This is a genomic window from Streptococcus sp. E24BD (assembly GCF_041807825.1).
GTDB classification, from domain to species: Bacteria; Bacillota; Bacilli; order Lactobacillales; family Streptococcaceae; genus Streptococcus; species Streptococcus entericus.
The window spans coordinates 1-53,947 of sequence record NZ_JBGTZB010000013.1 but is presented as its reverse complement, the minus strand read 5'-3'; the positions used below and the strand labels follow the sequence as shown (position 1 = coordinate 53,947).

Annotated in this window: 53 protein-coding genes and 1 pseudogene; 44 read left to right on the top strand and 10 right to left on the bottom strand. The window is 44.0% G+C overall.

All coding sequences use genetic code 11. From position 1 onward, the window contains the following. Positions 1 to 723: 723 nt before the first annotated feature. Positions 724 to 1,347 carry a cysteine hydrolase gene (locus ACERC5_RS04745; RefSeq protein WP_373660294.1) on the bottom strand — a complete coding sequence of 208 codons (624 nt, stop codon included), beginning with the start codon at positions 1,345 to 1,347 and terminating at the stop codon, positions 724 to 726. Between the two features lie 129 nt (positions 1,348 to 1,476). Between ACERC5_RS04745 and ACERC5_RS04740 the strand changes: the two genes are divergently transcribed. The 14 genes from ACERC5_RS04740 (at position 1,477) to ACERC5_RS04675 (ending at position 19,162) form a co-directional block, all read left to right on the top strand. Continuing rightward, on the top strand, positions 1,477 to 2,058 hold the full coding sequence (locus ACERC5_RS04740; protein ID WP_373660293.1) for a TetR/AcrR family transcriptional regulator: 582 nt from the start codon (positions 1,477 to 1,479) through the stop codon (positions 2,056 to 2,058). A gap of 258 nt (positions 2,059 to 2,316) precedes the next feature. Then, positions 2,317 to 3,291: a nucleoid-associated protein gene (locus ACERC5_RS04735; RefSeq protein WP_373660295.1), complete on the top strand. Its 975-nt coding sequence runs from the start codon at positions 2,317 to 2,319 to the stop codon at positions 3,289 to 3,291. Then, on the top strand, positions 3,291 to 3,905 hold the full coding sequence (locus tag ACERC5_RS04730) for a lysozyme family protein (protein WP_373660292.1): 615 nt from the start codon (positions 3,291 to 3,293) through the stop codon (positions 3,903 to 3,905). Before ACERC5_RS04735 ends, ACERC5_RS04730 begins: the two co-directional genes overlap by 1 nt. A gap of 1 nt (position 3,906) precedes the next feature. Next, complete coding sequence (locus tag ACERC5_RS04725) at positions 3,907 to 5,640, top strand: ABC transporter ATP-binding protein (RefSeq protein ID WP_373660291.1); 1,734 nt, start codon at positions 3,907 to 3,909, stop codon at positions 5,638 to 5,640. Beyond that, the gene (locus ACERC5_RS04720; protein ID WP_373658989.1) at positions 5,633 to 7,336 is read left to right on the top strand and encodes an ABC transporter ATP-binding protein; all 1,704 of its coding nucleotides are present in this window, start codon (positions 5,633 to 5,635) and stop codon (positions 7,334 to 7,336) included. The genes ACERC5_RS04725 and ACERC5_RS04720 overlap by 8 nt, the downstream gene beginning before the upstream one ends. A 363-nt stretch (positions 7,337 to 7,699) precedes the next feature. Further along, complete coding sequence (pheS, locus tag ACERC5_RS04715; RefSeq protein ID WP_373658990.1) at positions 7,700 to 8,743, top strand: phenylalanine--tRNA ligase subunit alpha; 1,044 nt, start codon at positions 7,700 to 7,702, stop codon at positions 8,741 to 8,743. Positions 8,744 to 8,752: 9 nt separating this feature from the next. Continuing rightward, positions 8,753 to 9,268 (top strand): GNAT family N-acetyltransferase, encoded by a 516-nt coding sequence (locus tag ACERC5_RS04710; protein ID WP_373658991.1) that lies wholly within the window; start codon positions 8,753 to 8,755, stop codon positions 9,266 to 9,268. Beyond that, positions 9,265 to 9,717, top strand: a complete 453-nt coding sequence (locus ACERC5_RS04705) for an ASCH domain-containing protein (RefSeq protein WP_373660289.1) — start codon at positions 9,265 to 9,267, stop codon at positions 9,715 to 9,717. The genes ACERC5_RS04710 and ACERC5_RS04705 overlap by 4 nt, the downstream gene beginning before the upstream one ends. Positions 9,718 to 10,076: 359 nt before the next feature. Next, a complete protein-coding gene (gene pheT, locus ACERC5_RS04700) occupies positions 10,077 to 12,485 on the top strand; it encodes a phenylalanine--tRNA ligase subunit beta (protein WP_373660288.1) in 2,409 nt (802 codons plus the stop codon). Positions 12,486 to 12,630: 145 nt separating this feature from the next. Next, the gene (locus ACERC5_RS04695; RefSeq protein WP_373658994.1) at positions 12,631 to 14,301 is read left to right on the top strand and encodes a formate--tetrahydrofolate ligase; all 1,671 of its coding nucleotides are present in this window, start codon (positions 12,631 to 12,633) and stop codon (positions 14,299 to 14,301) included. A 173-nt stretch (positions 14,302 to 14,474) separates the two neighbouring features. Next, complete coding sequence (locus ACERC5_RS04690; RefSeq protein ID WP_373660287.1) at positions 14,475 to 15,683, top strand: LysM peptidoglycan-binding domain-containing protein; 1,209 nt, start codon at positions 14,475 to 14,477, stop codon at positions 15,681 to 15,683. A gap of 202 nt (positions 15,684 to 15,885) precedes the next feature. Next, positions 15,886 to 16,560, top strand: a complete 675-nt coding sequence (locus ACERC5_RS04685) for a response regulator transcription factor (protein ID WP_018368581.1) — start codon at positions 15,886 to 15,888, stop codon at positions 16,558 to 16,560. Continuing rightward, on the top strand, positions 16,550 to 17,893 hold the full coding sequence (locus ACERC5_RS04680) for a sensor histidine kinase (RefSeq protein ID WP_373660286.1): 1,344 nt from the start codon (positions 16,550 to 16,552) through the stop codon (positions 17,891 to 17,893). Before ACERC5_RS04685 ends, ACERC5_RS04680 begins: the two co-directional genes overlap by 11 nt. Positions 17,894 to 17,962: 69 nt before the next feature. Continuing rightward, positions 17,963 to 19,162: a transglutaminase domain-containing protein gene (locus ACERC5_RS04675; protein ID WP_373660285.1), complete on the top strand. Its 1,200-nt coding sequence runs from the start codon at positions 17,963 to 17,965 to the stop codon at positions 19,160 to 19,162. Between the two features lie 72 nt (positions 19,163 to 19,234). On the opposite strand, the gene rpsT is transcribed toward ACERC5_RS04675, so the two are convergent. From rpsT to coaA, 3 genes are all read right to left on the bottom strand, one after another. Then, complete coding sequence (gene rpsT / locus ACERC5_RS04670) at positions 19,235 to 19,483, bottom strand: 30S ribosomal protein S20 (RefSeq protein WP_018368578.1); 249 nt, start codon at positions 19,481 to 19,483, stop codon at positions 19,235 to 19,237. An 87-nt stretch (positions 19,484 to 19,570) separates the two neighbouring features. Continuing rightward, positions 19,571 to 20,176, bottom strand: coding sequence for a T6SS immunity protein Tdi1 domain-containing protein (locus ACERC5_RS04665; RefSeq protein WP_373660284.1), 606 nt, complete (start codon positions 20,174 to 20,176; stop codon positions 19,571 to 19,573). A gap of 15 nt (positions 20,177 to 20,191) precedes the next feature. After that, a complete protein-coding gene (gene coaA / locus ACERC5_RS04660) occupies positions 20,192 to 21,109 on the bottom strand; it encodes a type I pantothenate kinase (protein WP_373660283.1) in 918 nt (305 codons plus the stop codon). Between the two features lie 189 nt (positions 21,110 to 21,298). On the opposite strand from coaA, the gene ACERC5_RS04655 reads away from it, so the two are divergent. From ACERC5_RS04655 to ACERC5_RS04645, 3 genes are all read left to right on the top strand, one after another. After that, positions 21,299 to 21,457 (top strand): hypothetical protein, encoded by a 159-nt coding sequence (locus ACERC5_RS04655; RefSeq protein WP_373660282.1) that lies wholly within the window; start codon positions 21,299 to 21,301, stop codon positions 21,455 to 21,457. Between the two features lie 3 nt (positions 21,458 to 21,460). Beyond that, positions 21,461 to 23,407, top strand: coding sequence for a DNA topoisomerase (ATP-hydrolyzing) subunit B (gene gyrB / locus ACERC5_RS04650; RefSeq protein ID WP_373660281.1), 1,947 nt, complete (start codon positions 21,461 to 21,463; stop codon positions 23,405 to 23,407). Between the two features lie 76 nt (positions 23,408 to 23,483). Then, positions 23,484 to 25,217: a septation ring formation regulator EzrA gene (locus tag ACERC5_RS04645; RefSeq protein WP_373660280.1), complete on the top strand. Its 1,734-nt coding sequence runs from the start codon at positions 23,484 to 23,486 to the stop codon at positions 25,215 to 25,217. Positions 25,218 to 25,453: 236 nt separating this feature from the next. Here ACERC5_RS04645 and ACERC5_RS04640 read toward each other — a convergent pair whose 3' ends face one another. Beyond that, on the bottom strand, positions 25,454 to 25,951 hold the full coding sequence (locus ACERC5_RS04640) for an NUDIX domain-containing protein (RefSeq protein WP_373660279.1): 498 nt from the start codon (positions 25,949 to 25,951) through the stop codon (positions 25,454 to 25,456). A gap of 14 nt (positions 25,952 to 25,965) precedes the next feature. Further along, positions 25,966 to 26,115: a hypothetical protein gene (locus tag ACERC5_RS04635; RefSeq protein ID WP_373660278.1), complete on the bottom strand. Its 150-nt coding sequence runs from the start codon at positions 26,113 to 26,115 to the stop codon at positions 25,966 to 25,968. A 14-nt stretch (positions 26,116 to 26,129) separates the two neighbouring features. Between ACERC5_RS04635 and ACERC5_RS04630 the strand changes: the two genes are divergently transcribed. Beyond that, complete coding sequence (locus ACERC5_RS04630) at positions 26,130 to 26,912, top strand: sulfite exporter TauE/SafE family protein (protein WP_373660277.1); 783 nt, start codon at positions 26,130 to 26,132, stop codon at positions 26,910 to 26,912. On the opposite strand, the gene ACERC5_RS04625 is transcribed toward ACERC5_RS04630, so the two are convergent. Continuing rightward, positions 26,909 to 27,352 (bottom strand): DUF1694 domain-containing protein, encoded by a 444-nt coding sequence (locus ACERC5_RS04625; RefSeq protein ID WP_373659005.1) that lies wholly within the window; start codon positions 27,350 to 27,352, stop codon positions 26,909 to 26,911. The two genes, ACERC5_RS04630 and ACERC5_RS04625, sit on opposite strands and share 4 nt — an antisense overlap. A 142-nt stretch (positions 27,353 to 27,494) precedes the next feature. Between ACERC5_RS04625 and eno the strand changes: the two genes are divergently transcribed. Beyond that, positions 27,495 to 28,802, top strand: a complete 1,308-nt coding sequence (gene eno / locus ACERC5_RS04620; RefSeq protein WP_018368570.1) for a surface-displayed alpha-enolase — start codon at positions 27,495 to 27,497, stop codon at positions 28,800 to 28,802. Positions 28,803 to 28,947: 145 nt separating this feature from the next. Here the strand turns inward: eno and ACERC5_RS04615 are convergent, their stop codons facing one another. The 3 genes from ACERC5_RS04615 to ACERC5_RS04605 form a co-directional block, all read right to left on the bottom strand. After that, positions 28,948 to 30,111 (bottom strand): tyrosine-type recombinase/integrase, encoded by a 1,164-nt coding sequence (locus tag ACERC5_RS04615; RefSeq protein WP_373660276.1) that lies wholly within the window; start codon positions 30,109 to 30,111, stop codon positions 28,948 to 28,950. A 287-nt stretch (positions 30,112 to 30,398) separates the two neighbouring features. Then, positions 30,399 to 31,223: a hypothetical protein gene (locus ACERC5_RS04610; RefSeq protein WP_373660275.1), complete on the bottom strand. Its 825-nt coding sequence runs from the start codon at positions 31,221 to 31,223 to the stop codon at positions 30,399 to 30,401. A 4-nt stretch (positions 31,224 to 31,227) separates the two neighbouring features. Continuing rightward, complete coding sequence (locus ACERC5_RS04605; RefSeq protein ID WP_373660274.1) at positions 31,228 to 31,641, bottom strand: helix-turn-helix domain-containing protein; 414 nt, start codon at positions 31,639 to 31,641, stop codon at positions 31,228 to 31,230. Between the two features lie 201 nt (positions 31,642 to 31,842). Between ACERC5_RS04605 and ACERC5_RS04600 the strand changes: the two genes are divergently transcribed. From ACERC5_RS04600 to ACERC5_RS04480, 25 genes and pseudogenes are all read left to right on the top strand, one after another. Further along, the gene (locus ACERC5_RS04600) at positions 31,843 to 32,028 is read left to right on the top strand and encodes a transcriptional regulator (RefSeq protein ID WP_373660273.1); all 186 of its coding nucleotides are present in this window, start codon (positions 31,843 to 31,845) and stop codon (positions 32,026 to 32,028) included. After that, positions 32,021 to 32,770: a Rha family transcriptional regulator gene (locus ACERC5_RS04595; protein ID WP_373660272.1), complete on the top strand. Its 750-nt coding sequence runs from the start codon at positions 32,021 to 32,023 to the stop codon at positions 32,768 to 32,770. The genes ACERC5_RS04600 and ACERC5_RS04595 overlap by 8 nt, the downstream gene beginning before the upstream one ends. Before the next feature lie 205 nt (positions 32,771 to 32,975). Next, on the top strand, positions 32,976 to 33,245 hold the full coding sequence (locus tag ACERC5_RS04590) for a hypothetical protein (protein WP_373660271.1): 270 nt from the start codon (positions 32,976 to 32,978) through the stop codon (positions 33,243 to 33,245). Continuing rightward, complete coding sequence (locus tag ACERC5_RS04585) at positions 33,235 to 33,435, top strand: hypothetical protein (protein ID WP_373660270.1); 201 nt, start codon at positions 33,235 to 33,237, stop codon at positions 33,433 to 33,435. Before ACERC5_RS04590 ends, ACERC5_RS04585 begins: the two co-directional genes overlap by 11 nt. Beyond that, positions 33,435 to 33,701 (top strand): hypothetical protein, encoded by a 267-nt coding sequence (locus tag ACERC5_RS04580; protein ID WP_373660269.1) that lies wholly within the window; start codon positions 33,435 to 33,437, stop codon positions 33,699 to 33,701. Before ACERC5_RS04585 ends, ACERC5_RS04580 begins: the two co-directional genes overlap by 1 nt. 10 nt (positions 33,702 to 33,711) lie before the next feature. Further along, on the top strand, positions 33,712 to 33,870 hold the full coding sequence (locus ACERC5_RS04575) for a hypothetical protein (protein ID WP_373660268.1): 159 nt from the start codon (positions 33,712 to 33,714) through the stop codon (positions 33,868 to 33,870). A 2-nt stretch (positions 33,871 to 33,872) separates the two neighbouring features. Next, positions 33,873 to 34,022: a BOW99_gp33 family protein gene (locus tag ACERC5_RS04570; protein WP_373660266.1), complete on the top strand. Its 150-nt coding sequence runs from the start codon at positions 33,873 to 33,875 to the stop codon at positions 34,020 to 34,022. Beyond that, positions 34,022 to 34,852, top strand: coding sequence for a DnaD domain protein (locus tag ACERC5_RS04565; protein WP_373660265.1), 831 nt, complete (start codon positions 34,022 to 34,024; stop codon positions 34,850 to 34,852). The genes ACERC5_RS04570 and ACERC5_RS04565 overlap by 1 nt, the downstream gene beginning before the upstream one ends. Positions 34,853 to 34,864: 12 nt before the next feature. Beyond that, positions 34,865 to 35,740: an ATP-binding protein gene (locus tag ACERC5_RS04560; protein WP_373660264.1), complete on the top strand. Its 876-nt coding sequence runs from the start codon at positions 34,865 to 34,867 to the stop codon at positions 35,738 to 35,740. 503 nt (positions 35,741 to 36,243) lie between these two features. Further along, on the top strand, positions 36,244 to 36,417 hold the full coding sequence (locus ACERC5_RS04555; RefSeq protein ID WP_373660263.1) for a hypothetical protein: 174 nt from the start codon (positions 36,244 to 36,246) through the stop codon (positions 36,415 to 36,417). A gap of 100 nt (positions 36,418 to 36,517) precedes the next feature. Beyond that, positions 36,518 to 36,754: a hypothetical protein gene (locus ACERC5_RS04550; RefSeq protein WP_373660262.1), complete on the top strand. Its 237-nt coding sequence runs from the start codon at positions 36,518 to 36,520 to the stop codon at positions 36,752 to 36,754. A 42-nt stretch (positions 36,755 to 36,796) separates the two neighbouring features. Then, positions 36,797 to 37,123, top strand: coding sequence for a hypothetical protein (locus tag ACERC5_RS04545; RefSeq protein WP_373660261.1), 327 nt, complete (start codon positions 36,797 to 36,799; stop codon positions 37,121 to 37,123). 41 nt (positions 37,124 to 37,164) lie between these two features. Continuing rightward, on the top strand, positions 37,165 to 37,629 hold the full coding sequence (locus tag ACERC5_RS04540; RefSeq protein ID WP_373660260.1) for a hypothetical protein: 465 nt from the start codon (positions 37,165 to 37,167) through the stop codon (positions 37,627 to 37,629). Between the two features lie 4 nt (positions 37,630 to 37,633). Continuing rightward, positions 37,634 to 38,002 (top strand): hypothetical protein, encoded by a 369-nt coding sequence (locus ACERC5_RS04535; RefSeq protein WP_373660259.1) that lies wholly within the window; start codon positions 37,634 to 37,636, stop codon positions 38,000 to 38,002. A gap of 370 nt (positions 38,003 to 38,372) precedes the next feature. Beyond that, the gene (locus tag ACERC5_RS04530) at positions 38,373 to 38,555 is read left to right on the top strand and encodes a type II toxin-antitoxin system HicA family toxin (protein ID WP_373660257.1); all 183 of its coding nucleotides are present in this window, start codon (positions 38,373 to 38,375) and stop codon (positions 38,553 to 38,555) included. 41 nt (positions 38,556 to 38,596) lie between these two features. Continuing rightward, positions 38,597 to 39,052: a type II toxin-antitoxin system HicB family antitoxin gene (locus ACERC5_RS04525; protein ID WP_373660256.1), complete on the top strand. Its 456-nt coding sequence runs from the start codon at positions 38,597 to 38,599 to the stop codon at positions 39,050 to 39,052. Between the two features lie 181 nt (positions 39,053 to 39,233). Continuing rightward, the gene (gene relB, locus ACERC5_RS04520) at positions 39,234 to 39,455 is read left to right on the top strand and encodes a type II toxin-antitoxin system RelB family antitoxin (protein WP_373659009.1); all 222 of its coding nucleotides are present in this window, start codon (positions 39,234 to 39,236) and stop codon (positions 39,453 to 39,455) included. Next, entirely contained in the window at positions 39,456 to 39,716 is a 261-nt protein-coding gene (locus ACERC5_RS04515; RefSeq protein ID WP_373659010.1) for a type II toxin-antitoxin system RelE/ParE family toxin, read from the top strand. Between the two features lie 14 nt (positions 39,717 to 39,730). Next, a pseudogene (locus ACERC5_RS04510) lies at positions 39,731 to 39,903 on the top strand (transcriptional regulator); the annotation flags it as partial. Between the two features lie 302 nt (positions 39,904 to 40,205). Continuing rightward, positions 40,206 to 40,853 carry an HAD family hydrolase gene (locus ACERC5_RS04505; protein ID WP_373660255.1) on the top strand — a complete coding sequence of 216 codons (648 nt, stop codon included), beginning with the start codon at positions 40,206 to 40,208 and terminating at the stop codon, positions 40,851 to 40,853. 420 nt (positions 40,854 to 41,273) lie between these two features. Further along, positions 41,274 to 43,763, top strand: a complete 2,490-nt coding sequence (locus tag ACERC5_RS04500) for a bifunctional DnaQ family exonuclease/ATP-dependent helicase (protein WP_373660254.1) — start codon at positions 41,274 to 41,276, stop codon at positions 43,761 to 43,763. Positions 43,764 to 43,778: 15 nt separating this feature from the next. Continuing rightward, positions 43,779 to 44,246, top strand: coding sequence for a DUF5590 domain-containing protein (locus tag ACERC5_RS04495; RefSeq protein WP_373660253.1), 468 nt, complete (start codon positions 43,779 to 43,781; stop codon positions 44,244 to 44,246). A gap of 13 nt (positions 44,247 to 44,259) precedes the next feature. Continuing rightward, positions 44,260 to 45,444, top strand: a complete 1,185-nt coding sequence (locus tag ACERC5_RS04490) for a pyridoxal phosphate-dependent aminotransferase (RefSeq protein WP_373660252.1) — start codon at positions 44,260 to 44,262, stop codon at positions 45,442 to 45,444. Between the two features lie 189 nt (positions 45,445 to 45,633). Beyond that, positions 45,634 to 46,980 (top strand): asparagine--tRNA ligase, encoded by a 1,347-nt coding sequence (gene asnS, locus ACERC5_RS04485; RefSeq protein ID WP_373660251.1) that lies wholly within the window; start codon positions 45,634 to 45,636, stop codon positions 46,978 to 46,980. Positions 46,981 to 47,330: 350 nt separating this feature from the next. Then, positions 47,331 to 53,947: family 20 glycosylhydrolase (locus tag ACERC5_RS04480; RefSeq protein WP_373660250.1), on the top strand; the 6,617-nt coding region annotated here is incomplete at its 3' end.

Sequence of the window (53,947 nt, the reverse complement as noted above, 5' to 3'; positions counted from 1 at the left end):
TCAACAATTTGTTGCTTAAAGTCATCACTAAATTGACGACGGATTTTTCTAGACATAGAGTTCTCCTGTTTTCTTTAGTGTAGAACACTTTATAAATTCTGTCTAGTTTAGTGTAACCGATTCAGGTACAAATTTTGATGTTGATGGAATAAGTCTTAGATTTGAGACGATTTTTATAATGGCGATGTTTTTCTTAGTCTTGAAATCCTGTGCGATAAAGGTCAGTTTGCCTTTCTGATAGGAGACTTTATACCAAAATAGGATTTCAACTAAGGAAGAATATTTCGCATGAAACTGATATTACTTGATCTTGCGATAGACTGTGTAGGTAAGCAGAGATAGTGAGTTTTGATGCAATACGGGTAAGGGATTCTTTATTGAGGAGGAGTAGAGTCATCGTCTATCTGATGAGCTCAGAGTTTTAATAATTTTTCTTCAAGAGACTAGTTTTAAAGACCCTAACCTTTTGACAAGATTTACATTGAAATCATCTCTTTTTTAAACAGATGAGACCATAAAAGCCACTGATTTCAGTGAAGGGAATTTAGATGGTTTTTGGAGTTAATGGTTACATTAATGGGGATGATAGGCAGGTGTGGCAATAATTTCAATATTTTTTTTGTTGAACAACTTTAGTTACCATGGTATGTTTTTTTAATTCTGATGAGTTGTGTGGTAGGATTCATATGTTTCATAAGATACTTTTTAATGATGGTTTGGTGATTATAGGGCATCAATGACTTCTTCAGTGGTTAGGACTTGGTTAGCAATGTAACCAAAGTTGGTTAGAGCAGCATCGTAAGCCTCCTGACCAGGAGCGCCAATGGCATCTTTTGCCACAATCACGTTAAAGCCTGATTCGATCAACTCACGCATGTGAGAATCCACACAGAGGTTAGCATTCATACCAGCGAGGATGATGGTGTCGATACCGTTTTTGCGCAATTGCAGAGCGAGGTCATTGCTTTCAGGACCGAAAATCTTGTGCGGGCTAGTGAGGATGGTGTCTTCATCCATGAGTTCCTTCATTTCAGGGATAATATCCGCTCCAGAACCATCCACAACAGGGCTGTATTGGCTGTCACGCCAGAACATTTGGTTTTCGATCATCATGGTTTCGCCAGCTGCTTTGAATTGCCACTTGGTGTCATGTGGGTAGAAGTAGTGCGCAGAGATGAAGCGTTTGTAGCCCTTGTTTTTAGCAACAGCAAATAAGTTAATCAAATTCTCGATGGTATTGACCTTTTCAAGAATGTCTTTTGTAGCCCCAAAGCCTTTACCAGCAGGCTTCAAGAACTCTACTTGTGGGTCAGTAATCACGATGGCAACGTTTTTTGGGTTAAACATAAAAATACCTCTTCAATATGATTTTCAGTACCTACCGTTCGGTACAGAAAATAGAGTACCATGAAAAAATCATCTTGTAAAGTATTTGGCTTGAAAAGATGGTATAATTAAAAAAACGGATAAAAAGGTATGAAGATGACAACCAGAGAGAGGATTTTAAAGCAGACCACTGAATTGATTTATCGTCAAGGTTATCTAGCGACATCAATTAGTGATATTATGGCAGCCAGTGGGGTTGGTAAGGGGCAACTCTATCATTATTTTGCATCGAAACAGGCCATCGGTCTGGAAGTAGTTACTCAGCTTTTAGGGGAATGGAGAAGTCAGCTCTTAGATGGTATTCTTTCCCAAGAAAATCCTAGACAGGCTCTAGTGGCCATGGTGGATTGGTTTTTTGAGTTTCATCAGAATCAGACGGTGTTCTATGGTTGCCCTTTGGGAAATTTGATTGTCGAGTTATCGGCTCAAGAACCTCATTTTCAGGAATTGCTGAAAGCGTTTATGACTGACTGGGAGGAGGCTCTTGTGTCTGTTTTACAAGCAGCTTATCCCGAACGCTCAAGAGGCGCTTGTCGTGAACAGGCAATTAATCTCCTAGCTAGCCTTCAAGGAGGTATTGTATTAGTAAAAGTTCACCAAGACCTAGATAGTCTAACTCTAGTTCGTCAACGTTTATTGCAGGACCTCGGCTTGGTGGCAGATAGGAGCTAATGAGTCTTTGACTTTGGCTTGGTCTTTTGAAAATCGTTAGTCCTTAAATGTCGATGATTTTTTGAGATGTCCTCGATTAAACACTTGTGGCAATAGGGTTGTTATAAGTGTTTTTTCATATTATTCCTGCTGTGAGCGTTACCTTTTTTGCCTTGTTTGATACCAGCCTTTATGGTAAAATGGGAGAACAGTTTACCGCTCGGCTATTTTCCAAAAGAGAAAATCAATGAGCTAAAAAAAGTCAAGAAGGAGGCGACTATGGACCTTTATGTGAAGCGGGTCATCATTCACCAATTTAGCCCAGATGATACAGAGCTTCGTTTGGCAGAGCAACCCTTGGAGTTGACGCCGCGCTTGGATGAGTATTTCCGAAAAAAACTCAGTAAGGTCTTTTCTGATGAGGCAAAGCGCGGGCAGTTTGCCGCCGGCAATGCGTTCCTGAGCCTCTTGAGCGATGACCGCTATGAGACCTCTGTCAAGATGGCACAGCTCTGGAAAGAAGAGTTTGTCATCAGCGACAATCAGAAGACCAATGACTTGGTCTTTTTGGATGTTGATAAGGACGGACAGCCGTATTTTGCCTTCTTGCGTCTGACCCTCAAGGAAAATCTGGTGCACAGCTCGGTAGATAGCGATAAGCCCATTCAGATGACGACCAATAACCTCCCATCGGCAGCTCAAGCGCCGGATGAGGCTCTCATCATCAATCTGGACACCCGTGATTATTACCTGATTGAGAAGCGGATTAAGCACAATGGCGCCTTTGCCAATTATTTCTCTGAAAATCTCCTTGCGGTAGCTCCTGAGCAGTCGGTCAAAAAGTCCATCAAACTCATGGAGCAGACGGCGCAGAAGATTGCGGACAATTTCAATCAGGACGATTTTGCCTTTCAGGGCAAGATGAAATCAGCCCTCCACAAGAGCTTGGAGGCTGGTCATCAGTTATCGCCTGAGGAGTTGGCTAATCAACTCTTTGATGATAATTTAACTGCTCGGCTGACCTTTGTGGACGAGCTCAAGGAAGCTATCCCAGAGCCGATCAAGCTGACAGACATCGATGCCTCACGCCAGTTAAAAAAGCTGGAAAATCAAAAACTCTCCCTCTCCAACGGCATTGAGCTTTTGGTGCCTAACCATGTTTATGAGGATGCTGACAGCGTGGAATTTATCCAGAACCATGACGGAACCTACTCCATTTTGATCAAAAATATCAAGGACATTGTCAGCAAATAATGTTGAAACGTTTACGACGTTTGATCGTGTTTGTGCTAGTACTAGGTCTGGGTTTATGGAGTGCCCGAACCTATCTGGCAATCAAGCATGTGTTGACCTATCGTCCCTTAGTGCAGGAAGTCTTGGCTGAAACAGGTAGTCCTGCTGGTCAAGACTTGATTTTAGCCATGATATACACCGAGACCAAGGGTAAGTCTGATGACCTTATCCAGTCCAGTGAGAGTCTGACTGGTTTACCAGGTCACATCACGGATAATAAGGAGAGCTTGATTCAAGGCATCACTGTTCTGTCTGAGAACTTCGTGGTGGCTGACAACGCTGGTGTTGATGTTTGGACAGCCGTTCAAGCCTATAATTTCGGTACAGCTTACATTGACTATGTGGCTCAGAGGGGTGGGGTGACGACCGTTGACCTAGCCAAAACCTATTCCCGAGAGGTGGTGGCTCCAAGTTTGGGGAATACCGATGGGCAGACATATTCCTACTACCATCCCGTGTCGATTTGGCATGGAGAACCTATGCTCTTGCGTAATGGGGGCAATTATTACTATGCCAAACAGGTTCAGCTCAACCTCACTTTGATAAAGTTGGTTGCTGCTATTGAGGAAAATTGATGTGACTTACTTTTTACCCTTTTTAAAACCCTATCGCTGGCAACTGATTTGGTCGCCGCTCTTAAAACTCTTAGAGGCATTACTTGAGCTTTTAGTTCCGATGGCTCTTTCAATCATCATTGATCAGGTCTTGCCTCAGCACCAGCCCCGTCTGCTATGGTTCTGGGGGGCTGGTCTGATTGGTCTAGCCATGTTTAATGTGCTTGTTGCCTTGCTCGCTCAGTATCTAGCAGCAAAAGCGTCGGTCGGTTTTGCGACAGCGCTCAATCAGACCCTGTTTCGTCATGTAACAGGGCTTTCGGTTCATCAGCAACAAGCGCTAGGAAATAGCGCTTTATTGACGCGATTGACAGTTGATGTTCTAGCCTTACAGACAGGGCTCAACCTTTTTCTACGGTTAGTATTACGCGCACCAATTATTGTTTTTGGTGCGGTGGTCATGGCATTTTTCATCAGTCCTTCACTAACCATCATTTATTTATTGATGGTAGCTGGTCTTTTTGGTTTAGCATATGGCCTATCCAGACGTGTTAGCGTTGCTTTTCTGTTCTTGAAACAGCAGCAAGAGAAGTTGTTTTCAGTCATTTCAGAGCAATTATCGGGCATGCGATTGATTCGAGCATTTCATCAAATCGATAGAGAGCAAGCCGATTACTCTAAAAATCAGGAGACCTATACCCATGAAACGATAAAAGCGGCCAATCTGGCTAATCTTATCAATCCAGGAACCTACATCATTGTCAATTTGTCTCTTCTTGTTTTAATTTATCAGGGACGTCAGGATATTTTTGGTGGTCAGCTTAGTGCGGGAGCTTTAGTTGCTCTGGTAAATTATTTATTGCAGATTTTGCAAGAATTGCTCAAGATGATGAGTTTAACGGCTAGCCTTAGTCAGGCTTGGGTGAGTGGTCAGCGGATTAGAGGGCTCTTTTTGGAAGAAGAGGAAAACCTACACCAGACCTATCCGATTGACCGTCAATCAGTGTTGGGTTATGAATTGGAAACGGTTGGTTTGACTTATGGTTCTGCTGATTATCCTGTCTTATCCAATTTATCCCTCACTCTTCCATTAGGGCAATTTGTTGGGATTGTTGGAACAACGGGTGCAGGAAAATCAAGTGTTGTCAATCTTCTGGCAGGCTTATTACCGCCTAGTCGAGGGCAAATTTCCTTAAGGCTAAGCCGAGCGAGTGCAGAGCTGACACTTACTGAATGGCGTCAAGCTGTTCGTCTAGTGCCACAAAAAAGTCGCCTACTGTCTGGGACAATTCGTTCTAATTTGATGCTAGGGCTATCAGCTCCTGTCTCAGACGAGACCTTATGGCAGGCGCTGGACTTGGCACAAGCTAAAACCTTTGTTCAAGCCCTACCTGAACAACTTGATGCGCCTGTAGCGCCACTTGGCGCTAACTTTTCTGGTGGTCAGCGCCAGCGCTTGGCACTGGCTCGTGCCCTGGTGAAGCCATCACCTGTTCTCATCTTGGATGATGCGACATCAGCCTTAGATTATCTGACGGAAATGAAGGTCTTATCTGCGATTAAGGCGCAGTTCCCTGATACCTTGCTCGTGATGGTTTCCCAACGTCTAAAAAATGTGATGACAGCAGAACAGATTCTGGTTCTTGATAAGGGGCAATTGGTTGGTCAAGGGACCCATCAAGAGCTCCTTAGGAGCTCTGCTATTTACCAAAATCTTTATCAGTCACAGCTGAAAGGAGGTGGGGCGAATGATTAAAGGGCTACTCTCTTTTTTAGATGAGTTGAGGCACAGTCGTCTATTTTGGGGAATTGGTTTACTCTTGATGGGGCAGGTGGGACTGACGACCCTTTTTCCTTATCTTTTAGGGAGAATTCTTGACCAACTGTTGATTGAAGGAGCATTCTGGCAGTTGTTGCTGCAATTGGGCACGCTAATACTGCTAAATACATTCCTCCAGTGGGCAACACCACCGCTATATAACAGGCTGGTTGAAACTTATGTTAGCGAGCTGAGGCAGACTACTATGACAAAGACCTTTCGCCTGCCGATAGCGGTTTTGGATAAGTATGGGCAAGGTGATTTTCTTAATCGTCTGACAGTAGACAGCCAGCAACTTAGTCAGGGCTTGATTTTGTTGTTTAGTCAATTTTTACCTGGCGTGATGACACTTGTACTAACCCTAGCCATGATGGCGTACATGAATGGCTGGCTTGTCCTTCTTGTTCTTGCCCTGACTCCTGTCTCTTTTTTGTTGACTCATCGTGTGACAGCATCAGCTCATCGTTTCTATCAAGAGCAGGGAAAAAAACGTGATCAGATGACTCAGTTTTTAGATGAGCACCTGCAAGTTCTCCCTTTGATACAGGCTTATGGTGCACAGGAACAGGTGTCTACACAATTTCAAGAGTTAAGCTCTGAATATGGGAAAAGTAGCCAATCAGCAATTTTTTACAGTTCAACGGTCAATCCCTTGACCCGCTTTGTCAATGCAGTGATTTATGCACTTTTGGTTGTTTTAGGCAGCTATCAGTTGCTTTTAGGTCGGATGACGCTGGGGCAATTAACAAGCTTTTTAACCTATGTCAACCAGTACACCAAGCCTTTCAACGAGATTTCGTCTGTTTTTGCAGAATCACAGGCTACGCAGGTCAGTTATCACCGTTTGTTGGATATGATTGACTTGCCTGAGGAAGCAGATGTCGTCTCAAGTCCTAGACCAGTTGTTCAAGGGGAAATAACTTTTGAGGATGTGAGTTTTGGTTATGAACCTGACCGCTTATTGATGAAGCATCTTGACCTCGAGATTCCTGCTGGTAGCATGGTGGGGATTGTTGGCCCAACAGGTGCTGGAAAGACGACCTTAATCAATCTGTTGATGCGGTTTTATGAGCCTCAAGGGGGACAAATTTTACTGGATGGTCAGCCGATTAAAGCCTTAAAAAAGGCTGACTTTTATGACCACATTGCAGTCGTCTTGCAGGAAACTTGGCTAAAAAAAGCCACTATTGCAGAGAATATTGCTTATGGTCGCCCGTCAGCAAGTCACGATGAGATAGTAGCAGCAGCTCAGACAGCCAATGCAGACTTTTTTATTCGCCAATTGCCACAAGGGTATGATACGATTTTGGATGGTGATCAGGTTGTCTTATCACAGGGACAGGAGCAGTTATTAGCGATCGCTCGGGTATTTCTCAAGTCACCACAAATCATCATTTTTGATGAGGCGACGTCGTCCTTAGATACCCTGACAGAGCAGCTTGTTCAAGATGCGTTGTCAAAATTGATGGTAGGTCGTACCAGTTTTGTCATCGCTCATCGTTTAAAAACCATTCAGTCAGCTGATGTGATTTTAGTGATGGCAGATGGAGATGTTGTAGAACAAGGCATTCATCACAGTCTGTTAGAAGCAGATGGACTGTATGCTAGATTATGGGAGACGGCTACTTCTTAATGTTCAGATAGCTCAAATGTTGGGATTGTCAGCACAGCTCATTTTCAGGTTTATATGGTGAAAAAGTAAGTGATAGACCTTGCTATTTCCTTGCGATTTTGATACAATACACTTAATTAAATATCAGCCTGTGAGACCAGTAGACAGATGGGAAGCTGTTCAGGGAGTTGAGCCGAGACTGCAAGCTCAATCAGTGAAACGCTGTTGAATTCACTCATGTCAAGGGCTAAAATCAAGGTCTGTTCTGACAGGGATGGATAGAAAACGGATGGTACCGCGTGTCAACGCTCCGCTTATTGGGAGTATTGGCATGCGTTTTCTTTTTTTCTGACGAATAGACCACACTAACAAGAAAGGAATCTCATGGATTTACAAACACAACTCAAAGATTTACAGGCGACGACCGTTGCCAAACTCAAGGACATTCGGCACGAGAATGCCAAGGACCTCCAAGACCTGAAAGTGCAGGTGCTGGGGAAAAAAGGTTCCCTGACCGAATTATTGAAAGGTCTGAAAGACTTGTCCAACGACCAGAAGCCGATTGTCGGCAAGATGGTCAATGAGGTGCGTGATGTGCTGACAGCTGCCTTTGACGAAGCAGCACAACTTTTGGAGGAAGCAGCCATCGAAGCCAAGTTAGCTGCCGAAAGCCTTGATGTCACCCTGCCAGGTCGTCTCATCAAGCAGGGAAATCGTCATGTCTTGACGCAGACCAGCGAGGAGATTGAGGACATTTTCCTTGGTATGGGCTTCCAGATTGTCGATGGGTATGAGGTGGAGAAGGACTATTACAACTTTGAGCGGATGAACCTGCCAAAAGACCACCCTGCTCGTGACATGCAGGATACGTTCTACATCACCGAAGACATCTTGCTTCGCACCCATACAAGCCCTGTGCAGGCCAGAACAATGGATCAGCATGACTTTAGCCAAGGACCGCTCAAGATGATTTCACCGGGGCGGGTTTTCCGTCGTGATACTGATGATGCGACCCATAGCCATCAGTTCCATCAGATTGAGGGGCTCGTGGTCGGCGAGAACATTTCCATGGGTGACCTCAAGGGCACGCTTGAGATGATTATCAAGAAGATGTTCGGTGAGGACAGAAAAATCCGCCTGCGCCCGTCTTACTTCCCATTTACCGAGCCATCGGTTGAGGTCGATGTGTCCTGCTTCAAATGTGGCGGTGACGGCTGTAACGTCTGCAAAAAGACGGGTTGGATTGAGATTTTGGGGGCTGGCATGGTTCACCCGCGCGTGCTGGAGATGAGCGGTATTGACCCTGAGGTCTACTCTGGCTTTGCCTTTGGTCTTGGCCAGGAGCGGATTGCCATGCTGCGCTACGGCATCAACGATATCCGTGGCTTCTACCAAGGCGACGCCCGCTTCTCAGAGCAGTTCAAGTAGGAGGGAGCTATGACCATTAGTCGCGTGAGCCCTGACCAGTGGCAGGCGCTTCAGACCTTCTGTCAGGCGACCTTTACAGAGACCTTTGGTCAGGACAATAGCCCAGCAGAACTGGAGGCTTATTTTGCCACAGCTTATAGTGAGGAGCAACTACGTTCAGAGCTTCTGCATCCTCAGTCTGCAACCTATGTCCTGACTGTCGATGGGAACTGGGCTGGCTACCTCAAACTCAACTGGGGCAGTGCACAGACCGAGCAAGAACTCGACAAGGGCTTTGAGATTCAACGGATTTACCTGCTCAAGGCCTATCAAGGTCAGGGGTTGGGACAGGCCTTGTTCAATTTTGCCTTGGAGCAGGCCGACCAGTCTGGACAGGACTGGGTCTGGCTGGGGGTGTGGGAGCACAACCACAAGGCGCAGGTTTTTTATGAGCGATATGGTTTTGAAAAATTTTCAGAGCACCGATTTCCTGTCGGAGACAAGATTGATACCGACTGGCTGATGAAACGGAGGATTACCAAATGACCCCAGAACAGTTATGGAAAGAATATAAGACAGTTAACCCTCAAGCAGGAGATGACTATGAGGCTTGGGCCTTCGGCGTTTTGCCAGATGAACTCGCTCAGTTAGTCCTAGACGATACCAAAACCGCTACCGCCTCTGGCTATGACCTTTATGCTCTAGATAATGACCCTCTGCCAGAAGCAGGTAGCTATGATGTTGTCTTAGATGGTCAAGGCAATGCTGTCTGTGTAATCCAAGTGACTAAGGTCTATGTCACGCCCTTTGATGAGGTGAGCGCAGAGCATGCCTACAAAGAAGGCGAGGGCGACCGCAGTCTAGCCTACTGGCGACAAGTCCATGAAGACTTTTTCAAACCTTATTACGAAGAAGCAGGACTTGTCTTCAACGGTCATTCAAACATTGTCTGCGAAGAGTTTGAAGTGGTGTATCCAATCCTATATCAGGAGTAACAAACGAGCGTTAGCGAGCGTATCAACTGTCTCCTCTGTAGTGAAAGAGGCTGGACAAAAGTTCTTTTCTCTCCATTTATTATCATAAAGTCAGCAAGACGCAGTGGTTGAGTGGGCTCTAATACGCTGATTTCATCAGCTTTTACAGCCCCACTCAACTGTGCGGAGGCGGGACGACAAAATCGAAACCTTCGGGTTACTGATTTTTGTCCCACTCTCACGGAAGTTTGGAGACTTTAGGCTCCAAACTTAGGAATGGAACTCTGTAACTTTGCTAAAACAGTCTCCTAGACTGTTTTACCTACCGTCCGCACCACTTAAGGAAACAGTCAAAATAAAAAATAAAGAAAGAAGAACCCATGTTAGTATCTTACAAGTGGCTAAAAGAGCTGGTCGACATTGGTGTCCCAGTCGCTGAATTAGCCGAAAAAATGTCAACGACAGGTATCGAAGTAGAGGGCGTGACTACACCTGCTGAGGGCCTGTCCAATATCGTGGTCGGTCATGTCCTCTCTTGCGAGGATGTGCCTGACACCCATCTCCACCTCTGTCAGGTGGACACTGGTGACGGTGAGCCCCGCCAAATTGTCTGCGGAGCGCCTAATGTCCGCGCAGGCATCAAAGTCATGGTGGCTCTGCCAGGGGCTCGGATTGCCAATAATTACAAGATTAAAAAGAGCAAAATCCGTGGGCTGGAGTCTCTCGGCATGATTTGCTCTCTGGGGGAGCTAGGTGTTTCTGACAGCGTGGTGCCTAAGGAGTTCGCCGATGGTATTCAGATTTTACCAGAGGAGGCTGAAGTTGGTAGCTCCGTCTTTCCTTATCTGAGCATGGACGACGCCATCATCGAGCTCTCCATCACCCCTAACCGTGCCGACGCCCTCTCCATGCGTGGTGTTGCTCACGAAGTAGCAGCGATTTACGGTAAGTCGGTGCATTTTTCGGAAAAATCGCTGAGCGAAAGCCAAGATCAGACTGCCGATAAGCTTTCGGTGGCTATCGAGACCGACAAGGTGCTCAGCTATCAGGCTCGGGTGGTGGAAAATGTCACCATCGCGCCAAGCCCGCAATGGCTGCAAAACCTGCTCATGAACGCTGGTATTCGTCCCATTAACAACGTGGTCGATGTGACCAACTACATTCTGCTCTACTATGGACAGCCCATGCACGCCTTTGACTTGGATAAGTTTGACGGTAACCACATTGTGGCTCGTCAGGCTCGGGACGGAGAGACCATCATCACCCTTGATGGCGAGGAGCGAGAGCTGGTGACTGACGATATCGTGATTTCGGTCAATGACAAGGCTGTTGCCTTAGCAGGTGTCATGGGAGGTCAGTCAACTGAGATTGATGAGACCTCTAAAAACGTGGTCTTGGAAGCTGCTATTTTCAATGGTAAGTCCATCCGCAAGACCTCTGGTCGTCTCAATCTACGTTCGGAAAGCTCTTCGCGTTTTGAAAAAGGCGTCAATGTGGCGACGGTTTCAGAAGCTCTGGACATGGCAGCAGCTCTTTTGCAAGAGCTGGCAGGTGGTCAGCCAACGGCTGGTAGCTTGGTGGCAGGTGATTTGGACACCGAACCAGTTGAGGTGACTAGCAGCCTTGCCCATGTCAACAGCCGTTTGGGAACAGAGCTGACCTATGCTGATGTGGAGCAGATCTTTGCCCAGTTGGGCTTTGGCTTAGAAGGATCTGCCAACAGCTTTACGGTCAGTGTGCCAAAACGTCGCTGGGACATCAGCATTCAGGCGGATTTGGTCGAGGAAATTGCCCGTATCTACGGTTATGATAAGCTCCCAACTACCCTGCCTGAGACAGGTGGGACAGCAGGCGAGTTGACGATGACTCAGCGCCTCCGTCGTCAGGTGCGAACCTTGGCAGAGGGGGCAGGCTTGACTGAGGTGGTCTCCTATGCCCTGACCACGCCAGAAAAGGCGACAGCCTTTACCCCAGCACTGACTGCCCAGACAGAACTCATGTGGCCGATGACGGTTGACCGTTCTGTCCTGCGTCAAAACATGGTCTCTGGTATGCTGGACATTGTCGCCTACAACGTTAACCGCAAGAATAAGAACCTTGCCCTCTATGAAATCGGCAAGACCTTTGCCCAGACTGGCAACCCACAGGAAGACCTACCGACTGAAATCAACGGTTTCTCCCTTGCTCTGACAGGACTGGTGACAGATAAAGACTTCCAGACCCCAGCTGTGCCAGTCGATTTTTACTATGCCAAGGGCATCTTGGAGATGCTCTTTGTCAAGCTAGGACTTGAGGTGACTTATGTGCCAATGGCAGAGCTGGCTAGCCTGCATCCAGGTCGGACAGCAGCGATTCAGCTGGCAGATGGCACCAGCATTGGCTTTATCGGTCAGGTGCACCCGCAGACAGCTAAGGCTTATGATATTCCTGAGACCTATGTGGCTGAGCTCAACCTGACAGCGATCGAGGCTGCCCTGCCAGAAGCGGCTATCTTTACAGACATCAGCAAGTTCCCAGCTGTTAGCCGTGATATCGCTCTGCTATTGCCAAAAGAAACTAGTCACCAAGCGGTGCTGGAAGCCATCGCAGCAGCTAAGGTCAAACGCCTGACAGCCATCAAACTCTTTGACATCTACGAAGGGGATAAGCTGCCAGCAGGCACCAAGTCCATGGCCTACAACCTGACCTTCCAAAACCCAGAAGCCAGCCTGACGGACGAGGAAGTCGCGACATTTATGGATAAAATTACTAGCTCTCTGACCAACACACTCGGTGCAGAGGTGCGGTAGAAGCAATTAACACTTTATCTTAGGAATCGAACAACCACTAAAAAACGTTCGGTTTAATTGGCATATCTTTAAAAAAAGATAAAAAATAATGCGTTTTTTATCTTTTTTTGTTATACTTAAGCAAATGCAGTAAGGAGACTAGACCATGACAACAGATATTGCAATTGCTCAGGCAGCAGTTCTTCAGCCTATTGTGGATATTGTTGAACCTTTTGGAATTTGTCCAGATGATTTGGAGCTTTATGGGAAATATAAAGCTAAGCTGTCTTTTGAGAAAATAGCTCAGCTATCCGATCAGCCTTTAGGGAAATTAGTATTGGTGACAGCCATCAATCCAACCCCAGCTGGTGAAGGTAAATCAACCATGACTATCGGCTTGGCTGATGCACTGAATAAAATAGGACAGAAAACCATGATTGCTTTGCGCGAACCATCTCTTGGACCAGTCATGGGGGTCAAGGGTGGTGCAGCTGGCGGAGGTTATGCACAGGTTCTGCCTATGGAGGACATCAATCTGCATTTCACTGGGGACATGCACGCTATTACAACAGCCAACAATGCCTTGGCTGCCTTGATTGATAATCATCTCCAGCAGGGGAACGAGCTAGGCATTGACCCCCGTCGTATCATCTGGAAACGCGTTGTTGACCTCAATGACCGTGCGCTTCGTCAGGTAATCGTTGGGCTGGGCAGTCCTGTCAATGGTGTGCCTCGTGAGGACGGCTTTGACATCACGGTAGCCAGTGAAATCATGGCTATCTTGTGCTTAGCGACCGATTTAGACAATCTTAAAGAGCGGTTGAGCAATATTGTAGTCGCTTATCGCTACGATAAATCACCTGTCTATGTCCGAGACCTGCAGGTTGAGGGTGCTTTAGCTCTCTTGCTCAAAGATGCGATCAAACCTAATCTGGTACAAACCATTTATGGCACACCAGCTTTTGTTCATGGCGGACCATTTGCTAATATTGCTCATGGCTGTAACTCTGTTTTAGCAACAAGCACCGCTTTACGACTAGCAGATGTGGTGGTAACAGAAGCTGGTTTTGGTGCTGATTTGGGGGCAGAGAAATTCCTGAACATCAAGACACCACAATTACCTGTGCAACCAAGTGCAGTGGTCATTGTCGCAACCTTACGAGCACTCAAGATGCACGGCGGTGTTGCCAAATATCAGTTAACTGATGAGAATGTCAAGGCAATAGAAGCAGGTTTTGCTAATTTAGCGCGGCATGTGGAAAACATTAGAACATTTGGTATTCCTGCGGTGGTTGCCATCAATGAATTTGTTACTGATACACCTGCTGAAATTGCTAAACTCAAAGAGTTATGTGCTACTATTGATGTGCCAGTCGAGCTGTCTAGTAGTTGGAAAAATGGCGCTGCTGGTGGCGTAGCTCTAGCTGAAACCTTAGTTGAAGTCCTAAAAGAGGATAAGGCAAGTTACCAACGTCTCTATGCGACTTCTGATCAGTTATTGACCAAGGTCGAAAAAGTTGCTAAAACAATCTACCGTGCCAAGTCTGTGACCTTGACCCACACTGCAAAGCAACAACTAGCCGATATTGAGAAAAATGGTTGGGGAGACTTACCAATTTGTATGGCAAAAACGCAATACAGCTTTTCAGACAATCCAGCCCTTCTTGGGGCACCTGAAGAGTTTGAGGTAACCATCAGAGAATTTGTCCCAAAAACTGGTGCAGGTTTTATTGTAGCCTTAACAGGTGATGTGCTGACCATGCCAGGCTTGCCGAAACAACCAGCCGCCCTCAATATGGACGTCTCGTCAGACGGTAGAGCTATTGGTTTATTTTAGTCCTCTGTGTGGTGCTAGAAGGTCAGTTGTGACACGAGCAACACATCTTGTAACATGATTGACAAAAAAGTGCTTAAATAATACAGTTTGGTTAAATCATCCCTAAGGCTATTGAAAAAGCAGTTGTTTGTGCTATGATAGAGATAGTCTCGAAAGAACAAGGAGAAATAACCATGCGTAAAAAAATGATTCTGGGCTCAAGTGTGGCTCTGACATTATTGACTTCAGGGATTGTTCAGGCACAAGATGTCGTTTGGACACCTCGTACAGCAGATGACGTGGCTGCAGATTTGAGTCAGCAGGGCCATCAAGCGAGTTATACCATCAAATATGGCGACACGCTTAGCACGATTGCTGAGGTACTGGGTGTTGATGTTGAATTATTGGGTAACATTAACCAAATCAGCAACCTTGATTTGATTTTCCCTGGAACTGTGTTGACAACAACTGTTAATGAAAACCATGCAGTGACAACTCTTGAGATTCAAGCGCCAGCAAGACAAGAAGCAGAGCCTGCACAAGCCAGTATCAATCTAGAAACAAACCAAGCAGTTATCAATAATCAAGTAGTGGACTTGGCAGAAGTAACAAGTAGCGAAACTCCTGCTGAACAGCCAGCAGTAGAGGTAACAGCTCCAGTAGCAGAAGCACCTACTGAAGTTGTTCCAGAAGTATCAGAAACTGAGGCTGAGGTGATTGAAGAAACAGTTCCAGCAACACCAGTTGCTGAAGCAACGCTTACTGAGGAAGTTACTCCAGAAACCCCAGTTGCTATCGAAGTGGTTGAAGCTCAGCCTGAGACCACAACAGTTGAGACACCTGATTCTGCCGTTACAGCACCAGCACCTGTTGAGGCGGCGCCTTCAACTGAGCCAGTAGCTTCAGTAGCACCAGCTCCAGCTGTGTTAGAACCTGTTGTTGCGACAACTCCTGTTGAAGCTGCTCCAGAGGTCGTTGAAAAAGTCGTAGAACCCCCTGTGGCAACAACTGTCGCTCCTGCGGTTACCGCAACTGCTCAAGCCACGACATTTACAGGATCTGAGGCAGGTTTGCAGCCACATGTTGTTGCCTACAAACAGGAAGTCCTATCGGCATTTGGTTCCATGTGGGTGCATGGCTACCGTCCTGATTCCGGTGACCACGGTAAGGGACTAGCTCTTGATTTTATGGTGACAGATAATGCTGCGCTTGGTGACCAAATTGCAGCCTATGCGGCCTCGCATATGGCAGAGAAAAAGATTTCATACATCATTTGGAAACAGCGCTTTTATGCGCCTTATGAGAGCAAGTATGGTCCTGCCTATACTTGGAACTTAATGGAAGACCGTGGCAGTGTCACTGAAAACCATTATGACCATGTGCACATTTCATTTCTTCCATAGTCAGGATAAACATTAAAAGCTGGGCAATAGGTCCAGCTTTTGTGTATAGATTTAGTGAGAGCAATAATGTATTAGGTGAGATTGCCTTTATACCCGAGGTAACCCAGTTTAGCTCAGTTTAAGTTAATTCTGTTATCTTACCTTAACTAGGCATTTACGATAGAGCTTAGCCGTGCTATAATAGCATAAAGGAGGCAAGAAGATGATTAAAGTATTGTTAATTGAAGATGATTTGAATTTGTCCAATTCTATTTTTGACTTTTTAGATGATTTTGTTGACGTGATGCAGGTGTTCGATGGTGACGAGGGACTGTACGAAGCGGAGAGTGGGGTTTACGATTTGATTTTGCTCGATGTGATGATTCCTGAGAAAAATGGTTTTGATGTGCTGAAAGAACTGCGTGCTAAGGGAAATACAACTCCTGTCTTAATCATGACTGCTAAAGAAGATCTTGATGACAAAGGTAAGGGATTTGAACTTGGAGCAGATGACTATCTAACCAAACCATTTTATTTAGAAGAGTTGAAAATGCGTATCCAAGCTCTATTGAAGCGTTCAGGCAAGTTGACTGATAACAATCTTCAGTACGGTAACGTTGTTGTTGATATGGCAACCAATACGACTACTGTTGACGGTGTTGAGGTTGAATTGCTCGGCAAAGAATTTGAGTTGCTGGTTTATTTTATGCAAAACCAAAATGTTATTTTGCCTAAAACACAAATTTTTGACCGTATCTGGGGCTTTGATAGCGATACAACGATTTCAGTTGTAGAAGTATATGTATCTAAAATTCGTAAAAAGCTTAAAGATAGTGACTTTGGGCATAATTTACAGACCTTGAGGAGTGTGGGGTATATGTTGAAAGATGCGAAATAAGTGGTACGGTCAACAACCCAAGCACGATGAATCGTCATTCAAACTGTTTTTCTCTGTGTTCACCATCATTTTCCTTGTGATGACCATGATTATCATTCAAGTCCTAAATAGTGGTATCTATGGCTCTGTGGATAAGAGTTTGTTCGAAGCGCGGGACAATATTAACCAATATGTTGATTTTCAGATGTCACTTCCGACAATGGAAGAGTTAACTTGGGCAATACTTAATGAAAGAGAGGCAGATAATCCACAAGATGAGCGTCCAAAACTAAAACCTAATCGGTACCTTGCAGCAAATATTGACGTTGTTCTTTATGATGCAAAAGGAAAAATTATTAACCAAATGGGCTATATGGCGCAACCCTATGACTTTCCTTTAGATGACTCACGTTTGAACGTTATTGAACAAGAAAAGATTCTAACCTATTGGGGGAAAGAAGAGTATTATCGGATTATTACTGTTCCAGTAGGCAATCTTAATTACCCCGAGATTGCTTATGCCAGCATTTTGGTGAATACGGAACAGCTTGACATCAGTAACAGGCGAACGGTTCGGGTTGTGATTAGTGTCATGATATTTTTCTGGGTGGTGTCACTTTTTGCAAGTATTTATCTGGCTCAGCGGACGAGAAAACCGATTTTAGAGAGTTTTGAGCGACAGAAAAAATTTGTTGAAAATGCCAGCCATGAACTAAGAACCCCTTTGACCGTTCTTCAAAATCGTCTAGAGAATCTGTTTAGAAAACCGCAAGCTACTATCTTGGACAGTAGTGAGAGTATTGCGGCTAGTCTGGATGAGGTACGTAATATGCGCTTGCTGACGACTAATTTGCTCAATCTAGCTCGGCGAGATGATGGTTTGACGCCTGAATTAACGACAATTCAGCCAGAATTTTTTGATACGATTTTTACCAACTATCAATTAGTCGCTGATGAAAATAGCAAAATGTTCAAGGGCATCAACCGTCTGGAGCATGCAATTCGCTCAGATAAAACCCTGCTGAAGCAATTGTTGACTATTCTATTTGATAATGCAGTTAAATATACAACAGACGATGGACACATCATCTTGACAGTTAGTCAGGTGGAGAAGTCTTTGCTTGTTGAAGTTGCCGATAATGGTGTTGGCATCTCAGAGTCAGATAAAATTAAGGTATTTGACCGTTTTTACCGAGTGGACAAGGCAAGAACAAGACAGACAGGTGGCTTTGGTCTAGGCCTATCTTTGGCCAAACAGATTGTCCATAGCCTAGGTGGCACGATTAAAGTTAGAGATAATCAGCCTAAAGGGACGGTTTTTGAAGTTAAATTACCTCTACAACAGATGAGCTAGGGCAAATGTCCTAGCTCGTCTTGCTTTCCTTTTGAAACCATGCTATAATGACCAAACACAGGAGTTTATATGAATAAAAGAATACGATATGGTCTGGCAGCTCTTGCTTTGTCAACTCTGTCTCTCTATCCTGTAGCGAGCAAGGCAATTCGCCATTACCAGCAAAAGCTGGTTCGTTTAGGAATTGCTGAGCAAGCAAAACAGCCCGAAGCAGCTGATGATGACGTGATTAAGCAGGGGCAAGCTGCGGTAGCAGCTAACTTTTATTACCAGCAATTAAGCAAAAAAGAACAGGCAGATTACATTCGACTGGTCACAGCTTTGCGGCAATTCGATACAAAATCACCCTTTAAAACGACGTCTAGTGACCGTTTGAAACGCATCTATCTGGCAGTGACCTACGATTTTCCAGAGTTTTATTGGCTATCAGAACAATCAGAAATTGATTTTTCTCAACTAATCTACCCCAAAGATGCCAAAGAAACTTATCAGCGTGTGCAAAGAGTAGCAGATGAGGTTATTGCGCAGATGCCTGACGGTAGCGATTACGATAAGGTCAAGTACCTTTACGAATACGTTATCCAACATACTCAGTACCATATAGAAGCCTTAAACAATGAATCGTTGATTTGGCAAGACCAGAGTGCTCGTTCTGTTTTTCTGGAACAAGAGTCTGTTTGTGCAGGATACAGCCGAGCTTTCCAGCTTCTCTGTCAAAAAGCAGGGCTAAATTGCCTCTACGTTGCTGGGGATATTGTTGCTTACGATTATCCGCATGCGTGGAACCTTGTTGAGATTGATGGTGATTATTACCCTGTAGACACCACTTGGGGAGACCCAACCTTTGAATCAGCTGTCGCTGGTCAAGATGCCAATCACATTAATTACAGCTATCTTTGTACACCGCGAGAGATTTTTGAGCGAACCCATACTGCATGGACAGGATTTGACAGTCCTGTTGGAGAGGCGCTGGTCTATCCGGCTCTAGCAGAGAATGCTCTTAACTATTATGTGCTGAACGGTTCCTATTTTGAGACGTATGATGAAACTGCATTAACTAACTTTATCGCAGAAAACGTTAAAGATGCTTCAGTCAAGGAGATTAGCTTTCAAATGGGAAATCAAGTTGCCTATGAGACAGCCTTTTCGGTCTTACAATCAGACACCTCACCAGTTCATGCCATGTTAGGGCATTTACCCAATTATCAAGGTTATGAGTTTTATGGTGACCAGCACACCTATCAGCTAGCCATCAAGATTCCGCGCTAAATAATTTGGGTACAAATCAACAATAACAAAAAACCAGTTCTTTTTTGAAGGAACTGGTTTGTTGTTTTGGTATTATGCCAATTTTGACGCAAGGCGTGCTTTATCACGACTTGCTTTGTTTTTGTGGATCAAGCCTTTTGACTCAGCCTTGTCGATGCTAGAAGAAGCAGCGCGGAACAACTCTTCAGTTGGGTTTGCTTCAAATGCTTTAATCGCTGTACGCATCGCAGATTTTTGTGATGAGTTCTTAGCGTTTTGTTTAACGTTAAGCTCAGCACGTTTGATAGCTGATTTGATGTTTGCCAATGTTTTCACCTCCATTTATCTTAACTATCCCATTATATAGCAAAAACTCTCATTTGACAAGTGGAAATTACTTTTTCAGAAAAAATTTTATAAGAGGTCAAACTAGACTGCATTTTGCAGGATGTGACGGTGGATAAGCAAATCGCCTTTATCTAGGTAGTCTGCCTGCTCAGAACCACCAAACACTAAAGCTGGCGTAAAGAAATAGCACTCATTTGGAGCCAATGGTCCTAGACCTTTGACAGCTTCTTGATAAAGAGGTTGTTTGAGGAGGTCAGTTGTAAACTGGTCTTCAAGAGCGAGTTGGCTAAAGAAATCTTGCCACTGATAGGCTAGAACAGGGGGTTGTCGATAATGAATGTCGAGAAGAGCGATATCGCTGGTGGTATCATCAAGGTGGCGATAATAAATCAGATCACCAAAGGCCGTTTTGAAGAGAGGGATACGGTCTAGAGAATCCTGACCCAGCCAAGCATTTAAGGTACCCTGATAATCTTTGGGGTTAATGATGGTCAGTAAGCCATCAGCTAATTCCCTTTCGCCATGCTGTAGCAAAAAATCCTGCAACTCTTGAGGCAAGCGGTGGTTATAATCAGCTAATTGCTCTGCAGAAATGTTGCTAATTTGCTTACCGGGTGGAAATTTTCTCAAGAAACGAGCAAAAAGCTGAGTTTCTTTTTGCTTTTTGAATAAGTTGAAAAATGACATCAGTACTCTCCTAGTTTACTTTTTCAAGTAAATCTTATCAATTTGATGGTTATCGCTTTTATGAAGAATGAGCTCGGCTCGATTTCTGGTTGGCTCGATGTAGTGCTCCAGATTGACCAGATTGATGGTTTTCCAGATGTTTTTGGCAAATTGCTGAGCATCAGCCTTATCCCAGAGAGAAAACTTGTGGTAGTAGCTGGTCGTGTCTTCTCTGGCACGATCCAGGTGCTTTTCAAAACGTTCCAGGTACCAGTTTTCGATAATTTGGCTATCGGCATCGATGTAGATAGAAAAGTCAAAGTAATCGCTCATGTAGAGCCGATTGTTTTGCTGGTTTTGAAAGACGTTAATACCTTCAACAATCAGAAAATCAGGAGCATCAATCGTTTGGACTTGGTCAGGCACGATGTCGTAGATGTCATGAGAGTAGACAGGCATGGTTGCTCTGCCATTATTTTTTACCGTATCAAGAAAATTCAGCAAGCGTTCCATGTCGTAACTCTCAGGGAAGCCTTTTTTGTTTAGGATATTATTGGCGATAAGATACTCGTTGGGGTAGAGAAAGCCGTCCGTTGTGATGAGCTCGACCTTACTTTTTTTATAGGTGCGTTCGAGAAGCAGCTGGATTAGCCTGCTGGTGGTTGATTTGCCGACAGCGACACTACCTGAAATCCCGATGATAAAGGGACGGCTATTCAAGCGTTCCTGTAAGAACATGCTTTTGGAGAAGTTGAGGTTATCTTGATTGTGTTTGTAAATCTGAATAAGCTTGATAAGCGGGAGATACACTTCGCTAACTTCCTGAATGGTGATGCTGTCGTTGAAGCTTTTGATGGCGTTGAGTTCATCTTCAGTTAAGGGAACATGGCTTTTTTGATGGAGCGTTTTCCAATCTTGACGTTCAATTGGGGTAAAGTTGATTAATTCCTGCATGGCTAATCCTTATTAAATTAAGTTTTTTGCATGTTTTCTCTATTATAGCATGATTTCATCAAAACAAGCCTATAAAAATGCCACCATATTCTGCGAATAATACGTCTCTATTTTTGAGGGGACTGATTGGACGAGGATAAGGTTAAGGATCTGGCAATTTGGCTTGTTCTGGTTTAGGAGTGACATGTCATGAACAAATTTTTAAGGCTTAACTTTGCCCCAAGCCTTTTTCTCCATGGTGTTTGTTGCGAAGAAAACGTTGTGAAACTGGTTATTTTCTTTAAAATATGCTATAATATAGCAGAATGTTACTCTTATTTAGGAGTAAAAACGGTAAAGAAAGTGTAAATAATGTCAGAGAAAGATTTAGAACAATTAGCACAGGAGTATGACGCTAGTCAGATTCAGGTTTTGGAAGGCTTAGAAGCTGTTCGGATGCGTCCAGGGATGTATATTGGCTCAACCTCCAAAGAGGGCTTGCACCACTTAGTCTGGGAGATTGTTGACAACTCCATCGATGAGGCCTTGGCTGGTTTTGCGAGTCAGATTGAGGTGTTTATTGAGCCGGATAATTCCATCACGGTTGTTGATGATGGTCGTGGGATTCCTGTCGACATTCAGGAAAAGACAGGTCGTCCTGCGGTGGAGACGGTCTTTACGGTACTCCATGCGGGGGGTAAATTTGGCGGTGGTGGCTACAAGGTATCAGGTGGTCTTCACGGCGTTGGCTCATCTGTTGTAAATGCCCTCTCCACGCAGCTTGATGTTAAGGTTTATAAGAACGGGCAGATTTACTACCAAGAATACCGTCGTGGTGATGTGGTGGCCGATTTGGCGGTCATCGGTGAGACTGACCGCACGGGGACGACGGTGCATTTTACGCCAGATTCTGAGATTTTCACAGAAACAACCGAGTATGATTTTGCCCGTTTGGCTAAGCGTGTTCAGGAGCTGGCCTTTCTCAACAAGGGCTTGAAAATCGCTATTACCGACAAACGTGGTGAAGACGAGGAGACCAAGAGCTTCCATTACGAGGGTGGGATTGCCAGCTACGTCAGCTTTATCAATGAAAATAAAGATAATATCTTTGAAGAGCCGATTTATACCGATGGGGAGCTGGATGGTATCTCTGTCGAAGTCGCGATGCAGTACACCACCGGTTATCATGAGACGGTGCTCAGCTTTGCTAATAATATCCATACCCACGAGGGGGGAACCCATGAGCAAGGCTTCCGCACAGCTCTTACCCGTGTTATCAATGATTATGCTAAGAAAAATAATATTCTCAAAGAAAAAGATGATAACCTGACGGGCGAAGATGTCCGTGAGGGGCTGACAGCAGTTATTTCAGTCAAGCACCCGCATCCGCAGTTTGAGGGGCAAACCAAGACCAAGCTTGGTAACAGCGAGGTTGTTAAGATCACCAATCGTCTTTTTAGCGATGCCTTTAACCGTTTCTTGTTAGAACACCCACAGATTGCTCGTAAAATCGTTGAAAAAGGTATCCTTGCTAGCAAGGCGCGGATTGCGGCCAAGCGGGCGCGGGAGGTCACACGAAAAAAATCAGGGCTTGAAATTTCCAACCTGCCTGGGAAACTTGCGGATTGCTCGTCCAACGATCCGACCCAAACGGAGCTCTTCATCGTGGAGGGTGATTCGGCTGGTGGTTCAGCTAAGTCAGGACGTGATCGTGCATTCCAAGCTATTTTGCCGATACGGGGTAAGATTCTCAACGTCGAAAAGGCAACCATGGACAAAATCCTTGCCAACGAGGAAATTCGGACCATTTTTACCGCTATGGGAACAGGGTTTGGGTCGGACTTTGATGTGTCCAAGGCACGCTACCAGAAACTAGTTATCATGACCGATGCCGATGTTGATGGTGCTCACATCAGAACCCTGCTCTTGACCTTGATTTATCGCTTTATGCGCCCTGTTTTAGAGGCGGGATATGTTTACATCGCCCAGCCACCGATTTATGGGGTTAAGGTTGGTAGTGAGATTAAGGAGTACATCCAACCGGGAGCCGACCAGGAAGAACGGCTCAGAGAGGCAGTTGCCAAATACAGTCAAGGGCGCTCTAAACCAACAGTTCAGCGTTATAAGGGTCTGGGGGAAATGGATGATCACCAGCTCTGGGAAACGACGATGAATCCAGAAAAACGTTTGATGGCACAGGTGTCTGTCGATGATGCTGCTGAAGCAGACCGCATTTTTGATATGCTGATGGGTGATGACGTCGCTCCTCGACGTGAATTTATCGAAGAAAATGCTGTTTACTCAACGATTGATATCTAAAACCCTTTGTCAAAGCCATTTAAATATGCTATAATCGTAATGATATAGACTAAAATTAATATTCTAAGGAGAATATATGCCTATCAAACAGAGCGGAATTATACTACTGATTGTAGCCATCATTTTGATTGCTATCGTGGGCTACCTTGTCAGTGTATTTGTTAGACGGAAAAATGACGGTATTATTGCCGAATTAGACAAACGAAAAGAAGGGCTGATGTCCCAGCCAGTCTCTGATGATATCGAAGCGATTAACCAGCTCCAGTTGGTTGGTCAAAGCCAAGAAGAATTTGATTCTTGGAAGGAACGATGGGCTATTTTAACAACAGAGACATTTAAGCAGTTGGAAGAGGACATAGAAGAGGCTGAAGTTTTTAATGACACCTTCCATTTCTTTAAAGTAAAAAAATCAGTGGAAGCTATTGATGCACAGCTTAAAGAGACGGAGACGGAATTATCAAATATTCGTCAAGGGTTAGTAACTCTCAAAGAACAGGAAGAAAAAAATAGTGCACGTGTGAAGTATGCACTTGACCTGTATGAAGAGTTGCAGGAAGGCATTTCCTCAAAAGAGAGCGAGTTTGGTCCTGCTCTTACTGAAATCAACAAGCAATTATCAAATATCCAAACCGAGTTTTCTCAATTTGTAGCCTTGAACACATCAGGGGATCCACTCGAAGCAGCAGAGATCTTGGAGCGTGCTGAAGAGCACACCATTGCGTTGGGTCAAATTAGCGAAAAGGTCCCTGGACTAGCTAAAGAGCTACAAGATAGACTAGCAGATCAGCTAGATGACCTGGAAACAGGTTATGCGAAACTCTTAGAAGAGAACTATCATTTTGGAGACCAACCGATTGAACAGCGTTTCCAGACCATTCGTGAAGCCATTACAGCTGGGAAAAATGATTTGGCTGGTTTAGAGTTAGACAAAGCAGAGGCAGGTATAGAAGACATCCAAGCACGTCTTGATAGCCTTTATGAACTCTTCGAGAAAGAGATTGCTGCTCAACGAGAAGTGAAAAGACTTATCCGTCGCTTGCCATCTTACTTGGAGCATGTGAAAACTAATCATAGCAAGTTACAAGAAGAAATTCTTCGCTTGCAACAGTACTACATTCTGGATGATGCAGATAGCAGTACCCTGAAAGGGTTAAGCCGTCAGATTGAAAAATTGGAAGAAGGCTCATTGGCGCATTTGGATGACAGTCAGTTGCCAGAAGAACCATTCTCAACTTTGGAAACGCGTTATAGCACGGCAGTGAAAGGGTTAGAAGGTATCGAGCAAGAACAGTTATCTCTGACGACTCATCTTAAAGAGATTGATAAAAAAGAAGTAGAAGCTCGTCAGCTGATGGAGCAATCTATCAACCGTCTTCATATCATTAAACGTTTTATAGAAAAACGCCATATGCCAGGTGTGCCACAAGAATTTCTGAGCATTTTCTTTACCACTAGCTCACAAGTGGAAGCGCTCATGGCTGAGCTTGACCGCCATCGCATCGATATTCAGGCAGTCAATCGTTTGACTGAAGCCTCTGATAGTGCCATGGCTAAGCTTGAAGAGACAGCTTATACCGTTGTCCAGTATGCTACCTTGACCGAGCAATTGTTACAGTATTCAAACCGCTACAGAAATTTTGACAAGAATGTCCAAGCTAGTTTTGAAGCAGCTCTTCATTATTTTGAGGTTGAGTATGATTACCGTGCAGCCTTCGATGAAATTTCCTATGCTTTGGAAATTGTTGAGCCAGGAGTGACAGAACGGTTTGTAACGTCGTATGAAAAAACGAGAGAAATGATTAGATTTTAATAAAGGGCTGGAATTTTCCAGTCCTTTTGTACGCAATGAACATCATGTCACAATAAAAAATCAACCTTGTAATGGTTGTTAACTAAAGAACAATTATTTGAGCATTCTAATCTAATTGTGCTATAAGTTCCTCATTGATCGTAAAAATAAAAAGGCTGACCGATAATGCCAACCTTCTATGGTAATGAATCAAAGGTATAAAGGATTCAGGCAGTCGACAGAGGAAGAACATATTTTCAGTGTAAGAAAAGTTCAGTAATAGCCGCTTTTTGACTGGGAATTAAGAGGTGGTTTTCAATGAAAAGGGGCAGTTCTGATGGTGACACCCAGCGGTAATCAGCTGTTTCTTCGATTTGTAATTGAACTGCCTTTTTATCGTTTGTCGTCATGGCTTGAAAAATATGGAAGTAGCAGTGGTAGCGATCGTCAAAATAGGTGTTGTAAAGTGACAGTTTATCGAGGCTTAGTCCAGTTTCTTCTAAGACTTCTCGCTTAATAGCCTGCTCTGCCATTTCGCCCGCTAGGGCAGAACCACCACAAGAAAATTCCCAATAATTAGGGAAACTCGCTCGGCAAGCAGCGCGTTTGACAAATAGTAAACTCCCATCTTCATGGCAAACCATGGCTTCAACAACTAGGTGATAATACCCGTCTGGAATGGGCTCTCCTCGGGTCAGTTTCAAATCAGCAAGGGTACCATCAGCTAGATAAGCATCCCAAATTTCTGTTGTCATTTTTGCTCCTTTACTTAGTTGATAGGGAAGTCAATGATAGCAGATGGCTTAGCCTCTGTCAAGAGGCTTGCCACTTGTGTGAACTTAGTGTAGACTAAAAAGAGAGGTTTGCTCGATTTATGCTTGTTAATAGAGTGATTTTCATAAGTTAATCTAATTGCCAAGATAGGAGGTCAGTATGATTTATGTGATTTACCTTTTAGTTGTATTTTTCGCCACTTGTATCGGTGCTGTGACTGGCGTTGGGGGTGGCGCCATTATTAAGCCAATTTTTGACAGGCTGGGTTATGATTCTGCTATCGTCATTGGCGCTTATTCGTCAATCGCAGTTTTTACCATGTGTTTGAGTTCGCTTGTGCGCCAACTCTGTATAAAGCCTACTGTTGATTCAACGGTTTTAGTCGGTCTAAGTGCGGGCTCAGTCTGTGGTGGCTTTTTTGGAGAGCAACTGTTTCATCAGATGACCAGTAGTGTCCCGAATGAAACCGTCAAAGCCTGGCAAGCAGGACTTCTTATTCTTGTTTTGCTCTTTACCACCGGCTATCACATCAAAAAGGAAAGTCTCCCCACCTATCGTGTCAATAATGCTTGGTTGATTACTTTTTTAGGTCTTGTCATTGGGATGCTGTCGATTTTCTTAGGCATTGGAGGCGGGCCACTTAACATCGCTGTTCTCGTGATACTCTTTTCATATACGGTCAAAGAAGCCGCCATGTACTCCCTAGCTATGATTTTCTTTGCACAATTGCCCAAGATTACCTTAATCGTTTGGAAATGGCAGAGCTATGGAGTTAGCCTTGGCTTTGTTGGTCTGCTGATAGTCGTTGCCGTTGCTGGTGGAATGATTGGGACATGGGGACATCGCCGCTTGACTGATAAGCAAGTAAATGTACTATTTTTAGCTTTGACGATTGCTATAATTGGTATTAGTGTGATGAATTTAGTGACTAATCTCATCTAACCAAACAGCTTTTTCCAGAGCGATTTTTTGGTAGGCTGAGTAGGCTCATCGACAAAGTAGTCGGGATAGAGTTCCTGTACCTCGATTTCTGATAGCTGTTCAGCCTTATCTGTATGAAGGACAAACCCATAAGGCGACTGTGCCTTATCCTCATCAACAACTGTTGCTTGGATACCAATTGCTTGAGCAGCTTTTAGGTAAGATATTTCAAGAGCGTTATCCAGACGAGCAGAGAGCTTTAGGTGAAGGTGGGCGTATTTTCTGTGATAATCTTGCAGAACGGTGTCAAGATTCTTGATGAAGACGGGGTGCTGAGCGTTAGCTATTGTCCCTAAAAGCACCACCCGTTCAGCAAATGTGCCGAGGTAGTGCCTCTGTTGGTCAGGGTCAAGCCGATGTTCGCCTGTTGCCATCTGTTGAATTTTTTGGTCTAATGTCATTAGTGTCTCCTTATGATGAAATCACTAACTATTATACACGTTTTTAACTTTTTACGGACTTTTAAGATTTTGATTTGATTATCTGGCCATTTTATGATAAGATAAAAAGGTAACAAATTAAAACTCATAAGGAGAGTCAATAATGTCAATTATTACTGATGTTTACGCTCGCGAAGTCCTCGACTCACGCGGTAACCCAACTCTTGAAGTTGAAGTTTATACAGAATCAGGTGCATTCGGACGCGGTATGGTACCTTCAGGTGCCTCTACTGGTGAGCATGAAGCAGTTGAGCTTCGTGATGGCGATAAGTCTCGTTACCTTGGTCTTGGTACTCAAAAAGCGGTTGACAACGTGAACAATGTCATCGCTGAAGCGATTATCGGTTTTGACGTTCGCGACCAACAAGGTATCGACCGTGCGATGATTGCTCTTGATGGTACACCTAACAAAGGTAAACTTGGTGCTAACGCTATCCTTGGTGTGTCTATCGCTGTTGCGCGTGCAGCTGCGGACTACCTTGAAGTGCCACTTTACAACTACCTTGGTGGTTTCAACGCTAAAGTGTTGCCAACACCAATGATGAACATCATCAATGGTGGTTCTCACTCAGACGCTCCTATCGCTTTCCAAGAGTTCATGATCATGCCAGTTGGCGCACCATCATTCAAAGAAGGTTTGCGTTGGGGTGCTGAAGTCTTCCATGCCCTTAAGAAAATCCTTAAGTCTCGCGGTTTGGTAACAGCTGTTGGTGACGAAGGTGGTTTTGCACCTAAGTTTGAAGGCACTGAAGACGGTGTAGAAACCATTCTTGCCGCGATCGAAGCTGCAGGCTATGAAGCTGGCGAAAACGGCATCATGATTGGTTTTGACTGTGCCTCATCAGAGTTCTACGACAAAGAGCGCGGTGTTTACGACTACACTAAATTTGAAGGTCCTGGCGGTGCCGTTCGTACGTCTGCTGAGCAGGTTGACTACTTGGAAGAGTTGGTTAACAAGTACCCAATCATCACCATCGAAGATGGTATGGATGAGAACGACTGGGATGGTTGGAAAGCCCTCACTGAGCGTCTTGGTAAACGTGTACAATTAGTTGGTGACGACTTCTTCGTGACAAACACTGACTACCTTGCTCGCGGTATCCAAGAAGGTGCTGCTAACTCAATCCTCATCAAAGTTAACCAAATCGGTACACTTACTGAGACTTTTGAAGCGATTGAAATGGCTAAAGAAGCTGGCTACACTGCTGTTGTTTCTCACCGCTCAGGTGAAACTGAAGATTCAACCATCGCTGACATCGCTGTTGCGACAAACGCTGGTCAAATCAAAACAGGTTCACTCTCACGTACAGACCGTATCGCGAAATACAACCAATTGCTTCGTATCGAAGATCAATTGGCTGACGTTGCTCAGTACAAAGGGATTAAGTCATTCTATAACTTGAAAAAATAGTATGTAAGGGGTAAAACCTTACTATACCAGCACTTTGGGGCGGTTTCCCAAGGTGCTTTTTTCAATTTGTTACCCCTTTGTTACCCCAAAAGCTGATTTTTGGTGCAGAGAAAGGGCAAACCCCAGAGGGGTAACCCTAGCTATTTTATAAATTATTGACGGCTGTTGCATAGGTGATAGCCGTTTTTTGTATCTGGTCATTGTCAACATGCCAGTAAGTGTTTTGTGTGAGATTGGCGCTTGAGTGTCCTAGCCGATATTGAGCATCTTTGGCATTGACCCCAGCATACAAAATCAGTGACGTGTGCGTGTGTCTGAAGCCATGAAAAGAGACATAGGGCACGCCAGCAGCTGCAAAGTGTTTTTTTAGTCGCTGTCTCAACGAACCAGAGTAAGCATATTTTTGCGTAAACACAGAGAATACAACCGTCTCAGACCGCCCAAGTTGCCAGCTTTCGATTTGTTGGCGGTTTTTGTATTGCTTGAGCATGAGTAGCGTTGCCTGGTCTATTGGTATATCACGATAGCCAGCATTTGATTTAGGGCTGTTTAGCCCATTCTGACGGTTTAGGGTCTTATTGATGCTGATAATACCCTTGTTTAGGTCAATATCAGCCCATTCAAGAGCCAAAGCCTCACTAATACGGCAACCAGTAGCCAGCAAGAGCTTATAAAGCGTGACATCGAATAGAGTAGTATAGTTTGATTGGTCGAGGGTATCGAGATAAGCCAAGAACGTTTTTAGCTCTTGCTTATCTAGGCACTTGACCTTTTTCTGTTCGGTTTGCCTTTTACGTGGCATAATAACCTCACGAGCTGGATTGAACGGCATCAGTTGCATAGCTACGCCATATTGCAAGATGCGGCGGTTGAGGTTATGGAGTAAGCCATAGTTAGCAAAAGCCCCTTTCTCACCGCTATTGGCTTTATTTGCCCATTTATTGACCTGTTGCTGGATAATAGGGGTCGTGAGCTTATCCACCCTGTAATCACCAAAAACAGGTAGCAGGTGCTTTTTGATAGTCCCAGACATTGATTGTACAGTATTAGGCTTGACTGTATGCTTGTAACTATCCCACCAGAGGGAGACAAGCTCTTTATAGGTCGTGATGGTTGGTTTTGGCTTTCTGGTTGAGCCGTTAGCAATAAACTCGCTGATAGCTGTTTTAGCCTTTGCTTTTACGCCCTTTTGAGTTGATGCCGTCACCGTGGTGCGTGTCTTTTTACCTGTCATCTGGTCAATGCCAAGATAAACGCTAGCCCGATAAACGATTTTGCCATTTTGCTTTGTAATTTGTTTGATATTCATGTATGTTTCCTTTCCATCAGCAGGCAAGCGGATTTGTTGTTAAGGTATTTATACATGGATTGTCTCTATATCGTCGCTAGAGGCACGAGAATAGGGCTGTAATCGTTTGTTTTGGGGTGCGTGGTAAAATTATACCGCCGAGGGTTAAAACGGCTGTATGGGGGTTATAGGAGCGTGATAGTCACAGGATGTTGAAAATATTGAATAGGTTTAGTAGTGGATAAACTTGACACAACTTGACATTTATTCCCAACAAAACCCAACATTTGGGGGTTATAGCGTTATTGTTAGCCTTTGTTTTGGATGAGTTTCTTTCCAGAAAATGCTATGCGTTTTTTGAATGTATCTATCCACATATCACCACCGTATTTAGGTTGTTCATATTTTAAGAAATTTTCACAGATAGCTATCTCAGCTTGATAGTCTTTCAAACCACGGTAGTTTATAGCGATACGTTCGTAAAGTGGTGCTGTAAAATCAACCCCTTTTTGTCCGATGAGTGGCAGTAGCAACTCATTTGACTGTTGGTATTGCTTTTGTTTGGATAATCTTTCGCCTTTTTCAAATAGTTTCCAGCCCTCATCTCTTAACTTATCAAATGCTATCTGTTCTCTTAGTTCTTTGGCGCTGTCTTTCAGATCTATTTGGTCGAGATAGTCAGCGTGTTTGGTTCTGAAAGCTTCATAACTTGCTCTGTTTGCAGCCTTATCCTCGTCAGTCACCCAGCCAGATTTGTGTAGTTTTATGTAATGCTGATTATTGTTGATTAGTTCTTTCCCTTTTGGTGTGAGTAATCCATCTTGTTCCAAAAGCCCAAGATTTATCAATCGAAGAGTGGCAACGCCATAGTCTGTTACGCCGTAGTTCCTAGAGAGATGAACAGGGTATTTTTCAGTAAATAGACCAAGCCGCTTTATAACCCAGAGCAAGATTAAATCAGAGATAACTATGTTGGGTTCGGCTATTTGCTGTTTTGCCCAAGGGTAAACATGCTCATAAAAATCAGGGTCGTCTATTTCTTTACCATAGATTTTTATTTGGTCTCTTGTAGGCGGTTCTGGTATAGTGCTAGTTTTTGAGAATAGTTTTTTTAAGGAGGATAATAACGGCATCTGTTTAGTCCTTTTTATGCATACGGTCGATGAGTTTGCTTATTAAATCAAAATCATCATCTTTTAGTTTTGAAAGTTTAGATATGACTGTATTGTATTTTGAGAGATAGTCATCAAATGACTGTTCGCTATTTTTCTCATCATTATCAGAAGCATCATTTAAATCAGGCATCACCATCGGATAACCCGTAGTATAGAAAAAATCCTCCTCTGACCAAGTCCTGAAACCGCTATGACCCAAGAGGTAAGAAACTTGCACTCCAAAATAGTCCGCTAGTTGCTGGGCTTTGTCGGATTTGATATCACGTTGGCCTTGCTCCCAACGGAGTATGGTCAGCTTTGAAACACCTATTTCCTCGGCTAGCTCTTGCTGGGTTAGCCCTTTTTCTTTGCGTAAGTCTTTAATTTTATTTTCCATGAGTTTACTACCTTTCCACTTGATTATATCACGATTTTAGAAAAGTATCAAAAAAAGTTACAAAAAAATAAAAAAGTTGTTGACAAGTAACAAAAACGGGTACATAATCAATATTGTATTATCCGAAACGGATACACAACCCAAGCACTCAAACCTTACTACCTTTCACGCTTGGCTATTAAAAGACAAAGGAGGACATCAATGCTTATCACTCACGATATGGCGGAGCGTATTCGTATCAAGAGAGCCGTGAACCGTCAGACCATGAAAGACCTAGCCCAAGAGCTGGGAACGACCTATAAGACCCTATCGCTGATTGAGCAGGGCGATTATGACCTACGGCGTGACATCTATGACAGGGTGGAACGCTGGCTAAAAGATGACTAGAGAGGCAGGCAAGATGGATTATAACATCATTTTACGCAACGGCGATTTAGTCGTTGACAGTTTGACAGTAGCGGATAAATTCGGTAAAGAGCATCATCGAGTGCTGAAAGATATTCGCAAACGGATAGCAGACATCGATGAGTTAGGAGATGAAGACAATTTTGACTATATCTCACCAGATACCTATTTTTATGCTGACACCTACCCAGATAGCTACGGCAGGAATAAACCTTGCTATTACATGAACCAAAAAGGTTTTACATTTTTAGTCATGAGTTACACAGGCAAAGAGGCGACTAAGTACAAACTAGCCTATATCGAGCAATTCGAGCGCATGAGACAGGCGTTGTTGACCAGAGAGCAACCGCTCATTAGAACACATACCGAGTTTATCCGTGAGGGCTTGCGCCGTCGCCCTCAAGTTGTCAAGATTGATTGGGAGACACCCGGACCAGACCATTATTGCTTTGGTATTTGGGAAATCTTGAGACTTTACGGCTATAGCGGTGCTGTCACGATGAGCTTTTTACAAGAGGCTAGACCGCTAGTTGTCTTTTATGGTTTGCCTTATTTTGAGGAAGTTATCAACTATTGCGCAGCTAAAGACAAGTTGCATCTAGGCTATATTTTAAAGGTTCTTGACGACTACCACCCAAGCGAAGTTGAACAGATGGTAGATGACCCTGTCTTTGGCATGGGACAGTCTTACTCACCAACAGCTATGACATGGCTGGTTGATTAACCTTAAATCAATTTGAAAAACAACCAAACATAGGCTCACAGAGCAAAGAAAAAGCCGTATGCAGGCAACCAAACCAAACGCATACGACCTCGACCAAATAAACAACAAGCAGGCAAGCGGATTTGTTGTTAGGGTATTTACATAGGGGAACAGCCCCTTTGAAATACTATTTACTACATTTTACCAAAGACGGAGGAAAAATACAATGACCACAGATGAAATTAAACGCTACGGTAACCAGTTAGCCGATATGTTACCACGTATTGAGATGATAAAAGGGTATAGTAACGCTCTTATTTTAGCGAATAGACACGGGGTTGATGCCACTATTTTACGCTGCCAAATGCATGAGGCTTTTGTTACCTTTTATGCTCAAGCGGAGCAACTATATAGGGAGCTGGATTTAATCGCTTTTGACTTGATGGCTTATGATGACGAAAAAGAACAGGAGGCTATCAGAAAACATGGGAGATAAGATTATAGGTGGTTATGAGTTGCTACTGACAGAACTTGAGGATTGTATCACGGTTTTAGAGGCAGTAGATAGCGATATTGCCCCAGAAAAGGCACAAGCATTGTTAAAAGTAGCTACCAATGCCTTAAAACACCTTGTAACAGAACATACAGCTGTTATTGATGAACAAATAAAGCGAGGTGATAATTGATGGAAGTTCTATCTAAAGAAATCCAGCTAGAAGGGTTGAAAGAGCTGAAACAAGCTCTAAATACCCTTGTTGAGCTAGAGAAACAGAGAGCAGGTAAACTAGATTTGATAACACGCAAGGAGTTATTAGAGATACTGGATATATCAGAGCCAACGCTGAACAGATGGGAAGATATGGGACTGAAAAGGTATCAAGCCCCCGTGGATGGAGCTAGAAAAATCTTTTATCGCCCTAGTGATATTTACTTGTTTTTAGCAGTTAGTTAGGAGGTAAACAATGCAGATAGTCATTATAGACAGCACTAGATGGCGAGGTAAGGGCTTTTATTTGCCTACCCTTGATGTTGCCTTTATCAGCGATAAAGTCGCAGAGGCGGAGCGTGAGAGCCTGCTAGACAGGCTGAAACAGTCACAGAATAAAACGATTTGGAGGTAAGAATGGTTAAACAACATTACACCGTTAGCCATGTGATGGCAGACGGTACAGAGCTAGATGATATTACAGGGTATGTTATCCCAGATGATAACCCAGTATATGACATTTTTAAGAAAATCAATGAAGATAGATGGGCAGGTGAAGTTAATTAGTGGCAAAAACAAAGATTTATTTTTGGCTCAAGATTGATAAAAAGTTTTTTGATAATATCTTTATCAAGCGACTAAAGACAGTTCCAGGTGGCTATACAATGACAGTTATTTATATCCGCTTGATGCTTGAGAGCCTAGATAGTGATTGCATTCTTTACTATGAGGGTTATTTTGAAACACTAAAGGAGGAGTTAGCTCTAAAGTTAGATGTTTCAGAAGATGACATAGATATGACCATGGCATATTTTACGAAATGTGGTCTTATCCAAATCGACGAGGATAAAAACGCAGAGCTACCACAAGCTAAAGCCTTGGTACAACAGGAGACTAACCAAGCAGCATATATGCGTGAATATCGCAAAGAGCAACGGAAGAAAAACAATAATCTTACAATGTTAACTGATGGGCTTACAACGTTAACTACGTGTAAGACAGAGATAGAGAAAGAGTTAGATAAAGAGAAAGAGGTAGAAGTAGAGAAAGAACAACCTACCACCCCCACCCCTATCCATTCTCAAGATTTTGTCACTCTTTACAAATCATTCGAGCAGGAGACAGGCAGACCGCTATCACCTATGCAACAAGAGGAGCTAGGTTATATGTTGCAGGATTTTAGCCCTGACCTTATCCAAGAGGCTTTGCGTGAGGCAGTAGGACAAGGGAAGGCTAATTTTGCCTATATCAGAGCTATTCTTAACCGTTGGAAGTCTGACAACCTGCTGACAGTTGAGTTAGTGCATAATGCCAAGAAATCACGCACCAAGTCAGCGGACACTAAAAAGCCGATGACACAGGAAGAATGGCAACCCACGCCAGAATATCCATTTTAGGAGGTTATACAGATGACATTAAAAGCGAGTTTTGATATACCGCAGGCAGTAGAGATACATGAGGTTTGCCCGATACACAGTATAAACTTACAACAAATCCCAAAACCGCTGACAACAACAATTGGCAGAAATGCAAACTATGAGGCAATTAAGGCAAAACGTCACATCCCCCCTTTTTGCCCACTTTGTCGCATGGAGCAAACGGAACAAGAAAATCAAGCAAGAATATCAAGCTCACTCAATCAGCAACTATACTCCGAAACCTACCACGTTTTGGAGCGTGATAGCAATATCCCCTCAGAGTTGCAAGGAGCTAGCTTTGATACTTTCAAGGTGAGCAACCAAAATGAAAACCAGCTACTGGAATTTGTCGTAGAACAGTCTGAAAAGTATCTAGGAGGCATGAAAGGTAATACTCTGATAACAGGCGACCCAGGCATCGGAAAGAGCCATTTAAGTCTTGCTATGGCTAAAGCTATCAACGAGGGCTACAAGGCTAAGGGAGAGCCTAAAAGTGTCCTATTCATTAGTCTGACCGAGATTATCAAGGAAATTCAAGAGGGCTGGAACTATGGCAGAAACGCTAAACTGACCGCCCATGATGCTAAAAGGTTACTGACAGGGGTTGACTATCTGATTTTAGATGATATTGGTGAAATAAGCGGAGAAATCGGAAAAACTGAAAGGGATTTAATTTTCGATGTGTTGAACCATCGAGAAACAACGATTTTTACAACAAATCTGGATAGTCAGCAACTCAAACGCTATTACGGTGACAAGATTTATAACCGCATTTTGAAAGGTCTTGAGGGAAATAGTTATAAGGCTTTTGGTATTGCGGGTAAACGGTACGCTATCAATCGACTAAGAGAAAATGGCACTTTATAGTTAACCAAGAACGTACCAAGAACTTTTAGGCTCATAGAGCCATCAAAAAGCCCATATCAGCTGTTTTAATTGTTGGGTGGTAGAAATTATCTAGCGTGACTTAAAACGGCTGTACAGGGCTTGTATGAGCTTGTGGTGTTGAACAATGAATGAACAATGAGAAAATGGTTGAGTAGAAGAGCATCTAATCAATCGAAGCTAAGATAAAGCAAAGAACAGGAGGCGAAATAATGAAATGGATAAATTCAGACAGCGATGTAATGTGGTGGTTGAAAATGTGTTTAATCACAGGGGTTACAATCCCTATTGTGTTGATAATCAGCTTTGTAGTTCTCGCCTTATCAATCCATTTGCTAAGAGCAATAGGCATTGATATTCATAGTCTATCAGACCTTATTAGGTAACAAAACGGGGTAATAAATTCCCTTTACCAACTGAAAAAACTTATAAAATCAAGGTTTAGGGCAAGAAATATTATTTGAAAATCAAATAGGAGGTATAAAATGACACAATCAGATGATAAAAAATTAGAGGCTTTGCTAAAAAATGGTTGCATTCTCTATATGAAAAATGGTATAATAAAGCAAGTGACACCCCCAGAGCATGGAACTGTTAAGCTAAAAAGCCAAAATGGTGTGTTAGTTTACAAGGAAGTGACCGCAGGGGAGCAACTATAAAAAATATACTGACTAGAAAAACTAGAGGTATGATAATTGAGTTTTAACGCTCTTTTGTCATACCTCTTTTTCGTTGTCATAAGTCATAGGGAGGTACAACATGACACTTACAATAATTAAAAACGACATCAAGGCTTTTGCTAAGAAAAAACACGGTTATATGACAGGTTATATTGCTATGCAAGAAGATTTTAATAAGCGGTTAGCTGCTGGTATGATTGGCGAGCAACGGGCAAAACAGGAGCTTGAGAAGTACAAAGCAGAGGGTAACACCTATGCACGCACCACGTACAATCAAATTATAGATAATATTGACCGAGTGCATGAGCAAGAATGAGCCAAACTCAAAGAAAAAGAGCTGTCAGTAACTGCTGATGACGTGGCAGAATTGAATTTGCTAGCTAGTATGGAAATGACCAAAGATGAGCTGGTGACTTACTATGAAAAATTCAAGCATAAGCCGTTAGCGATTAAGAAGCTTAATGAGATTGCCAAACAACAGCCAGAGCTGTTTGTAAATATGCAGGATTACACCGCAGAACAGGCATTAACTAACCTTATTGACTTTTTCAAACAACAACTAGCATTTTTTGAGGGGCGGTTACAAATCAACGGTGATAAAATTTTGGCTGTCACAATGGATATGGTGGTCAGTGCAGAAGTAACCGCTCTTGATGCCCGTTTAGGGGAGTATTTGGATTTATAAAGGGGCTGACACCCCCCTTTATTTTTCTATGGAGGTATGAAATGGCAAATGAGCATAACCTAATACCAGTAACCAAGCGAACCAAAGAAGAACAGCGAGCTATATCGTCTAAAGGTGGTAAGGCATCAGCTGCTGCTAGACGAAAGAGAGCAGACTTAAAGCGAGCATTAGACATTATTTTGACAGCAGAAGTCAGCAATCCAAATACTAGGGCTATGCTAGAAGAGATGGGTCTGCCCACCGATAATCAGACTTTGCTAGCCTTGTCCTTATTTCAGAAAGCTGTCAGAGGAAATGTTAGAGCATCAGAGTTGATTGTTAAAGTTGTTGCTGAAAAAGATGAGCTAGACAGGCAAGAGCAGAGAGAACGGATTAAGCTCTTGAGGCATAAAAACAGGGAGGCACAGGCGATAGATGCCACGGAGGCAGAAAAATTGGTATTTGTTGATGAGTGGGCAGGGGAGATGCCAGAGCTTGATACTTTAGGTTTGCCCCCTATTGAGTGATGATATGAAGATGACAATTAAGGAGCAACTAAATGAGCTGAAAGACCTAGCCCCATTTATCAAAAACCTAGAGGAGGAGCTAGCACAGGGTTATCCCATCTATGACTTTTTTGCTGATAACTTGGCGGAGTGGGAGGAGCAAACCCTGGATAGCATTAAGCAGCTAAAAGCCAAACGGCAAGCTGTGATAGATTTAATCAACAGACTAGACAGCCCTTTACACCGTGAAATCTTGCTTGTAAGGTACAGAGACGGTATAAAATGGAAAGACTTGCCCCAAAGTTTGAATTTGCCAGATACTGATATTCGCAGACTGCATAAGCAGGCCATCGAGGAACTGGATAGGGTGGAGCGTGACCTTAAAAAGGGCTAAGATTAGGCTAAGGTTGTCATAGGCCACACAAAGCCACGAGAACAGGGGAAATTAGGCGATTAGCTACCTAGTCAGAGAAATAGGCACGCACCGCCTAAAATCGCTATACGGCCTTTATATGGCGTTTATAGATGGTGCAAGTTTTAGCTTTTAATTTTCAGTAAAATATGCTATAATTTGTTATCAAGTCGCATAGCCGACACCTGCCCACCAGAGCAAATCTGGTAGAGAGCTATCTTGTGAGGGATAGACTTTCCGTGTTGATTATACTAGTCACTACAACATGTTAGCCCTTTTGGGCTTTTTTGATTAAATCACTTGACACGTATGACACGTATGATATAATAGAGTTGTCAGGAGGTAGAGTACTATGCCGATGACACAAAAAGAAACGGTTAAGCTCTTGACCGCTCATGGTTGGATAAAGACCAAGGGTGGCAAGGGATCGCATATCAAGCTAGAAAAGGCAGGAGAGCGACCGATAACCGTTCCCCACGGTGAAATCAATAAATACACCGAACGGGGTATTAGAAAGCAAGCAGGGCTACTATAAGCTAGCCCTAGGTTTTCTTTGGATTTTGCAGGAGGTAGCACATGTTAGTAACTTATCCAGCTTTATTTTATTATGACGATACAGAGGGCGAAAATACAGTCCCTTACTTTGTACATTTTCCCGATATTGAGGGGTCAGGTACACAAGGAAGTAGTATTACAGATGCTATGGCGATGGGAGCAGAATATCTAGGTATGATGGTCTCGCATTATATCGAGAACGGCGAGCCAGTACCTCAACCATCAAGCATTAACAGCCTATCCTTGATTGATAATGACCCATTCAAAGATGATGCCGATTTTACCTTGACTTATGACCCAGACAAGTCTTTTATCTCGCTTGTGACTGTTGATGTGGCAGAATATCTAGGACAGCAAGAGCCTATCAAAAAGACCTTAACAATCCCAAGATGGGCGGATAAGGTGGGGCGTGAGTTAGGGATTAACTTTAGTCAGACCTTAACTAAGGCTATTGCAGAGCGAAGATTGCAATCCTAAGCCTAGCACCTGCTGGGCTTTTCTGCTATAATGCATCCAGACAACGATAAGCAGGATAGACTAAAAACACTAGGTAACACTAGAAATACAGTAGCGAGAGGTGCGTGAGTATGCTATGATGTTAATTGACAATCCTTAATAAATGTGTTACAATGTAACACAAAGAAACGAGGTAAACATCATGAGTACAGTAACCATCAGATTAAATCAAGAAGAAGAAGTCTTTTTCAAGAGCTATGCCCAACTCACAGGACAAAGCCTATCAAGTCTTTTTAAGAAAGCCTTGGAGCGTGATATTGAAGATGAGTATGATTTGAAAATCTATAAGCAAGCCTATGCAGAGTATCAAGCAGACCCTGAAACAATCAGCCATGCCGATTTTAAGAAAGAGCTGGGCTTGTAAATGTACCGTATAGAGTATTCAAAAAAGGCTCAAAAGCAGATTAGAAAGCTAGATAAATCTATCCAAAGGCTGCTTTTTGCATGGGTAGATAAGCATTTAGACGGTACAGAAACCCCACGAGCCAACGGTAAGGGTTTAACGGGTAATCATGCCAACGAATGGCGTTATCGTATTGGTGATTATAGGCTGATATGTGATATTCAAGATGACAAGTTAGTGATTTTGGCACTTGAATTTGGACATCGTAAAGATATTTATTGATACGGAGAAAATCAATGGTAACTAATGGTGCTATTGGTAGTAACTGGCGAGATATTCAGAAAGAACTTTTGTCACTAGAGGAAATCCGAGAAAGTGATATGAGAGTTGCTATCATGAGTGAGCTTATCGAGGCTAGAAACGAAAAAGGTATCAGCCAAAAAAGCTAGAAGAACTTAGCGGCGTGAGCTAGAAGATAGCACAAAAACAGCGTAAAAAATAAATCTAGATGCAAAAAGAAAAGCACGTTTAATCGTCCTTTTCCCTTGCCTGCTGAACTCGTCAATTTGTTACCTATTTTTATTACCCTTTGCCTTTATTGTGTGTTACCCTAGTTTATCCATTATAGCTAAATTAGGTTTTCTAAAGGTTAAAATTAGGCTTGTTTTAGGCTGTTATCTACTATTGTTAATAACTTGAAAAAATAATCTGACATAGATTAAAAACAGTCTCGGTTTTACCTAGGCTGTTTTCCTGTAGATGGGAGGAGAGATGGGAAAAAAGTGGTTGTATTTTGATATTGGTTCGACCTTGGTTGATGAAGAGTTAGCTTATCAAGATTTTATTAAACGGTGCGTACATCAGTTACAAGAAATTGGTATAGAGGTAGACGAGCAGAAGTTTTATGATAAGATGCTGCAGTTTGCCAAGGAAGGATCTGATCCAATAACAAGTGCTTGGAATTTCTTTGTTTCATTTGACGTGGCACGACCGAAGTGGTCGCATGCATTTGAAACGGTCTATCCAGGTGTTGTAGACATGTTGGCAACATTAACGAAAACTTATAAATTAGGGATTATTGCCAATCAAGGTTTAGGCTTGCAGGGACGTTTAGAAGGGTGGAAGATACGTCCATACTTTGAGTTAGTAATTGCCTCGTCCGATGTAGGGATGAAAAAGCCAAATAAGGAAATATTTCAATATGCTCTCACTAAGGCAGATATTTCAGCTAAACAGGCGATTTATATCGGAGATCGGATAGATAATGATATTATTCCTGCCAAAAAGATAGGAATGCGAGTCATCCGTATCTTGCAAGGCTTTGGGCAATATGCACCTGAAAATATGCAACAGATAAGCGATGTCTGTATTGCAAGTATCTTAGACGTACCTGCTGTTTTACATGGGATGACGAATTAGTTGAGGATTATCCGTTTTTTCATATTGGGATAAGGGTTAGTAAATCTAATAACTTTCTTTTGGACCGGCTTTAAATGAGTTGGTCTTTTTGTCTAGAAAAGCTAGCCGTTTCAAGAAAAAACTGTAAAGTGCTCTCTTATGGTTTTTGCTAACAATAGGAGCGTGAATTTGGTATAATAGTATCATGATGGAACAAATATGGACTCTTCTAAGCCATATTTTTTATTTATGTGATACATGGCTTATTACTAGAAAAATAAGTCAATGTTAGTGGAACGTCTAGGAGATTTATCCTAGGCGTCTTCTTGTTTTTAAAATAATCGATTATCACAAGCTTTTGCTGCTGCCTTCAGGAGTGATTGTGCCTATTTGAATTGAAAGAAGGTAAATACTCTAGCTATTTTATGCTATAATTAAGTCATGAACGATAAAATTGTACCAAGTTATGCGGTCGTTGATTTGGAGGCGACGGGAACGGGTTCTACTGCGAGGATTATTCAGGTAGGTATTGTCATTATTGAAGAAGGGAAAATCGTGACAACCTACGAGACGGATGTCAATCCTCATCAGTCTCTTGATAAGTCTATTGTAGCATTGACAGGAATTACAGATGAGCAGCTGGCAGTTGCTCCTAATTTTTCTCAGGTAGCTAAGACCATTTATCACTTACTTGAAGATCGGGTTTTTGTCGCCCACAATGTTCATTTTGATGCCAATTTATTGGCTGAGCATTTATTTTTAGAGGGATTTGAATTACGAGCGCCCCGTGTTGATACGGTTGATTTGGCACAGGTTTGTTTTCCGACGCTTGCAAAATATAGCCTTGAAAGTCTCAGTCAAGAGTTAGGTTTGTCTTTAGATGCCGCCCATACGGCGATTTCTGATGCTCTGGCGACTGCTCAGCTATTTTTGAACATTATAGAGGTGTTACATCGATTGCCAAGGCAAACCCTGACGAGTTTGTCAGGGCTTGCTCATCATCTCTTGTATGAAACGGGTCAGGTGATTGAGGTAGCCTTGGCACAGGCTTCGTCTAGAACACAGCCTCATCTGTGGGCTGTCGACAACTTGCTAATCAGACAACCGATCGTGTTGCCTCAGCCTTTGCCGTTGGAAGAGGAATTTAAGGCTAATCTTAAGCGTTTGGGGCTAGAGGATCGGTCAAAGCAATCTGACTTTGCGGCAGTGGTGTCTTCAGAATTAGCAAAGACAGCTCCTGTCTTTATACAGGGTGAGGCGGGGCTGGGGAAAACCTACGGTTATCTCTTGCCCTTGCTAGCAGCTGCTAAAGGGAGACAAATCGTTGTAGCAGTGCCTACAAAATTGTTACAAGAGCAGTTGATGACCAAGGAAGGGCAACGATTGTCGCATGTTTTTCAGATACGTTTGACCAGCATAAAAAGTTCCAAACATTACCTTGATTTACAAACTTTTTCAGATAGTTTACAACAAGAAGATAGTAACCGTTTGGTTAATCTGTTCAAGATGAAACTTCTGGTTTGGTTACTTGAAACGACAACTGGAGATTTAGATGAGATTGGTCAAAAATTTGGCCTGGATGCCTATATTGACCAGTTTGGTCATTCAGGGCGCCTCAATGATTATTCTGTTTTTGCTGAGGCTGATTTTTGGCGACGTTGCCAGCAGAGTGTTCAAAACAGTCAAGTTATTGTCACCAACCACGCCTTCTTGCTGTCTAATTTGCAAGCTCAGCCAGACCTCCTAAAAGACAGGTTGCTGGTGGTGGATGAGGCGCAGCGATTTTTCCTCGCTATGGAAAGCAGCTCAAGGCGGCGTGTAGATGTCACAAAGGTCTTAGTAACCATTCACCAACTACTGGGACAAGAACAGGACTTGCTTCACCGGCGTCTTTTGGAAAGTCTGCAACGACAGCTAAATCGGATGGTGACGACCTATTATCAGCACAAAGGCAGTGACGTAGGGCAACAAGTGATAGAAAGTTTGCGCCAGGATTTGGCCGAATATGACCAGATACATTTGCGCGACTTAAGAGAAGTTGTGGCAGGTTATGCTGATTTTTGGCTTGAAACGAGTTATCAAACTGGAAAACGTCAGACCTTTTTAGTCGGTGCGCACCTTGATTTTTTGAACATTAGTCCTCAGCTTCTACAAGCTGCCAAGGCTTATTTCATTTCAGCGACTATTGCGATTAGCAAGCGCGTGTCCTTGCCCGATCTCTTAGGTTTGCCTAACTCCTCTGTTCATTTGTTGGACAATGGCAGAGCAGCTAATCAGCACATTTGGGTCGACACCAGTATGCCGACACTGAAACAGGATAGTGATGAGCACTATCTCGATGCCCTGATTGCGCGTTTACGGCAGTTATCAGAACTGAACTACCCTATTCTCGTCCTATTAACCTCAAAACAGATGTTGCGAACCGTTTCAGACCGCTTAACCGCCATCGACTTTCCCCACCTTGCTCAAGATTTGCATGGCAATGCCAGTGCCGTTAAACGTCGATTTGACAAAGGCGAACATCAAGTGTTACTAGGTCTAGGGACATTTTGGGAGGGATCAGATTTTGCTGATCAGGATAATCTGATTATTCTCATTCCGAAGTTACCGTTCGATAACCCTAAAGACCCATTCGTCAAGAAAATCAATACCCAGCTTAAGGAACAGGGGAAACAGCCTTTTTATGACTATGCCTTACCTCTAGCGGGTCTACGCTTAAAACAAGCACTCGGAAGAGGAACTCGCCGAGAATACCAACGATCTGCAGTTTTAATCTTAGATAATCGCTTGGTCACCAAGCCCTACGGTAAAGATCTGTTGAACATCCTAGAGCAGCAGGCAGAGACGACCCTTGAAAAAATTGAGAAAATCCTACCCCAAATTCAAGATTTTTGCTATAATAATAAGGATAAGCCAGATAAGGCTAAATAAACAAGGAGAGGGCTAATGAGTGAACGTTGGAATTGGTTTAAAACAGTCATCACTTGGCTAGGGTTAAGTCTAGTACTGATGCTGCTGACTGGTTTAGTATTTTTTTATCTGGCGATTTCACCACGCCTGACCGCACAACATCAGTTGCAACACTTGGCAAGGGATTATGCTAAATTGACTGATGTGAGTGACGTTGCAGTGTTTAATGGCGCAGACACTTATTACAGCATAAGAGGGAAGGATGACAATGAACAGGACATTTTACTTCTCTTGTCAGGTCATCAAGAACAGCCTGAACTGATCAGTCTTGACAACCTATTGAGTCATGAGGAACTCCTAAAGCGAGCTGAAGAGGAGGGGCTAGTGCCTCAACGAGTAGTAGCTGGTCGCCATAACAACCGACTTGTCTGGGAGATTAAAAGTCAGGAAAAATACTATATTTTTGATGCTGAGACAGGTGACTTAATCACCGTCTGGGGCTAGAGAAAGGAAGCGTATGACCAAGTTATCTGACCGTGTCCTGTCCATGCAGGAAAGTGTGACCTTGCAGGCAGCGGTGCGTGCTAAGAGTCTAAAAGCTCAAGGGCGAGATATTTTAGAATTGACCTTGGGAGAGCCTGACTTTGTGACCCCTCGGCATATTCAGCAAGAGGCGATGGCTGCGATTGAGAATGGCTCTGCTAGTTTTTACACCGTAGCGAGCGGTCTGCCAGCTCTAAAGGAGGCCATCAGTCGTTACTATGAGACCTATTACGGCTACTCTGTTGACCAGAATGATGTCGTGGTGGCGACGGGTGCCAAATTTATCCTCTATGCCTTTTTCATGGCGGTTATCAATGCTGGTGATGAGGTGTTGATTCCGACCCCTTACTGGGTATCTTATGCTGATCAGGTAGAGATGGCAGGAGGCAAACCTGTTTTTGTTGAAGCAAGACAAGAGCAGCACTTCAAAGTCACAGTTGACCAGCTAGAGCAGGCGAGAACGCAACAGACCAAGGTCTTGCTATTGAACTCGCCCTCTAATCCGACAGGGATGATTTACACAGCTGATGAATTGACCGCTATTGGAAATTGGGCAGTCGAACATGATATTCTGATTTTGGCTGATGACATCTATGGTCGCTTGGTCTACAATGGAGCGATCTTTACCCCTATTTCCAGCCTATCAGAAGCCATTCGTCAGCAGACTATCGTGGTCAATGGGGTGTCCAAGACCTATGCCATGACGGGTTGGCGCGTGGGCTGGGCGACAGGGCAGACAGACGTCATTGCTGCCATGAGTAAAATCATCAGCCAGACGACCTCTAATCTGACCACTGTCTCCCAGTATGCTACCATCGAAGCGCTGACGGGTGACCAAGAGCCAATTGAAGCCATGCGAGCGACTTTTGAGGAACGACTAAACACTATTTATCCGCTCTTGAATGAGGTGAAAGGTTTTGAAGTGGTCAAGCCAGAAGGAGCCTTCTACCTCTTTCCAGAGGTGTCAGAGGCCATGAGACTGAAAGGCTTTGATGATGTGACCGTCTTTACCAATGATATCTTGGAGCAAACAGGTGTCGCTCTGGTGACAGGAGCAGGATTTGGAGCTCCTAGTCATCTTCGCCTCAGCTATGCCACGGATATGGAGACCCTAAAAGAGGCGGTTAGACGATTGAGAGAATATATGGAAGAAATGTAACGAGCCACACCTATGACTAAATGAGTGGGTGCTGCGACGTTCTCACCTAGAAATCGAATCTATTTCTAGGTGAGAACTAGTGCAGAGCTTAGCCAAGTCCCCATAGGGATTGGCGTGTTAGCTCTGCCGTCCATACGACATCAGGAAGTATCAAAAAAGAAAAATCATTTTTGTAGAAAAGAGAAGATTATGACTAGAACATTAGTAACCATTAACCAAGTTAAAGACCATGTTGGTCAGGAAGTGACCATCGGTAGCTGGGTGGCCAATAAGTCAGGTAAGGGCAAGATTGCCTTTTTGCAACTGCGTGACGGGACTGCCTTTTTCCAAGGAGTTGCCTTCAAGCCAAACTTCATTGAGACATTCGGTGAAGAGGAAGGAACAGCGAAGTTTGACCTTATCAAACGCTTGAGCCAAGAAAGTTCTGTTTACGTGACGGGTATTGTCAAAGAGGACGAGAGGTCTAAATTCGGCTACGAGCTGGACATTACGGACATCGAGCTGATCGGTGATAGCCAAGATTACCCGATTACACCGAAAGAACACGGCACGGACTTCCTCATGGACAATCGCCACCTCTGGCTGCGTTCGCGCAAGCAGGTGGCCATTCAGCAAATCCGCAATGCTATCATCTATGCGACTTATGACTTCTTTGATCAAAATGGCTTTATCAAGTTTGACAGCCCGATTTTGTCAGGGAATGCGGCGGAAGACTCAACAGAGCTTTTTGAAACGGACTATTTTGGTCAGCCAGCTTACTTGAGCCAATCTGGTCAGCTCTACTTAGAAGCTGGTGCCATGGCACTGGGGCGTGTGTTTGACTTTGGTCCGGTATTCCGTGCAGAAAAATCCAAAACCCGTCGTCACTTGACCGAGTTCTGGATGATGGATGCAGAGTATTCTTTCCTGACGCACGATGAATCTCTGGACTTGCAAGAAGCCTATGTCAAAGCTCTGATTCAAGGGGTGATCGATCGTGCACCGCAGGCTCTTGAAACTCTTGAGCGGGATGTGGACTTGCTGAAATCCTACATCGACCAGCCCTTCAAGCGGGTGTCTTATGACGATGCGGTGACGCTTTTACAAGCTCACGAAAATGACGAAGACGCTGATTATGAGCACATGGAGCATGGAGATGACTTTGGTTCACCACATGAAACCTGGATTTCAAACTACTTTGGGGTACCGACCTTTATCGTCAACTACCCAGCCAGCTTCAAGGCCTTCTACATGAAGCCAGTTCCAGGAAATCCTGAGCGCGTGCTCTGTGCCGACCTTTTGGCGCCAGAAGGCTATGGGGAAATCATCGGAGGTTCCATGCGTGAGGACGACTACGAGGCACTGGTTGCTAAGATGGATGCTCTTGGCATGGACAAGTCAGAGTACGAGTTCTACCTTGACCTTCGCAAGTACGGCTCAGTGCCACATGGTGGTTTCGGGATTGGTATCGAGCGGATGGTCACCTTTGTCGCAGGAACCAAGCACATCCGTGAAGCCATTCCATTCCCACGGATGCTTCACCGAATAAAGCCATAGGAAAATCGGTAAAGAATGGGTGCGACGCCATTCTCAGGCAACAAAGTCTTTCTTGAGAATGGCTAAGGAGTGGCATCGGATTGGGGATCTATAATCACGGTGAACAGTAAACGTGCAGAGACGGCAAGAATATTTAAAATATCTGATTAAACCTGTTTTAAAAGTTATCAAAATAGTAGTGTTAAGACTGAAGAGAATGCAAGATGGATTTTCTTCAGTTTTTTTGTATTTAATTTACTTATTTTTACTTATTTTTACTTATTTTTACTTATTTTTACTGATAAACACTTGACTTGTAATAAGAAAGCGAATACAATATAAATGATGATATAACAAACAGGAGGCTTTTGATGATTCAGAAGAAAAAACTCAGAAAATCTAAGGGCAAGTGGATTGTTGTCCTGTATTCGGCCTTGGCCTTGGGAGCAGCAGCTGGGCATGAGACTGTTTTAGCTGAAGGTCCTGCACCGCAACCACCTGCAAGTGGAGAAACAGGTGGCGTAACGAGTTCGGCGGGAACATCGGAATCACCAGAGACAGTGATACCGACAGCAACAGCTCAGCCATTGGCGACGCCAAATACCAATCATCTGAAAGCTGCAGAAGTGACAGCATCAGATGTTGAAACAGGTACGAGCTTTACAGCTGAAAAGGCAGTAGATGGCGATGCGACAACTCGTTGGGCGACTGATCGTAACCCTTCACAACCGAGCTTAACCCTGACCTTGCCTAACGATACGCACATTGAGCGAGTAGAAATCGATTGGGACAAGCGGGACAATGCTGGTAAGAATGCTCCTGATCCGAATGTTAGACGATGGCGCCTGTCTTATGCCACAAGTGATGCTACTAATGCTAATCCCGAAACAAGGGAGTGGCTTGTGGCCTATGAACGTTCAAGCGGGACACCAGCAGCAGAAGAGGTTGTTAATCTTGCTGCACCAGTGGTTGCTCGTTACTTAAAATTAGATATTTTAGAGTCAGTTCCAGGCACCATCAATTGGAACAACGTTGGGGTGCGTGAGGTGAGAGCCTTCTCAAATCCATCAGACAGTGCCTTGCCAACTCGCTTGGAGCAAATTGATGCCCTAGCGTTCAACGATACAAAGACTCAGTTAGTCTTGCCAGAGCTGACAGGAGTAGAGTTAATTGGTAGCGACAAGCAAGGGGTGATTGATTTAACTGGTCGTGTTTACCAGCCCTTGACTAATCAAACCGTTAAGGTTATGCTCAAACAAACCTTGGGAACTGCTGTTGCGACTAAGGAATTTGAGGTAGCAGTGACTGGTCGCTACGCTGATGAGGGCGTTGGCACAAAACCAGCAGTTGTTCCCGTTGTCCAGCAGTGGCACGGGGTAGAGGGGACCAGCACGATTACAGCTGATACTGTGATTGTTGCTGATGATAGCAACTTTGGTAGAGCTGCTGAGCTCTACCGCGAGGACCTGCTAAGCCGTGGCTTAACCTTGTCAACGGGCGATAGCACAGCTGCTCAGCGGATCGAGTTCAAAAAAGTTAGCGACAAAGGCTATGGTCAAGAGGGCTATGGCATCACAATTAATAACGGTGTCATCACCATTGAAGCAGACCATCATACAGGAGCTTTTTATGCCACTCGCACGCTCTTGCAGCTGGGTGAAAGTAACTTGCAAAATGGTGAGATTCGTGATTTCCCAAGCTTCAGTCACCGTGGTTTCTTGCTAGATACAGGTCGTAAGTTTGTGCCATTTAACACCGTCGTTGAGATGATGAAAAATATGGCCTACTACAAGATGAATGACCTGCAGTTGCACCTCAACGATAACTACATTTTCCTCAAAGAGCATATCAAGGATAAACATCTGACTCCAGAGCAAGAGCTGGACTACGTACTCAATAACGCTAGCACAGGTTTCCGCGCTGAGATTGATGTGGTTGGTGAAAATGGAGTTCGCCTAACGTCAAAAGACCATTATACGAAAGATGAACTCAGAGCCTTGGTCCGTCTGGCTGGTGATTTAGGCATTAACCTTGTACCAGAGATTGACACGCCAGGTCACGCCTTGTCCTTTGTCAAAGTCCGTCCAGACCTCATGTATAAGGGGGCATCTCTCCATCGTGGCAAACATAATGTTGAGCGCGTTGCGATGTTAGACTTGGGAGAAAAATATGACGAAACACTCGCTTTTGTCAAATCGGTCTACCAAAAACTCTACTTCGATGAGGATGCACCGCTCAAGGATGTTACAACTGTTCATATCGGAACGGATGAATATTATGGTGAGGGGGATCACTACCGTCGCTACTTGGCAGACATGCTTCAATATGTCAAGGAAAAAGGCAAAACACCACGTTTCTGGGGGTCACTATCCTTTATGTCAGGTGACCAAGCCATTGATGGTCGTGGAACGGAGCTTCAAGTCTGGAACGTGGGCTGGCACCATCCAAATCTTGCTCTGTCTATGGGAGCTAAGGTGATCAACATCACCGACAATCCAACCTATAGTGTACCGAGCGGTAGTGGTTCTGTCGGTGGTTACGGTGACTATGCTGGTTATACGACACAGTATGACCGCTGGACACCGAATGACTTCCGCACAGGTGGCGGTCCTGCCTATCCTGCCTCTCACCCTCAAATTATCGGTGGCGGTCATGCGGTTTGGAACGACAACATTGACCTGCATGAGACAGGTATTACTTCTTATGATGTCTTCAAACGCTTCTTTGTGACCATGGGTGTTACTGCTGAGAAAACATGGGGTTCCCCACGTTTAGCGACAGCATTTGCCAACCGACAAACCCTGCCTCAAGACCGTGTCTATGTCCCTGGAACCAATCCAGAGTTCCGCTCTGCCATTGACCATGCGACAATAACAAAAGAGAGTTTAGCTGACCTTCAAGGCGAAGGTGTTACAGCAGGTGCAGATGGGCTGGTCTTTGCAAACAACCATTCTTATCTGGAAACGGGATTAGGTCAAGTTGGACCTGATGTTGTGTTGACCTTGGAGGTGACCCCAACTGGTGAAGGTCCTCAAGGCATTTTAACTGATGGTCGAAATGCCATCTTCCTCTCAGACCAAGACGGTAAGCTGGCCTATATTAACGAGCACCTCCATATCCAATTTGACAAGACCTTGGAAGCAGGGCGCCGCTACAAAGTGACCTTTGTCACCAAGGAACTCAAAACAGATGTTTATGTCGATGATGTTAAGATTGCCCGTCTACCACAGGCGGCTCACCCAAATCTAGCCCACACAACCTTTGTCCTCCCGCTAAACTATATCGCTGGCTTCAAGGGAACGCTTCATCGCCTTGACTTGACCCACGAGCCTTATGTGAGTCCATTGGTTGTTAGCCCTTCGGAAATAGCAGATCTGACCACTAATAGTCAGGATACCGAGCATGGTGGACAGATTGATAAAGCCTTTGATGGAAATTCAAGCACCATTTGGCATAGCCATTGGACAAATAAACAGCCACATTACACTGTTGATATTGCTCTGAAACAGCCAACTGCAATGCAAAGTTTGACCTACCTCCCACGCCAGTCTGGGACAAATGGGCATATTCGTCGCTATGAAGTCTACGCTAAGGTAGAAGGGCAGTTGACCAAGATTGCTGAAGGTCAGTGGGCAAATGATGCCGCTGAAAAAGTAGCTAATTTCACACCGCTGACGACCAACCATATTCAGTTGAAAATTTTAGAAGGAACAGGTGGCTTTGCTAGTGCTGCAGAACTGACCCTAAACAAAGTCCTAACTCAACCGGGAGAAACTGCTTCTCCTGATGCTACGGATGAACAGCCAGACAATGGGGTAAGTCCAGAAGCACCAAAACCAGCTAATCCAATTATCAAACAGCTGAGCAACCAGCAGACAGCAAGTGCTACAGGAAATAAGATTGTCTTAGAGGATGATGTTAAGGACTATCTGAAAACAGCAGAAGAAGGAACCATTTATGTGGAATATCGTGTACCACAAAATGCTCCAGCATTCTATAGTATTTTTAACGCCACCAGTGGCAACAATCAAAACCATTACACTGTTTTGTACGCTAAAAACGGTCAAATCGGTGCAGAAATTCGCCCAAGCGTTACCATTGACCTAAATGCAGGAACTGAACGTGTGAAAAATGGGGAGTGGCATGCAGTAGCGATGACCTATGGAAAAAATCCAGAAAATGGTCAAAACACAGTAAAACTTTATGTCAATGGCGTGCTATCACAGTCTAAAGACATTGAGCCAGATGTGTTCAAGGCAATCACAAACTTAACTCACGCTCAGCTAGGTGCTGCCCAGCGCGTGAACGGTCCAGTTTGGGGAGTTGCTGGCATGGATATCAGGAACTTCACCCTCTATAATAAGGCTCTGACAGCTGAAGAGGTTGTTGAACGTTCAGAAGCCTTTATCCGTGTACCTTACGACTTACCAGCCAATCCAGGCGAGGTAGCGACAGCTAAGGCTGCCGTCTTTGAGAGTGGGCGAAATGGCCAGAAGAACAGAGATGGGGTGCACGCCTTCCGTATTCCAGCCTTGCTGAAGACGCTTGATGGCACACTGATTGCTGCTACTGACCAGCGCCATACGACATCAGGTGACTGGGGAGATATTGCAACGAGCATCAAACGAAGCACAGACAATGGTGCCACTTGGGGAGATACCATTAAGATTGTTGACTTGAAAAATAATCCAAATCCAGCCAATCCTCATTTTAACCCAATGACCATTGACCCAGGCTTGGTACAAGATCCAACGACAAAACGTATCTTTGCCCTCTATGATATGTTCCCAGAAATGCAAGGTGCTTTTGGGTTATCCAATCATCGTCCAGCATCATACACAACAGTTGGAGAACAGTCTTATCTGAACCTCTATAAGGCCGGAGAGACAGCTGCTTATACCATTCGTGAAAACGGTGTGGTTTATACACCAGCTGGAGAGGCTACAGACTACCGTGTTAATGTTAATGACAATAGCCAACACTATGCTAACTTAGGGGATATTTATCAAGGAAATACTCTAATCGGTAATGTTTATTATCAGACCAACTCAAGCTCACCGTTTAAGGTTGCTCCAAGTATGCATATCTGGATATCTTACAGTGATGATGATGGGGTAACTTGGTCACGACCAAAAGACTTAACAGCCAGTCTCAAGAAAAATAAAGAGTACATGAACTTTATGGGCATCGGTCCAGGCACAGGTGTCGTCTTGCACACAGGAGAGCACAAGGGACGTCTGGTTATCCCAGCTTATGCCACCAACTTTATTGGTAATTCTGCCATTAACAATTCGCAGTCATCAATGGTCTTCTACTCAGATGACCACGGCGAAACTTGGCATTCTGGAGAGTCTGTCAATGATAATCGTAGACTTGCTGATGGCACGGTTCTGAATTTGCGAGATATGGATAATCGTATCGAACAAATGACAGAAGCAACGGTATTGCAACTAAATAATGGTCACCTCAAAATGTTCATGCGCAATCTTAAAGGTAAGGTGCATATGGCGACTAGTTTGGATGGCGGAGCAACGTGGCAAAATGACCTTGAAACCTTGATTGATGTTCCGGACGTTTATGTTCAGCTATCTGCTGTTCGTGTAGAGCGTGATGGTAAGGAATATGTGGTGCTTGCCAATGCCAACGGTCCAGGTCGTACCAACGGTCATGTGCGTCTGGCGGAAGTCACAGAAAATGGTCAGTTGAACTGGATTAACCATCGTTTGATTCAAGATGGTAGCTTTGCCTATAACTCTCTGCAATACTTGGGAAACGATGAGTTTGGCTTGCTCTACGAACATAGTGAAGGCGGTCAGAACGATTATACCCAGTATTATCGCAAGTTCAACTGGACATTCTTGACCAGCCCTGAACCAAAATTGCCAGATAACAACGTGACATCTGTTGTTTTTGAGGACGATACGACTGCTTTGATTAGCTTTGACTATTCTGTTCTACCAACCAATCGTCCAGAATTATTGCTTTCAAACGGCAACCGTGCAACCTTCATTGACCAGCGAAGCGGCAATACCTTGGCCTACCGCATTCAGCCAACGGATAAAGGGAAGCTAATTTTAGAAGTGGTCAATGGTGATATTAGTAATATCAATGGGCATCGTGTCAATGTTGTGACAACACTTGATGACACGAATCGCAATCAACTAAGTAAGATTGATAACAAGTTGCTTGCAATTACAGCAGGTCGAGCAGAAGCATGGCAACCAGGTGCTGAGCCAGATAAACTACTTGATGGCAACAAGGCAACTGTTGCTGAGCTCAAGTGGGACATGTCATCCAACTATGTTAACGGCGCTTATCCAGAAGCTTGGCGGTTACCACAGACAGTGACAATCACCGTTAAAAATGGTCAGCCACTTGACCTTCACGGGTTATTGATTAGTAAGCGTATTAACAATAATGGTACGTTGACCAAGTACCAAGTTGAAGCTTTCCGAGGTGATGAGACTGTCTATAGCTCTGGTGAACTTCTTGTACCGTATGAACAGGCGGAGGTCAGCCACGGATTTGGAGAAGCAGGAGTTAAAGCAGATCGTGTGGTGTTGACGCTGCTAGAAGCCAAGCAAACAGCTGGAGGACCAGCAACGCCAACCATGCTAACCTTACGTGAATTAGCATTATTTGGTTCACAGATAAGTGCTGAAAGTGATACAACAGATACCGACAGCAACACCGGCGGCGACCAAGATGGTAACACGGAGACCAACACAGGCGAACACACCGGTGCAGACCAAGAAGGTAGCACCAGCTCAGACCACGGTGATTCAGATTCTGGCAATCAATCAGACGGTCCAGGTCAAAATCCAGGCACACCAAGCGATTCAACTGATACCAACCCAATTCCAGGCGATGACCAGAATAATGGTGGCAGCCAAGGCGATAACGCCGATAACGACTCAGGTGATAACACCGATACTAACCAAGGCGACAACACAACTACCCCTGATACCATACAACCATCTCGTCAGAT

Coding starts and splice junctions, on each gene's coding strand:
- ACERC5_RS04595 (WP_373660272.1), top strand. CDS start 32,021: ATGACTAGAGAGGCAGGCAAGATGGATTATAACATCATTTTACGCAAC.
- coaA (WP_373660283.1), bottom strand. CDS start 21,109: ATGCAGGAATTAATCAACTTTACCCCAATTGAACGTCAAGATTGGAAA.
- ACERC5_RS04605 (WP_373660274.1), bottom strand. CDS start 31,641: ATGGAAAATAAAATTAAAGACTTACGCAAAGAAAAAGGGCTAACCCAG.
- ACERC5_RS04495 (WP_373660253.1), top strand. CDS start 43,779: ATGAGTGAACGTTGGAATTGGTTTAAAACAGTCATCACTTGGCTAGGG.
- ACERC5_RS04500 (WP_373660254.1), top strand. CDS start 41,274: ATGAACGATAAAATTGTACCAAGTTATGCGGTCGTTGATTTGGAGGCG.
- ACERC5_RS04560 (WP_373660264.1), top strand. CDS start 34,865: ATGACATTAAAAGCGAGTTTTGATATACCGCAGGCAGTAGAGATACAT.
- ACERC5_RS04600 (WP_373660273.1), top strand. CDS start 31,843: ATGCTTATCACTCACGATATGGCGGAGCGTATTCGTATCAAGAGAGCC.
- ACERC5_RS04525 (WP_373660256.1), top strand. CDS start 38,597: ATGTTAGTAACTTATCCAGCTTTATTTTATTATGACGATACAGAGGGC.
- ACERC5_RS04645 (WP_373660280.1), top strand. CDS start 23,484: ATGCCTATCAAACAGAGCGGAATTATACTACTGATTGTAGCCATCATT.
- ACERC5_RS04710 (WP_373658991.1), top strand. CDS start 8,753: ATGACCATTAGTCGCGTGAGCCCTGACCAGTGGCAGGCGCTTCAGACC.
- ACERC5_RS04530 (WP_373660257.1), top strand. CDS start 38,373: ATGCCGATGACACAAAAAGAAACGGTTAAGCTCTTGACCGCTCATGGT.
- ACERC5_RS04610 (WP_373660275.1), bottom strand. CDS start 31,223: ATGCCGTTATTATCCTCCTTAAAAAAACTATTCTCAAAAACTAGCACT.
- relB (WP_373659009.1), top strand. CDS start 39,234: ATGAGTACAGTAACCATCAGATTAAATCAAGAAGAAGAAGTCTTTTTC.
- ACERC5_RS04655 (WP_373660282.1), top strand. CDS start 21,299: ATGAACAAATTTTTAAGGCTTAACTTTGCCCCAAGCCTTTTTCTCCAT.
- ACERC5_RS04590 (WP_373660271.1), top strand. CDS start 32,976: ATGACCACAGATGAAATTAAACGCTACGGTAACCAGTTAGCCGATATG.
- pheS (WP_373658990.1), top strand. CDS start 7,700: ATGGATTTACAAACACAACTCAAAGATTTACAGGCGACGACCGTTGCC.
- ACERC5_RS04540 (WP_373660260.1), top strand. CDS start 37,165: ATGGCAAATGAGCATAACCTAATACCAGTAACCAAGCGAACCAAAGAA.
- ACERC5_RS04665 (WP_373660284.1), bottom strand. CDS start 20,176: ATGTCATTTTTCAACTTATTCAAAAAGCAAAAAGAAACTCAGCTTTTT.
- ACERC5_RS04575 (WP_373660268.1), top strand. CDS start 33,712: ATGCAGATAGTCATTATAGACAGCACTAGATGGCGAGGTAAGGGCTTT.
- ACERC5_RS04580 (WP_373660269.1), top strand. CDS start 33,435: ATGGAAGTTCTATCTAAAGAAATCCAGCTAGAAGGGTTGAAAGAGCTG.
- eno (WP_018368570.1), top strand. CDS start 27,495: ATGTCAATTATTACTGATGTTTACGCTCGCGAAGTCCTCGACTCACGC.
- ACERC5_RS04625 (WP_373659005.1), bottom strand. CDS start 27,352: ATGACATTAGACCAAAAAATTCAACAGATGGCAACAGGCGAACATCGG.
- ACERC5_RS04640 (WP_373660279.1), bottom strand. CDS start 25,951: ATGACAACAGAAATTTGGGATGCTTATCTAGCTGATGGTACCCTTGCT.
- ACERC5_RS04735 (WP_373660295.1), top strand. CDS start 2,317: ATGGACCTTTATGTGAAGCGGGTCATCATTCACCAATTTAGCCCAGAT.
- ACERC5_RS04570 (WP_373660266.1), top strand. CDS start 33,873: ATGGTTAAACAACATTACACCGTTAGCCATGTGATGGCAGACGGTACA.
- ACERC5_RS04675 (WP_373660285.1), top strand. CDS start 17,963: ATGAATAAAAGAATACGATATGGTCTGGCAGCTCTTGCTTTGTCAACT.
- ACERC5_RS04630 (WP_373660277.1), top strand. CDS start 26,130: ATGATTTATGTGATTTACCTTTTAGTTGTATTTTTCGCCACTTGTATC.
- ACERC5_RS04680 (WP_373660286.1), top strand. CDS start 16,550: ATGCGAAATAAGTGGTACGGTCAACAACCCAAGCACGATGAATCGTCA.
- ACERC5_RS04515 (WP_373659010.1), top strand. CDS start 39,456: ATGTACCGTATAGAGTATTCAAAAAAGGCTCAAAAGCAGATTAGAAAG.
- ACERC5_RS04535 (WP_373660259.1), top strand. CDS start 37,634: ATGAAGATGACAATTAAGGAGCAACTAAATGAGCTGAAAGACCTAGCC.
- pheT (WP_373660288.1), top strand. CDS start 10,077: ATGTTAGTATCTTACAAGTGGCTAAAAGAGCTGGTCGACATTGGTGTC.
- ACERC5_RS04690 (WP_373660287.1), top strand. CDS start 14,475: ATGCGTAAAAAAATGATTCTGGGCTCAAGTGTGGCTCTGACATTATTG.
- rpsT (WP_018368578.1), bottom strand. CDS start 19,483: ATGGAGGTGAAAACATTGGCAAACATCAAATCAGCTATCAAACGTGCT.
- gyrB (WP_373660281.1), top strand. CDS start 21,461: ATGTCAGAGAAAGATTTAGAACAATTAGCACAGGAGTATGACGCTAGT.
- ACERC5_RS04490 (WP_373660252.1), top strand. CDS start 44,260: ATGACCAAGTTATCTGACCGTGTCCTGTCCATGCAGGAAAGTGTGACC.
- asnS (WP_373660251.1), top strand. CDS start 45,634: ATGACTAGAACATTAGTAACCATTAACCAAGTTAAAGACCATGTTGGT.
- ACERC5_RS04695 (WP_373658994.1), top strand. CDS start 12,631: ATGACAACAGATATTGCAATTGCTCAGGCAGCAGTTCTTCAGCCTATT.
- ACERC5_RS04505 (WP_373660255.1), top strand. CDS start 40,206: ATGGGAAAAAAGTGGTTGTATTTTGATATTGGTTCGACCTTGGTTGAT.
- ACERC5_RS04555 (WP_373660263.1), top strand. CDS start 36,244: ATGACACAATCAGATGATAAAAAATTAGAGGCTTTGCTAAAAAATGGT.
- ACERC5_RS04685 (WP_018368581.1), top strand. CDS start 15,886: ATGATTAAAGTATTGTTAATTGAAGATGATTTGAATTTGTCCAATTCT.
- ACERC5_RS04705 (WP_373660289.1), top strand. CDS start 9,265: ATGACCCCAGAACAGTTATGGAAAGAATATAAGACAGTTAACCCTCAA.
- ACERC5_RS04615 (WP_373660276.1), bottom strand. CDS start 30,111: ATGAATATCAAACAAATTACAAAGCAAAATGGCAAAATCGTTTATCGG.
- ACERC5_RS04720 (WP_373658989.1), top strand. CDS start 5,633: ATGATTAAAGGGCTACTCTCTTTTTTAGATGAGTTGAGGCACAGTCGT.
- ACERC5_RS04745 (WP_373660294.1), bottom strand. CDS start 1,347: ATGTTTAACCCAAAAAACGTTGCCATCGTGATTACTGACCCACAAGTA.
- ACERC5_RS04730 (WP_373660292.1), top strand. CDS start 3,291: ATGTTGAAACGTTTACGACGTTTGATCGTGTTTGTGCTAGTACTAGGT.
- ACERC5_RS04585 (WP_373660270.1), top strand. CDS start 33,235: ATGGGAGATAAGATTATAGGTGGTTATGAGTTGCTACTGACAGAACTT.
- ACERC5_RS04550 (WP_373660262.1), top strand. CDS start 36,518: ATGACACTTACAATAATTAAAAACGACATCAAGGCTTTTGCTAAGAAA.
- ACERC5_RS04740 (WP_373660293.1), top strand. CDS start 1,477: ATGAAGATGACAACCAGAGAGAGGATTTTAAAGCAGACCACTGAATTG.